Source organism: Nitrospira sp., assembly GCA_029194665.1.
GTDB lineage: Bacteria > Nitrospirota > Nitrospiria > Nitrospirales > Nitrospiraceae > Nitrospira_D.
The window spans coordinates 114,543-168,911 of sequence record JARFXO010000004.1; the positions used below are offsets into that span (position 1 = coordinate 114,543).

The window sequence follows — 54,369 nt, forward strand, 5'->3', positions numbered from 1 at the left end:
AGGGCTGTCTCTTTGAGGACTGGGAGTATCAATGCGCAAAACGAGTCCTTGCTGCATCGTGGCAACTCGGACCGGTTTCGCGTGATGCACTCTTGGTCTTTACGGGATATTCAGAAGCGCAGCTGCACAACATGGCTCAAGCGGCAATTGAGGCTCGAACCGAAGCCTACACTGCGCTCTATGGTTCGCCGGCACCACAAGCTTGGGGTTAGTGTACGTTGCCTGCTTCAATGATTGCTGTCTCGCATTTCCCTGTTCACGTCCATCGCATCATCACTCTAACCATGGCAACCCTGTTGCCCTTGAAAGGATCACCATTATGTCGACCATGGGACACACATCATCAAAATTAACTGCAATTCGGGCGATCTTGAGTGCGGCGCCGTCGTATTCTCGTTCGCATCTCTATCGATGGGGACGATTGGATCAGACGGATTTGAAGCGGTTAGTTCAAGAGCTCGAAGAAGGTGGTCATGTTGTCGATCCGAACCAACTCTATCAACTGCGATACCGCTTGTACGAGATGGACATGGCTGAGTTTTCGAATCATTTGGTGCGAGTCGCTCGAACCAATGAAGAAAACCGTTATGAGGAAGACCATGAGCCAGAATCACCGTCGTACCCAAAGCGAACGAAATTGGGACATCCTCATTTCGTATGTCTTGAGGATGGACGGATTGCGAGGCGGATCGATCTCGCTCGGGCCTTACCGCTTTGTGGATTGCGGTCACCAGTGCTGATGACAGAGATCGAACGTCGCGCGAATGCACAGAATGGAATCAGTCGTGTCCGTTGGATCACTGGTTCGATCAAGTGTACTCGGTGCGACGGCTATCATCTGTCACCTGCGAAGACTGTTGAGCCGCCTGGACCCACTGTGACATCTGAAACCATGACTGAAACATGCCGTCATTGTGGAGCCTCCTCGTTGGTAACTGAATGGGTTGGAACAGCGCAATATGGTTTTGGCGATAAACGTTGTTTGATCTGTGGATGGTACCAATTGGAGACTTTCAACTTGATACCACAGGATGTGCTCTTGCGGAATCAGGAAGCACTTGCTCATGCCATGGTTCACACAGTCACTGGAACTCAGGAAGATGGGATTGAAGTCAATGAGGAGACAAACGATCTTCACATTGTCGGCGATCTCGATCAGCTGGATCCGGTGCAGAATCAAGGAGTGACAAGTGTAGATGGCGAAATGGAAGACATGTGTGCGGATGGACTGACAGCGGTTGATCTTGAAGCATCCGATGATCTCCTGGATCCGGATGACCGTTCAAGTGCAGGAGAGGAGACTCACGCGCAAGATGATACTGGTCTTGAGGCTGATGAATATCTTGTCTCGTTGCAGAATCGACTCTGGAAGGACAAATCGTGCAAAGCGCTCCGATGTGCATTACTGGAACGGTCTCTGACGAATCCAATGGCTCTTGAGCGGTTGGATTTGGTCTGGACGGTCGCTTCGGTACTCGCAGAATCATCGGAGGGTATGACGCTCGCACAACAACAAGAGGTCGCGACATGGTTGATGGGGTCTTCAGATGAGGATCTCCGTAATCTGTTGCCGCCGATGGATCTTGCAAGGGAACTAACCATGGAGAAGCCGGAGTATATCCTGCCTCCTGTCTCTGGCAAAATTACCCAGTGGAAGCGGGCGTGTCGAAACCGATTGGCTCGCTTTCAGTATCCTCGGGCCGGCGCGCGCATTCTGGCACCTAGTTTTGGAGTGTCCGAGCGTGCGTTTCTGGCTGCCGTAGGACTATAGCTGCATGCGGAGTCGAGGGGGCATTTCTCTTAGAGCGTGGATGACCATACTCTGAAAGAATCATGTTCCCTCGGCTTCTGTGCGGTTATCTCTGGAGTGTGTTGTGGAATGCATCGAAGTGTGGAGGGACACTTTGGTCGGCGACATGTACGACGCGTATCATGACTCGATACGACATAAAAGGAGGATTCTTGACTGCAAGGATGGTGTTTCTAATTGTTGAAACGCGCGGGTGTATCCTTGAGCGAATCCTCCTTTTTTTATCCTAAATCTCGGAAAGGCAGGAGCCTGAGGCACCCCGACGAATCGGAATGCCCCAGGGATCAGAAGCAGCGTGAATTACGCAGCCTTCTTCATTGGCTTTGGGCCGAAATCTACACCGTCATTGTCGGCGATGATCTGGGTGTACGTCACCCGATCCTCGGTTCCGGCATTCACGGTCCGGTTCTGCAACCGTCCTGCGATCTCGACCCACTGGCCCTTGACGAGATGCTGCTTGCAGTTCTCGCCGTTCTTGCCCCACACGCTGACCGAGAAGAAGTCCGTCTCGGGCTTCTCCGTGGAGTCCTTCTTCGGGCGCCGATCGACGGCGACTCGAAAGTTCACCACCTTCTTGTCGTTGACCGTGGCTTCGGCGAGATCGCTGGCGATGCGGCCTTTGATTTCGACTTTTGCACGACTACGCATTATTAAACCTCCTGAAACAGTGATTGAGTGGCACGAGGCCACATCGTATGATCCCGGAACTCCTCGTGTGAGGCAGACTCCGTCGCGGCCTATCCGCACGCCGGGTAGAGTCATATCGTGAATGTGCTTTGGGGTTGAAGCCGCCCGGACGATCTAGGGAAGGTCTGATTTATTCTTCTCGCGGGATGTGCTACGGATAGCGCAGCACTGAACGGGAGGCGTACCCCATGCAGCAGACCTTTGCGGAAGCGAGCTTTGAACAGTATCGCAAGTCTACCCGCCGCGAGCGGTTCCTCAATGAGATGAACCGGGTGGTGCCCTGGGCGGAATTAGTGGCCGTGATCGAGCCGGTCTACCCCAAGGCTGACGGGCCGGGACGTCCGCCGGTCGGGATCGAACGCATGCTGCGCCTCCATTGTCTCCAACAGTGGTTCAACCTGTCAGATCCGGCGGTGGAAGAAGCGCTGTATGACTCCCGCGCCATGCGGCAGTTCGTCGGGATTGATCTGGGCCGTGAGCCCGTCCCCGATGAGACGACGATCTGTAAGTTTCGGCATCTGCTGGAAGCGCACACGTTGGGGAAACAGCTGTTTGCCCGGATCGGGGAGTATCTGACCAAGCAGGGGCTGCAGGTGAGCCGAGGGACCATCGTGGATGCGACGATCATCAGTGCGCCCAGTTCGACAAAGAATCGGACGAAGGCGCGAGATCCCGAGATGCATCAGACAAAGAAAGGCAACCAGTGGTACTTCGGCATGAAGGCCCATATCGGCGTGGACAGCCAGACGAAAGTAATTCATTCGGTTGCCGCGACGGCTGCCAATGTGCATGACAGTCAGGTGTTACCGGAATTGTTGCATGGCCAGGAGACGCGGGTGTGGGGCGATGCGGCCTATAGCGGGCAACGCGCGGTGATTCGGCAGCACGCCCCCCACGCCAAGAGTTTCATCCAGACCAAAGCACATCGCCATCGGCCGCTGAGTGAGGAGGAGCGGACTCGGAATCGTACGAAGTCGAAGGTCCGTGCCAAAGTGGAACATGCGTTCTTGGTGATCAAGCGGATCTTCGGCTGGGCCAAAGTCCGCTATCGGGGGCTGGCGAAGAACACCCACTGGCTCCAGATCAGCTGTGGCTTGGCGAATCTGTACGTGGCACGACGGCGGCTCTTGGCGGGAACGTAGGGAACATGTGCCCGGCAGCGGGCAGCGGGCCATCGGAGAGTGGGGCCCCCCCACCAAAAGGCTCTCGGACCAGCCGATGTCCACCGAATTCGCCCTGGTGGCCAGCCCTGAAGCAGAATTCCAAGTGAAAACGTGAATTAATCAGACCTTCCCTAGGCAGCCTGGCTTGGAATCGCAGTTGAACTTGTATGAGTTGGACTGGCCGGTAGGTAGCCCAAGAGTTGGGCGAGATGCCGTAAGGCCTCTTCACTCAGATCATGGTCTCTTGCCACGATTCGGCATCCCGCTTCTTTGGATCGAAACCGGCGCAACTTCTCTCCGAGGACCTGAACCAGCGGGGTCAAGAGGCGATCAGTCTTTAGGAACCAGTCGACGGGAGGGGCAGCCAGGAACGGGTTAGGGGATTCTGGATCTCCTGCCATGAGCACAATGTCCTCTTGTACTAAGGTGGACAGCCACTGTGCGATCGCGTTGGCCTCCTCCGAGGTAATGTGTTCTGGGGATTTGAGGAGCAGCCGACCGGCCGCGGCCCAGAGCGCCATCCGATTCTCCGGGTTATCGAGTTCCTGGAGTGCCTGATTCAGCATGGCCTGGCGCATCGGGGTCCGGCCACTGGTGAAGAGTTGGTAGGCCGGTGCATTAATCCGATCTCTCAGATCAGCAGGATCTTGGATCTCACTCTGATCGTCTCCACTGACTTCCTCGCCCGGGACATCGTGACAGGATTCGAAATCTAGTCCGGGATCATCAGGATCGTGGGACGACACCAACTCCTCGATGTCGAGTTCGTGGTCGGTGTTCGCCTCTTCTTCGATTCCGTCGTATTCGAGGTCGTTGTTTCGCAGGAGCGCCAGGGAAATGTGTTCTTCGTTGGTTGAGACCTCTTCCCTGCTCAATTCAGGCATCCCCCGGTCACGTTCTTCTTCAATCGTGCGATAGATCCGGAGCGAGCAGACGAGACACCGGAGGGTGTCGGCCTCTTCTCGCACGTAACAGGCTTCGGCATCACTCTGGCATTTCCGACACTTCAGGCGCTCGTGGTGAGCCGTTCCGGTCGAATGCTCTTTCTTATTCAGGGACTGCGGGGTGCAATGGAACCCTTCGCACGACGCGCAGCGTCTACGTCCGATTCGATTGGCGAAGGTGTGAAGAGCTTCGTTGAGACTGAGAATGCACTGAATCCCACAGAGTGTTTGCACCCGATGGGCGTCCAAACGAAGTACCCGTTGGCCGTTTGGCATGATGTTGAATTGTGGCCGGCTGGTGGATTGCCGGACTGAGATCATCTTTGGGAATACCGGCTGGGGATCTTCATCCGCAAACCGGGTTTCACGGGAGAAGACACGGTCCCGATCTCGTAACCGCCAGGCTTCCAGGTGCAGATTGTAGAGTTGAGTCGTTTCGGTGAACACCCGCTCTGTATCTTCCTCTCGGTAGATGTAGACCTTGTCTTGGAGCCTGGGAAGGTCCTCGTCTGCGTCGATCGAGAGTTCTGTGGATCCCGGTGGGACAGGGTCTCCATTGGCCGATTGGGCGGTAGTGGGTTCGTGAGTCATCGCGTGCTCCCTTGGCCATTCAGAGCCGGCGCGGGTTGTCCGACCGCCTCTTGTTGTTTCCGGGGCTTGCTGAGCAACGTGAAGTTGCAAGGATGGGCTGCGTGAAGATGGTAGTACCGGTGTTGCGTATCCCCTTTTTTGAACGTCTTGGATTGCCATTGCCCGGTGACGCGGACCTCATGTCCCACGACCAGGGCTTTATACGTGTTCTCCGACACGCCATTCACCTTCACATCGATGTACATTGGATCGTCGTACTTTTCCGAAGGGTTGTCGGAGTGCACGGCCATTGAGAAACTCAAGAGGTTTCCGTACTCGGGCCGGTAGTCCGGAGGATGGGTGATGTTCCCTTCGAGCGTATTGACATTGGTGTGACCGCGTTTGGACATGGCAATGATCTCCTTCTCACATGATTTGTTGCTGCAGCTGCAGCAGATACCCGGATCGTATCCATGCCCGCGGAGCGGGCCTCTCCTGTCCGGTGGTTGACGCGGAGTTAGGCGCGTGGTCGTTGGGTGAGCTTGCTTTGAGCGAGTCGAGCCAAAAGGAATGATTCTCGGGCCGCTTGATCGAGTGGGAGCATCTTGAGATCGAGAAGGGCTTGTCGCAGGAAGGGCGACGTATTGGGGTCGGCGAGAATGGTGGCTGCTACTTTTTTAGATCTTTACACATACAAGTGGATCATTCTCTGATCCGATCCTGTATGACAGGCTTGTCTGGGGCGGTGTTCCAGGCGTTCCCTCCCGCCTGAATCTGGTGCAGATTCTGGCGTAGCGTCACCGCATGCAATACCCCACGTCAATCCGTGCCCTGTTCTCGCTGCCGGCTTCGTCGCGGCTTCCCGGCTCAGCGGCGTCTTCGGTAACTGCTACGCCAGGGTCTTGGTGCGCCGACGCCGAAAGAACTGCCCGCGGCTCGCAGCGTGGCCACCGGTGCAGCGGTCGCCATACGCACCGGCTGTGCCGCACCTTTCGGCTTGTGGGTTCCGTCTCTACCTTCAGTTCGAGCGGTTTCTGGCCCACTGCCTGCGGTGTCGTGGCATGTACGGAGAGCACCTCGACTGGCTCGCGAAGACCCCACACGTCACTCAGCGCTTCGCCCTATACGTGGGCGCGCTCTGGCGAGAAATGACCAACACGGCAGTGGCCAAGGCGGAATGCTTCCACGGCATCATGGTCAAGAACCTCAACTCGATCTACATGCGGCAGCTGATCGCTTGCGCTGCGGGCGAGCGGCGGACGAGATGGCCATCCGGAAGGGGCACGACTACCGCATCATCGTCAGCGATCTCGACCGAATGTTGCCAATCTGGGTTGGCGGTACGGGCTGCACCGAGGCCGACAGGGATCTCATCTTTGCCGCGCTGGGCAGGTGGAAGTTCTTGTAAGCCGAAGACCCTCTAAGAGTCTTCCCTCGAAATTTTATTTGTGCCTCCGAGGCGCATACGAAATGTGAAATGATTAGGCTTTGATCGTGAGTTGAGGTCAGGGAGGGGAGGGCAGGATCAATTTTTCTCTGTTATACGGCCTATACCATGCGGACACGGAGACCGTCTGGAAGGGGGAGGTGCGTAGGTGGTTGATTTCGGTGGGGCGTGTAGGGGTTGAACCTACGGCCCGCTGATGAAAAGCAGCAGAGTTTACTGACAGTTTTTCTTGATCCAGAGGGCAAAGTCTTCCTCTGAAACCTTGGTGCTGGCGAGCGCCAGCATGATTTGCGTGGCTTCGGCTTCGTCGGCGATCAGCTCTTTGCCGTTTCGGCTGAGAAAGACATATCCGGTCATAAAGGCTGTTCGCTTATTGCCGTCGATAAAAGGGTGATTGCGGACAATGCCGGTGATATAGGCGGCGGCGAGCGTAAAAAGATCGGTGTTGCCGTAGGAATGTATGTTCTGCGGCCGGGCAAGGGCGGAGTCGAGCAACCCTTCATCGCGGATACCGGGAGCGCCGCCGTGTTCAGAGAGAAGCTCCTCATGCAGCGAGAGCACGAAGTCTTTCAGTATCCAGACAAGCTTTTTCATTTTGCCAGAGCCCGCAGGGTGTTGCGGTACTTGGCCATACCTTTCCGGGCGATGTCCATCTGTTTCTCAAACTCGGGATCGTACTGTGTGATGCGGTAGCCGCCGTCCGGGGCTTCGGTTAAGAAAATCTTGTCTCCCTCGTTGAGCTTGAGGCGGGAGAGGACTTCCCTTGGAAGGACGAGCCCAAGTGAGTTTCCGACCTTGCGAATCTTTAAATCGAGCATGGACAACCCCTTTCGATGTTGTTACTCATGTTATAACATATCGTGACCGCTGTCAATGCGCTTGTGACAGGCGGACTAAGGCGTAACGTCGCGCTCGCCGCCGCGATTCCTGTTGCACTCTTTGGCGGCATGGTTCTTTTGGGCGCGACGGCGGGGTGCATCTGCGAAACTATCTGTGAATTTGGAGAGGACTTCCTTAGCAGGTGTGACGATCTCCTGGTCGGTTTTTTCGATCTCCTCAAGACGGTCCTGATAGCCGTCGGTGTGCCGCCAAGATTGGCCTGTGGTTTTGGCAGGACAGGGCATTTCGGGCGATGAAATCTCTCTCCCTGTTGCGATAAATTTCTGCCGTCTTGTTTTCTAGGAGGGCGTGAGCTGCAGTCCTTCGCGCTCCTGTTCGTGGGCATTGAGGATTCTACAGAACTGCTCGAGCTTAATCTTGGAGCGCATCGATCGCGCTTCGTGCTGTTTAAGCGAGAGGGCACGGGAGGGTACTGTCAACTTGCCGAGGAAGCTGAAATCCGTGAGGTTTTGGCGATGGACAAGAAGACAAATCCCTCTGCTGACCAGCGGTATCCGATAGAGATTCTCCGCCACGCAAGATGGGGGGCCGTAGAATTTCTGTACCCGCGGCAGTTCGTCGTAGAAATGGAGAAGAGGGGGGCATTCCACCAGGCTGACATCACCTTCGACGTAGGTTACGATGAGGTGTTCTTTAGGGTTCACCCAGACGCCGAAATACCAACCGTCCTGGTGGGTGTCGTACTGCACCCACACACGATTCTGGCTGCATCTGTTGAAGTTACAGGTTTATCGGTTATGCAAATCCTGCCAACGTATAAGCCGGTTCCCTTTTTTGGTGATGACGATGTTTTTCTCGGGCATCCGGTTGTCCTCCAAACGGTCAAAGTTGCTAAGCAGCGGGGTTAGCTACTTCCGTTTGAATCACTGCCCAGAGGGCCTCTGTGTTCTTTGCCGTGGGGGATATTCGTCTCGAGAGGATGGTGCCATGTTTCTTTGGATTCCAGTGCCGGCACAGGTGGTCCAGATAGGGGTCGTACAAATCGCGCTGGTGAGAACCCCGATAGGGTCTAGTCGTTGGGACAGTTCGTTTGTGCATGGGCTGTGATCTGCAGGTGAGGAGCAGGCAGGTTCTGCCAGGTTCGACTCAGGCGTTGTACACCTAGGAGGCATTCTCGAGTGAAGCCTTGAGCAGGGCTCCAGTCTATGCAAGCTGGTGTTCGAGGGTTATTCATTTGCCAACGTTCTTAACGTTTCTGCATGGCACCGTTTCGGTGCGCACCAACAGGCCAAGTGTTTCCCGCGCAACGGCTTGAGCCATTCTGGATCCACACTGAGTCTCCATTGCGCGTATTGGGCGAATAGCTCACACACTCGATCTCGGTCCTGCTCTCCATGCATCACGAATGGATTGCCCCAGTCCGATCCGCGATCGACTTTGATCGTCCCTTCAGGCAGCACAGCCAACCCCTTCAAACTCAAGATCCTAAGATTCGTCATCATGCCCTCCATTGCTATGTATGATCACAAAGGAAGCACTTTGACGAAGTCCAGATCTGTGGCGTTTAGCTGAGCACAGGGTGTTTGGCTTCATGAGGTTCAATGGCCTCATACGTGTGCGGTAGTCCCTGGGAACCTGACCGAAACCGATACGCGTTCCCGTAAGCATCCAGGTTGATCTAGCGTCGCATCTGTCGATGCTTATACAGATGGAGAACGATGCCTCGTGAGCACCAGACCTGTCCCATCCCCATAAAATTCTGACATTCGTTCACAGCGAAGAGTTTCTCTCGAGAGGCGCCCAGTTGATTTGATCCACACGCATTTCTAATGTGACAGAGAGTCCCAGTATTATCCAGCACCACCAGACCATCTGTCATTGTCCTTTCTTACTGTCGTCGTGCTTCTGGTTGGGGCTCTAGGGCCAGGCTTTGGATCTTCCCGGGTGCGGAGCAGCAAGGATGCGTGCCGCGTCTTTTTGTGTGCGGTGGTCCACCTTCTAAGTGAAATAATGAGAAACTTAAGCGGGCATTGCATTTACGTTTCTTTTGGATCCTCGTTGCCCTTTTTGTATGGGCCGAAGCTTGGTTGCACCCAAGGCACGAATTTGTATGGAATGGGAAAAGCGTCGGGCGCACGTAACGCAGCGCATGGGCATAGGTTCATCATCGGTTGGGACAAGAAGGCCGCCGCAATGTTCGCGCGGACAGTACATGGGGGTGCTCCACTGTGAGGGGGTGAACGGGACAATAGTGATGACCAACGAAGTGCCGCGGCCGAATTGGTCTTATTGGAATCGTTCACACTGCTGGCAGTGGGAATCTCTCTCGATAGAGGAGTGAGTCTCTGTCCCGCATTGGGCGCAGAGAGGTCCTCCTCGATGGCGAGGGAAGGAGTCTAGCTGTAGGTTGGATAGGGGATGCCAGGTCCGGATCGTACGCGTGCGAAGTTCGAGATGACGTTGCTCATCATGTCAGTTGCAATACCTTCACCATCATGGAAGAGGCAGCTTTGAGTGAGTGTGCTGTAATCACCGGCTGTGACCACGTCTGCGCATCGTTGGCAGGTTCGCCATCTGACGGGGTCGGGAAACTCTTGGATGGATTCTGGATTCGTATGGGTTGTCGCTTCGGCGAGGGAACAAGGTGGTGCCAATTGGTTTCTTCAGAAGTCGCAAGGTCGGTCTTCGTCATTCCACCCATTCCGATCTGCATCGATGCTCTTCGCCGGTAGGCTTTTCCTCATTCGGGCAAAAACTCTTCTATAGATTGAGGGTGACGATTTTCTGCTTCTAGCCACCAGCTGGTTCGTTGTTGACGATCGTGAGAATACTGGAAGAAGGCGTTTGTTGGATCAGCGGCGGCATTGTCGTAAAGCTCTTGTGTTTCTTGTCTTTGGTCAATCATCCCCTGGGGATTGCAGTCGAAGCAGTCGATCCCCAATTGAGATGAACACCAGAATGGAGGGAAGGCACTGAGCAGGGAGAGGAGATACCAACTTGGACCGAGGAACATGGGGGTCCCCCTTCCTTCAGGTGGCTCCTACATGAAGAAAGGATACCTCGTTGCTCTGCAACCTGCAACAGGGTGGGGGCACTATTCCAACTTGGACTGAATAGGACTAGCAGTCTGCTGAAAAACCCCTCGCAAAGCGGTGTGTAATATGATTCTCTGTTTTCAGGAAGAACGGAGGGTCACTCATGCGCGGAACATTTGAAGATCAGGGACGGTTATTTTCATATATTTCACCGGAGCAACGGGTCGCGGCACGGCACCCGCTCCGGACCATACGCACGCTGGTGCGCGAGGTGCTCAGCGAACTGGACCGCGACTTCCGCAAGCTGTATTCAACGACGGGGCGCCCGTCCATCCCGCCCGAACAGTTGCTGAGCGCGCTGCTACTGCAAGTGTTTTACGGCGTACGGAGTGAGCGGCAACTGATGGAGCAGCTGGACTACAATCTTCTGTACCGCTGGTTCGTCGGGCTTTCGCCGGACGACGCGGTGTGGGATGCGACGACGTTTACGAAGAATCGCGAGCGATTGCAGCAAGGCGATATGTTCAATCGCTTCATGGAGAAGCTGTTGCATCACCAAGATGTCACACCCCTGTTGTCGGACGAGCATTTCTCCGTCGACGGCACACTGATCGAAGCGTGGGCCGGCCACAAAAGCTTCAAGCCGAAGGACGGCAAAGACGGCGACGGGGAGCACTTCCACGGCACGACACGCAAGAACGAGACGCATGAAAGCACGACCGATCCCGACAGCCGCCTCTACCGCAAGAGCGAGGGCAAGGAAAGCAAACTCTGCTACATGGGCCACGCCACAATGGAAAACAGGAACGGCCTGGCCGTCGCGGGGCTGGTCACACAGGCAAGCGGCACGGCGGAACGTGCAGCATCGGAGGAGATGCTAGAGAAGAAAGCATCTCAACATGCACGCATCACGGTCGGCGCGGACAAGGCCTATGATGTTGAAGCACACGTGGAACGCCTGCGGGCGAAGAACATCACCCCGCACATTGCCGTCAACGCGTATGTCACGAAGACCGGAAAGGCGCGCAAGACAGCCATCGACGGACGAACCACCCGGCACAAGGGCTACACCCTCTCGCAGGGCAAACGCAAAATGATCGAGTGTATGTTTGGATGGGGTAAGCAGCACGGCACCATGCGCAAGACGAAACACAGGGGGTTGGCCGGAGTCGCCGCCGACTTTCTGCTCAATCTGATCGGCTACAACCTCATCCGTATCCCGAAACTGCTGGCGCAGAGGGGATAGGTGCGTCCGCACACACAAACACGCCCTGATACGGCACGAGAATCCACGCACCCTCGAAAAAAATAACGCGTGGCTATCTCAAAAAACGGAAACCTCCGTCATAAAAGAGGGTTTTTCAGCAGACTGCTAGTGTTTCTTGGCGAGCAGGCGTCGTTTCGCTGCGTGAAAGGCTTGGCAACATCAAATGGATCTACACGAAGTAGGTCAGCAAGCTCATGCGACCGGTCTATGGTGCCACAAGTGAAGAGGATGGTGGAAGGGGGATCTATTGGGCGATCCCATCCTTCTTGGTGGAAGTGAGGGACCCATCCATTCACTGACGCGCGTGAGTGCGAGGAGGGCACGCCGTCTGTCGATAGGGTGTGTGGCGTATAGTGAGATCAGAGGAATTGAATCGTCGAGGAATAGGACGGCAGCATCCTATCCGAGGTATAGAGGCATAATGGTTCACTCAGGGCTTGTGCAATTAAGAGTCGGTCGAACGGATCGCGGTGAAGATCTGGCAAGGTGTGCAAGGCGAGGGTGTGCTGGGCGGTGACGGGGAGTTCTCGAAATCCACTGCCATGGATGCCGGCGACCAGATCGAGTGGGTTGGCCTCGAGTCGACGGAGACCAATTTTGATGATGGCTTCCCAGATCGAGGCGGCACTGATGTAGACCTCGTCAGCCTGGTCAATGCGCGCTCGTCGTTTTCTGGTCATCTCCGGAGTGTTGCCCAGGTACCAGAGAAAGAGCTGGGTGTCGAGTAGAATTCTCATGCGGGATTCTCAAACGCTTGTTGAAGTTCGTCAGGGAGTGGCGCATTGAAATTTGAGCGTAGCGTGATTTTCCCCTTGAGGAACCCAGGCTTGCGAAGAGGAATGCCGTGATCCAGTGGGACTAATTTCGCAATGGGGGTGCCGGCTTTGGCGATAATGACTTCTTGCCCACCGGCTACCTTGGTCAGGAGCGAGGACAGATGAGTCTTGGCATGATGGATATTGATGACGGCACGATCTTTCATATGCCCCTCTAATAGACTTAGTTGAACTTAGTTTAGAATGAATAAATGGCGCAGTCAAGTCCAGCGCCAGGTGACGCGTCAGTCTTGTGTAACTTGAGGTTCCGAGGTGTGTATCGTCGTGGGTGGTGAATGACGTCCAGGAGTTCCTTCACGCAGATGGCTGGGGTTTCGATCTTAGAGTCTTGCTTGAGCTGCGGGTATCATGATGGGTCTCCTGGCTTGTCCTCTGTGTGACTGTGCATTAACGAAATGTCTTCGAGGTCGTTTCTATCCCGTCTTGCCAAATCTTTTCCCCTCCCCATGTTGGCCTAACCCACGGTTTCTCTTTTGGGTCTTCTTCCGATTGAGTGGATCGAAATCAGGGGGGAATCTCCGCTTGCCCTCTTGCGAGACAATGGTTGTCTGTTTTGCAGAGGCCGGAGAAACGTGACATGCGTTCCGGATGTAAACACATCGACGACTCTGGGACGCCTACCGCGTCCGGGGCTCCATACTCGGCACGGCCGTATGCGGTATCTTCGGGGACCCGTGCGCGCGGGAGCTCGCCCTGCATCGACGGGGGAAAACCCGCCTGCGGCGCGTGCGGACGGGGAAACCGTCCCTGCTACGACCGCAAGATCCGGCGGGTCCGCATCTGTCTTGTGGGGGCTGGCGCATTTACCTGGACGTGCAGATCCACCGCGCCTGCTGCCAACGCTCTGGGATGTACAGCAGGAGCGCCTGGCGTGGCTGACCGAAAGAGCCCTGGTGAAATTACCCCTCCCGTTTCGCTCCATCCATTAAGCTTTGATGAGGCTATGAAAGCGCTCATGGGTGTTGAGCCTCAGCGGGTGGGACTTGGAAATAAACAGGCTAAACATAAACCAAAGTCTAAAGGTAAAAAGTCCCATTCCAATTAAACGCCCGGCATCGGTGGAAGTGGAGCCGGTGGTTGAGGTTTGATATGGTCAACACTTCGTTACTCTTCTCTCCAAGCTCGTTGGGCCGTTGCAAGCAGCTGATACATCGTCATGGGCTGGATGGGTGACTCAATGAAGCCACGGGAACGATAAAAACGCTTGGCTTGTTCGGTCAGCGCATGCACCAGCAGTGCCGTAATCCCAGCGATCTCAGCGGCTTGGATCGTGCGCAGAATGGCGTCACGCAGCAGTGCCGTGCCGATGCCTTTCTGCTGGTGGTCTTTGTGGATTGCTAGACGACCGAGAACCATCACTGGAATCGGATCGGGCCGGTTCCGGCGCATGGCACTGGGAGCTTCGGCGTGGCCAATCGCTCCGGCTGACAGACAATAATAGCCGATGACCGTCTGTCCTTCACAGACCACGTACGTTCGCGATGAGTCATTCGCCTGATTTTTGGCGGCACGTCGCTTGAGCCAGTCATCGAGTGACGGCACGCCGCTGTCAAAATCGGTCAGTTGATGCTGTGCGGTGAGCGGCGTGGGCGCCGAAATCATTGGCCCGGTTCCCAAGGAACGGACGCCTTCATTGTGCGACGGAGCCGGTCAGTGGGAGCAGGAGGCGCATCGAGCAACGCCTGAAACGCAGCAAAGCCCTTCGCGTCGAGCGCGAAATAGGTTTGATCGAGCAATACATCTTCAGCCTGTCTGCAGGCAGCTTCCAGCATGAAGTCGGAACGACTACGACCAAGTCGGTCGGCAGCCTGATCAATCAGATCACGTTGCCCAGCCTTGGCGCGAATGCTGATTGTGACGGGTTCCTTGTGTTGCAGCATGCTACACCTCCTTGTATTTTATATGTGTTACATATTGGTGCGTCAAAGTCAATACGGACATGTTTAGACACCGTCGGTATGAGTGTGGCGTATTCTTGAGACGCCACACGATGCGTATAAACCGTTTATTTCGTTCAGGCTCAGCTACCGCTATGATTGCCACCTGAACGATAAGTGACAATTAACACATAATCAGAGTATCGGCTACCCTAGATCATGATTCAGAGTTTCAGGCACAAGGGGTTGAAAACGCTGTTCGAAGAGGGTGAGGTCAAAGGTATCCGCGCCGACTAGGAGCCTGTCCCAGTAATCAAAAATGCGCCAATTTAGGGGATAGCTAAAACCTCTCACAGAAGCGCGATCATTGGTCTTGAGCCAACTATGAACGTCGAGTTTTTGCGCTACTGATAATTCGGACAGGCTCCTAGCTGGAAAAATCGAAAACATCTTGTTCGTTCTTTCTCGTGCCCGCAAGCCTGAAGACGTGGATCTTCCTTGTGTTCACCTGCACCCCTCAAATGCGATATGAAGGACCTGTGGGCGGTTACCGTCAGGGCAAACTGGCATGTGACCTTCCGCTTTGAAGAAGGCGAGGCTTATGACGTGGATTTAGTTGATTATCATGAGGAGGAGACAAGCTATGCGCATGAAGAACCCACCCCATCCCGGCCGCATTGTTCGGCAAGAGTGCATTACACCGCTCGGCCGGTCCGTGACTGCAGCCGCACGCGCGCTCGGCGTGGAGCGGCAGACCCTGAACAATCTGGTCAACGAGAAGTCCGGTATTTCCCCGGAAATGGCGATCAGGCTGGAAAATGGGTTCGGCAGTTCCGCCGAAATGTGGTATGGCTTGCCAGACGGAATATGACCTTGCGCAGGCAATAAAGCATGCCGACGAGATCAAAGTCGAATGCATCAAGCAGAATCAGCTCACCTGCTAGCCAGAGTAAGCGGCTTGGAGGGAGTTAACAAACCGGCTTGTAGAATCGTTTCGAAAATCTGGTCTTCGTATCCTTTCCGGACGGCGGCGGGTTTGATAAGTCCAAGGGTGGATTCTAATGGATCAGATACGAGAGTTATTCCAGGTTCCTTCCTGCGCTACAAATTGGGCTAGCCTGACCGATCGAGTCATTAATAGACGTGTTCGAGAACTCGGGCTTTCCAGATATGAGCGGTACTCTATTCTGCACAGCAGCTCATTTTCGACACGTCTTTTGTGTACGACAGCGCGGCTATTTTTAGCGCTTCGGACATTGTGGGATAGACGTGCAGCATGTGTGTGAAGTCGTCGATACTCGCACCAAAACGAAGCCCCATCGCCGCTTCGTGAATCACCTCCGCAGCGTTCATCCCGTGCATTGAAACCCCCAGCACCTTCTTCGTTTTCCGGTCGGCAACCATCTTCAGAACCCCTCTGGTCTCCCGGACTGCCCCAGCTCTGGGAACGAGGGACATAGGAATAATGCGACAATCGCACTCGTACCCGCGAGCATTTGCCTCCGTGTCCGAAAGTCCGACTACGCCCACTTGCGGGTCGGTAAAAATCGCTCGCGGAATCACGGTGTGGTTTACCTTATGGCCCCCTGTGCCGTTGAGAGCATTCTCGGCGGCAATCCCGCCGTCCTGCGCCCCCACAGGACTCGCCATCTGGCTTCCAGTGTAGGAACCAATCACGTCTCCGGCGGCATACACATGCCCGGCAGAAGTGCGCAGCTCCTCATTGACCTTCACGAAGCCACGTGCATCCAAATCGACTCCTGGAAATTCAAGCCCAAGGTGTTCCGTATTCGGTGTGCGCCCCGTGGCGACAAGGAGCTTCGCGGCCTTCAGTTCCTTCTGCCGCCCGTCCACCTGTAGCGTGACGACGACGTGGCGTTCATCGCCATGCACCCGGCTCACCGTGGCTTTCGTATGGATGGCAATTCCCTCCTCACGAAATACCTCTGCCACTGATTGCGCAATCTCCGGCTCGTAGGCCGAAAGAATTCGCTCTCCGCGTGCCAGAATCGTGACGCTGGTGCCGAAGCGCGAAAACATCTGGCCCAGCTCAAGTGCGATGTAGCCGCCACCGAGGATGATGAGCGACGCCGGAAGCTCTGTGAGCTCGATGTCTTCGTGACTGGTGAGCAGATCGCTTGTGAGATACGGCGTTTCACGAAGCCCTAGAACGTCTGGCACTGTGGCCTCGGTTCCAGTCGCGATAAGGAACCGAGGCGCTGAGAGAACCTGCCCGTTCACTGTCACCTCATTGGGGCCGCTGAAGCGGGCAGCTCCTTCAAAAACGCGGATGTTTTTAGAGCTGGAGGTAATACTCTGATATTTCTTTCCCCGGTAGTCTTCAATCACGGCATCCTTCTGCTCGATAAGCGCGCGGAAGTCGAAGCTCATCGAGGTTGGAGAGAGCCCTGGGTAGCGCGGATTCTTCGCATCGTAGAGGATTTTTGCGGCTTCGATGAGGTTCTTTGACGGCAAGCAGCCACGGTTGACACATGTTCCACCGAGCGTTCGCATCTCGGTCATGGCTGCCGTTTTTCCTCTTTCTGCCGCGCGAAGCGCAGCAGCAAACGCCGTCGATCCGGAGCCGAGAATCACAAGGTCAAATTCCTCTGCCATCATTTCTCCTTTTCGATTTGCTGTCCGGGCATTTTTTTCAGGTCACGCGCACGTCTGGCGCCGCACAAAGTAGTAGCTCAGCGCGGCCACTCCGATGAACACCACCAGAAGGCCTATCAATAGGGCATCGTTGAGAATGAACCCAAGGCCAAGAGCGGTGACCAGACCGGCAACAATAAACGGCGCCACGCAGCAGAGTGCTGCAAGCGCGGCGCCGCTTAGACCGACCGCCATGAGCGATCGGCCCAACCATGATGGCTCCTCGTGACTATGTGTTTTCGCGTCCATTGCGTCTCCTACGGGTGAACGGTGGACGGATAGCCCGCGTTCTTGGTGGCCTCCAGCAGCGCCGCGACCGTGGTCTTGGTGTCATCGAAGGTAATCACGGCTTCCTTCTTCTCCAAGTTGACCTCAATGTTCTCGACGCCTTCGACCTTGTTCAGCGCCTTCTTGATCGTGATCGGGCAGGCCGCGCAGGTCATACCAGTCACCGACAGGGTGACCGTTTGCGTGGCGGCCCAGGCGGGCGCGCTCAAGGCGGACGAGAGGGTGAGTAGAGTGATGAGCTTTTTCATGACGTTGTCCTTTCAGTAAAACAGCGGCAGAATGTAGGGGAACGCAATCGCGATCCCCGTCAGTGCGGCCACGATTACAAAGATGATCTTCTGCGCTGTCTTGATTTGCGGCACGGCACAGACCTCTCCCGGCTTGCAGGCTTGCGCGGATCGGAAGATGCGCCGGTAGGCGAAGAACAGCGCCACGAGTGCTGCGCCGATAAAGATCGGGCGATACGGTTCGAGCACCGTCAGATTGCCGATCCACGCGCCGCTGAAGCCAATCGCTACCAACACAAGCGGGCCGAGACAGCAGATCGAGGCGAGAACCGCCGCGAGGCCGCCGACACCCAAGGCGCCGCGAGCATTTTTCGGTTTAGACCAAGGGTTCTCTTTCTCCGACCTGGACAACCTCTCCATGCACCACCTATTTTCCGAGCGCCCGCAGTACAAGCGGCCAGACACCGCAGACCACTGGGTCATTGACGGCCAGCACGATCCCACTCAACGATTCCACTCCATAAAGCCAGGCCTGTTTCTCCAGGCTGCCCATTGATTCCAGTCTAAACTCCGTACTACGGTACGGAATCAAGGGGAATCTTCATGGCTTCAGAATTAACGATAGGCCGAGTGGCGAAGCTGGCTAGGGTGAATGTCGAGACGATCCGTTATTACCAGAGACGGGGACTGCTGGCCGAGCCGGACAAGCCGCACATGGGCTATCGGCGGTATCCGGCGGACATCGTGAAACACATCCGCTTCATTAAACGGGCGCAGGTCCTTGGGTTCACGTTGGAGGAAATCGCCGAACTGCTACGGCTGGAAGAAGCTCGTGCCTGTGCGGAGACCCGGGCCCTGGCCTCCCACAAGATGCGGCTGATTGACCAGAAACTGACGGGCCTCGCGGCGATGCGGAAAGCGTTGGCCAGTCTGGTTCAGCAGTGCGATAGGAAACAACCTGCGAAAGGCTGTCCGATCATTCAGGTGCTCGAACAGGATTAAGCTTCCCCTTCATCTGCGAAGCGATCCAGCACGCCAGGCCCTTGGCCCAAAAAATTTGATTCCTGTTATGCCTGATAAGAACGTTGTGCCTATCGGGCTGACCGCGAGCCATACAATATCTTGTATGTGGTCAGGTCGTGGATGGGTGGCCTTCGGAGTTAACCCGATAGGCCCAAAGAACGTTATTGCACCGACATCACCAGGTAACGATTTCCGGGCTGTCGCTCCATATCGTGAGAGGAGACAAGAGGCCGTTGCCAAGAGGATTCCACTGTGCGGCAACATTTGGATCCTGAATACTAGGGAGAAGGGACACGGAGCTTAGAGCAGGGGCTCCAGGATTGTTCTTTACGATTTCCCGGTTTGGCGTATTCGTCTTGCGACCCATTTGCTGACTTCTTGTTCTATAGTCTGAATGTCTTCTCTGTTCAGCTGTGTTTTGCTCTTTTCGATCAGTTCATCGACAGAATGGAATTGGTGTCGGGCTGCGAGTCGTCCCCAGAAGAGAGCTTCTTTCGCATTACGCGTTTGCCCAGCTCGACCTTCGAAGTAGATTGATGCAAGTTCGTATTGCGCGTAGGGGAAGTCTTGATTGGCCGCTTCTCGATACCAGAACATCGCCTGATTGAAATCCTGTTGGAAGTTGAGGCCTACTTCATAATTCGCGCCCATCAGAAGTTGTGCGTCTGGGAGTCGTAACTTGGCCGCTTGTTCAAGCCAGGCGAGTGGGACATTCTCTTTGTCGCTGGGCGTATAGGAGAGGCAAAAACAAGCAAGGGCGTTGTTCTGTGCTGCGCGCTGCAGCCAGATCTGATAGAGGCTTGAACGACTATGGGCCGTATCGATTTCTGCTCGACACCGGTTGATTGCAGGCAACTCGGAGAATTGTGCTTGTCCAAGTCCGGGAAGACTAACCAGGATGGTGAACGCGATCAAAGACATTGAGGGTTTCAGCGGGCGCATGGGTCCATCCTTTCTACACAAGTTACAGGAATGCCTGCTTACATTGAAGTTATACGAGATAGCACTTTCTCTCATGGAGTCTGATAGTTAGGAGGGGCACCCCTATTGATCTCCTGGTTGACCCATGATTGTGCCGTCGTGTGGTCTGGTTCATGACTGAATCCTGCTACAAGCGGAACGAGACAAAGGAGTGAGGGCGCTGCTGTTGACCTTCCCCCCGAAAACTACACCATTGGTTAGGAAGTCCGACTGTGCTGTGATGGGCCGAAAGGAGGAGGCCCATGACTCGAAAACGGCATACGGAGGAGCAGATCATTGCGGTGCTGAAGGACGCCCAGGCCGGGGTCAGTGTCCAGGACCTGTGCCGGAGGCACGGCATCTCAGATGCCACCTTCTATAAGTGGCGGACGAAATACGCAGGCCTGGAAGTCAGCGACGTGAAGAAGCTGCGCCAACTGGAAGAAGAAAACCGGCGATTGAAGCAGATGGTGGCGAAGCAAGCGCTGGACATCCAGGCGCTGAAAGCGATCACCGCAAAAAACTGGTAAGGCCCAAGGCGAAGAGGGCGGCGGCACAGGGGATCGTCGCACGCTTTGGGCTCAGCCAGCGGCGAGTGTGCCGGTTAGTGAGCCTGGATCGGAACACGTTACGGTACCGCAGTCGGCGACGGGACGACAGCGAGCTGCGGACGAAGATCCGAGAGATTGCGGAGCGCAAGCGGCGGTACGGGGGCCCCCGCATCTATGTGCGGTTGCGGCGGGAAGGATGGCGGGTGAATCACAAGACGGTCGAGCGGATCTATCGAGAGGAGGGCCTCTCGTTGCGCCGTCGGGCGCGGACGAAGGCCACGGCGGTTCCCCGCGTCGCGCTGCCGCTGCCCAGCCAGCCTGGACTCTGTTATGCGATGGACTTTGTCCATGACCGGCTGGCCAATGGCCGGCGGTTCAAGTGCTTGACGATGACCGATCTCTGCTCGAAGGAAGTGCCGGTGATTGAAGTGGATGCCTCCATTGGTGGGGAGCGGGTCTGCCGCATTCTGGACCGGCTCTTTACGGGACGGCCGTTACCGGAGACCGTGATCCTGGACAACGGACCGGAATTCTCCGGGACGGCGTTGGATGCGTGGGCTGGTCAGCACGGGGTGAGCCTGCACTTCATCCAACCCGGGAAGCCGGTCCAGAATGCGTTTATTGAAAGCTTCAACGGCAAGTTTCGAGATGAATGCTTGAACGAGCACTGGTTTCTCACGTTACAAGAAGCCCAGGTCGTGATTGAGGCTTGGCGGCGAGAGTACAATGAGGAGCGGACACACAGCACCATATTACGAAGTGGAGTGAGGGGTAAGAAGTCCTTGGTCGGCAAAGCTATAAAACCGGCCGTGTATTCCAAAGATGATGTGATCGAGGACGTGAATGCCCAGCACTTCTCCAGCTTGTTCGAGTCGTTTTGTGAGTTCACGATCTTCTCGGCTTGGTGTGGGGTCGCCCGATGGGTGATTGTGAAAAAGAGCGCAGGCTGCACTCGAAAGAAGGATAGCGGTCTTGAACACTTCTCGAGGATGGACAAGAGCCATCGTGAGCGTTCCGATGGCGATTGTGTGAAACCCGATAATTTTGTGTTTGGCATCAATGCAGGCGATTGCAAAATGCTCTCGGTCATACTGCTCGAACATTGCCCCGAAAACATCTGCAAACTCTTTTGAGCAGTTGATCGTCGGGTAGGCTCTTATCGGGATAGTTCCTTCGCGAATCAATCCAACCGAGTAACGGGGAATGGCAAACGGGGTACTTGGAGTATCTTTCATTGTAGAGCGCTTCCTTCTCTCACTGGTTTAATAAATTAAAAGCCTTTGAATTTCTTGAGGCCCTCCAGCATCATGATAATGCCGATTCTGCTGGTGAAGTGTGGATTGACCGGCCGACGTACCCGTGTAAGCTCCTCCCAATCGGAGACAGCTCAAACGCACAACGTTCTGAATCTTCGAATGCCATCCTATTACTAGGGGGTTAGGAAGACTGCTCATCAATTCCTGGGACAAGGGGGTGGTGTATTCTGATTGCTAACTACAATTCGCCCCCAGGGTTATTCACCTGGTAGTCTTCTGTGGGAACTGGTCAAATGACCAGTGGCCCCTGGCCACCCTGCCAGGTTATTTTTCTTTCTATGGAGTCTGCGGTCGTCACATTTTCCGAAGGTGCTCCCAGTTGTTTGAACCTGATTCCACCTGTTGTATGTGGGGATGACATGAGAACATCGGGTTCGATGAAGCAGACTGAGCCGATGTCGGAAAACACACACAGTGATCCTTCGGCATTGACGCTTCGAGAGGCTACCCAGTGTGCCTCGCGCATAATCCGTTTCGGAACGGGTGCCGCTTCAGTCGAGACGGTCTCTCAGCTGCTGTCCGAATATTTGTACGATCATTTCCGTGTTCCTGCAACGGGTGCGCCTGCACTGTTATTGTCACGCGTCTTTGTCACGCGGCCTCTTGATACGCTGGAGCCTCATTTGAAAATCATGGCGGAGGGGATGGCGGGAGCGTATGAACTGTCTCGTCAGGCGCGATGTTGTGTATTGATGGGCTCGTGTGGTCAGTTTCATTTTTGGTGTCATCCTCGCCTGTCTACGCGCTTCGGCTGCGTGCCGCTTGAGAGCCCTGGTTTTAATACCCGGATGCCGATGTTTTCCTACCTTCTCGATCAACTCGAGATTGGGTCACTCTCGGCGCAGCAACACGATGCCGCTTTCTTGTTGAGTGATTTGGATCGGGCATTCAATGTCTTTCATATTGAAGAGGCGTTAGGGCATCCGTTTATTCCGGCGCAGGCGGAATTTGTTCAACAGTATGGGGTGAAATCGGTGATTGGTTTCGGTGGGCGACTCCCATCTGGTGAGGCCTTTGCCGCAGTGCTCTTTTCGGCCGTCCACATTCCTCCTGCGGCCGCCAACCATTTTCGGGTGATTGCGCTGAGCGTGTACCTGACGTTTCTCAACTCCGATCTCGCGTTTATCGAAGAGCATCTCCGTGATGGAGAGTCCCTGAAGGGGAATGGCAGGAACGATTTGTCGTCCCGTCTGGTCTTGGAAGCGCAGAGGCGAGGACATGAGCGTATTCTCGATCTCTACGATCGTTTAGGGCGAGAACAGGCAGAGCATATCGAGCGAACGACACAAGAGTTGCGCGCCCTCACGAGCCGATTGTTTACGTCGGAAGACAGCTATCGTCGTCAACTCTCACTTGATTTACATGACGAACTGAGCTCGAAGATTGGCAGCATTATGTTTAACATGGGGAGTCTTCTTGCCGCCCCTCCTCAGGATCAGCATCAATTGCTCGACAGTATCGGCCGGTTCCGAGAAGAACTGGATGTGTTGTCAACCTGGTCTCGCTCAAAAGCGCATGAGTTGCATCCAGCCGTTTTGACGAATTTGGGCCTGGTGGCGGCTGTCAAGCGGTTGGCTGCGGAATATGCGAATCGCTTGAAGTGTCCCGTTGAGGTGCGCGTGGCAGGAGAGAGCGTGCCCGAGATGTGTCCTCTTGTCAGCACGACGATCTATCGTGTGATTCAAGAGGCATTGCGTAATGTTGAGAAACATGCGAAAGCCAGCCGGGTTGCAGTTGCGCTGTTCATGGAAGCGGATGGGCTTCGAGTGCGTATAGAAGACAATGGGGTTGGGTTTGATAGGGAAAAGGTACGAAAGGAGGTGGCGGGGATCGGTCTCATTGGTATTGAGGAACGCATTCGGTTAGTCAGTGGGGCGTTGTCAATTGGCGAGTGCTGTGGAACGGGAACACGGATAGACGTCATGGTTCCACACAAAAGGAAAGCATGGGAATAGTTTATGCGCGTTGTGATTGCTGACGATCACTATTTTATGGCACAAGGCATGCGCCAACACGTTCTGGACCTCCGTTTGTCTGCTGCGCCGGAAGGATTTGAGGTGGCAGGAGTCGCCACGAATGGTGAAGACTTGGTGGCACAGGTCCGTGAGCTTCAACCCGATCTCGTCTTTATAGATATTTCTATGCCGAAGCTCAATGGCTTTGAAGCCGCCCGCCAAATTCGAGCGATTCAACCTATGGTGAAGATTCTTTTCGTGACCATGTATCAAGAAGCTGACTATGTCGCTCGTGCGTTTGCCTCGGGTGGCAATGCCTATCTCACGAAAACCTGTGATCCGACAGAGATCGGTCAGGCCCTCACACAGTTGTTTCAAGGGAATGCGTATGTGAGCCCGACAGTCGGGGGTGGTGCGTTACTAGGAGAATCGACTACGGAAGGGGTAGGCACGCATTCGCTGACTCCACGCCAAGTCGAAGTGTTACGACTCTTGGCTCGTGGTCATTCGATCGAAGAGGTTGCGACAGCACTTCGTTTAAGCCGCAAAACGATTGAGTACCACAAAGCGAGGATGATGAAATCTCAACAACTCTCGACGAACGCCGATTTACTGAAGTTCGCATTGGTGCGGGGCATCACGTAACAGGTTGTGGTGATAACAGTGGGAGGAGGACTCGCTTCTGAATGGAGTCCGACTCTCATCCCGCTGAGGCCATGCCGTGGGGGGAGGGAAGCAGCCCTCCTTTGTGCGCTTTGGCAATCGCTTGGGCACGAGTTGTCGTGTTGAGCTTTTTGAAGATCTCCTCTACATGAAATCGAACCGTTCGTTCGGTGATGTCTAAGATCCTGGCGATTTCCCAGGTCGTTTTTCCCTCTTCGATCCACATGAGAACTTCTGTCTCTCGAGGTTTTAGTGGTGCCGTTGCAATGGACTCGTTGGTAGGCACAGGAATGTTCTTGGTCAGGGCGTCATGCAGACATGAACTGATGTAGTCGGCCATGTCTTTATACCGGAAATTGTCTTTGTCGGTTCCTCCGGCGAAGGCGACGAAACTGATTCGTCCTGATCGAGGATCGATCGTTCCGCCGATAATTCCGTTCGCAACTCCATATCCCCGTGCTTCTTCCATAAACTCTTGCTCGATTACCATACTCTGTTTCGTGATCGTGTGATTCCAGACGGTTGTTTGTTGACTCCTCATCCACGTGAGTGCGACTGGATCAATCCCGATGTAGCGATTGTTGAGATACCGTTCCAGCCAGGGGAGAGGATAGGAAATATTGATGACATTGGCGTGATCCTGATCGAGGCCTTCAGGGGAGAGTGGACCGGAGGCTGCCACAATTTTGTCACATGGCAAGAGAGTCTGAGCAAGTGTCAGCGCACGATGCGTGTCTTCATTGGTTTGGGAGGTGTAACAGTAATGGACGATTTCAAGTGTTTGCTGGAGCTCCCGTTTGGAAAACCCGATGAAGAGATGAGACGGAAATGGCCTGGACTGTGAGTGGATATACATAGTAATGAATCCTATCGTAGACCAGGATGCTTGACTATAGTCGATTTGCAGGGTAATACCTCCCTCCAAAGGGGGGGATTGCTTGTCCAGAATTAATTAGAGGGCTAAGAGTCTGAGGTCTAGGGGTGGGGGAGGGGCGTGAAAGAGGGGTTGATACAATGGCAGAACAGTCGAGGCAGGACGGTAAGCTGAATTCGAACGAAGCAGCCAAGGAACTGAAGGGTTTGGCTTGCCATCTCGCCACATCCGGGAGGCAGGTAAGCTGCTGTTCCGGAAAGAAGGAAATGCCTTTCGCTAAGCGAAAAGGGGCATACAACAACTCAAGCACACCTCGGGAAAGTAAATGTGTGACAGTCCTAAGGCGTTGGAGAAGGAATGGTGTCACCATTCCTGGGCATGTGAGTCACTGACTCGATTATGGTGTCTTCTAGGTTGGGAGGAGGGCGGCATTACGTGCTGTCCAGCTGTCTGGAGGCTCACCATGTGGATGCTATGGCTCCTCAGTCGGTTCTTCATAGCCGTTCCAGCCTCCGCCGAGGTCGGCTTTGACGAGAAATACGAGCGCGACTACGACATTTTCAATCCGATCAATTGACTGCGCCCCGACAATCCCCTGAACCCGATCAATTCGGTTGATCCAAGGAACCCATTCAACTCCATGAAAAGTGTCGATCCGGAGAATCCTGCAAATCCGCTCAACGAGTACGACCCGAACAATCCGTTGACCCCGATTATTCGCTACAATCCCAGCACTCCTTTCACACCCCTGAATAACTTTCCTGAACGTCAACGCTAGCCAACCAGCCAGGGAAACAACTGTGAGGTTCTCCACGGCGGTCATGCCTTCAAACCTATAGTCCCCCGTGGTCGGCAAAGCTGTAGTACCGGTCCTCGCCCAGCACAACATGATCAAGCACGGCGATCCCGAGCAGGTCGCCGCCCTCTTTAAGGCGCCGAGTCAGGGCGCGATCTTCTTGACTGGGAGTCGAATCACCGCTGGGATGGTTATGCGCCAGGAGGACCGCGCTAGCGTTCATGAGGATCATGGGTTTGAACACTTCGCGGGGATGGACGATGCTCAGGGTGACTGATCCGATGCTGACGGTGTTGATCCCGATGACCGCATGTTTCGCGTCGAGGCCCACGACCATGAAATGCTCGCGATCGAGTCCATCGAAGAGCGGAGCGAGAAACCGGTGCGCTTTATTTGAATCGCTGATCCGGACGTCACCGGCGGTTGCTCCTGATTCTTTGACCAGCATGACACGATAACGAGGAGGTGAGTAGGAGCGCATCTCTTTTCTCTCCGAACAGTGAAACAGATGGCACTGGTGAGTCTTAGAAACGGTCGGTCTCAGAGCCATGAAAAGGGAAATTGTTGGGCAGGCTCGACGGGCCTGAAACAATCATTGATACGAAGGTCGGAACGGTATGGCGATCATTCTCCAGATATTCAGGAGGGCCAGATCAAAACAGAGAGTAAATCTGTTGAGGGAGCTTCGCGATTGCACACTACTGCCCGATGTTAAAGTCGGCGCGGCGGCCTGAGTGATGAGTAAAGCGCTGGACTTAATCTGTCAGACAGTTTCAGGGCGAATTACAATCCCGTCCACGATACCTGTGTTAGCTCGTTGCGGCTCCATCTAGACCTGTCCCGTCTTGCCTGAGAACATGTTTCAAAAGGTCACGCAGCACATGGCTGAGCAAAATCCTTCCATCGTGTCTTTCTCCTGGTCCATCACTAACGCGACGACCGCGAGTCCTGAGTTTGTCAGGCCTGCGATCACGATGGACGTGATTCTGGTATAAAAGACGCGATGGGTCGTCCTATGCGACGAAAGGGGAACCTTCACGGCGAGCATCTTTCGGGAGAGTTCTGATGCTCCAGGAAGCTGGAGTCGAGACATTTATGTTTGGACAGGGAGGGCTTGGAAATTCAGGAGGAAGGACTCAAAGAAATACACGAGTCCTCCGGACCCTCCTTCGGATGCCAATGCAACCGAGATCGACGGCGTGGAATGCTGGACGATGCATCGGCCAACGGATGAACAGGTCGAGCTGCTGCGCGAGCTAATATCGGGAACTCCGCCTCCGGGGCGAGTGCTAACGTATGTAGCCCATTCGGTCATTCGATGAAGGAAGTCATTGACCGGCAGAAGAATCCTAGCGCAGTGCGTGGTTGCCGCGTCGTCTGCAGCACAAGAGAGGGACAGAAGCCGTTTGTGGAATAGGGGCGGCTCGGCTGGCAGCACGGCCTTAGGGAAGACGCCGGCTAGTCACCGCTCGGTGAATCGCCTTCGCGGAACCGATCTGCCAGCGCCTGGATCGTCATGGGTGCATTGCCCTCGGCGCGGTTGTTCACGAGCACATAGGCTCTGCGCTCTTCTCTCACGGCCTGGCGCACCAGTTCCACCGTATCCCGACGCATCTCCGGTAGCTTCTCGATGATCTTCGTGTACGGTTCGGCTCGTTTCTTAGCTTGCTCGTAGGACATCTTCAGCGGCGTGAGGAGGCGAAGCACCGTGAACGGTGCAGTGAAGCTTCCCATGCGCTTGCTTTGCTCAGCTAATGGCGGCATGTAGCTCCAATGGCTATATACATGCGAGACACCGTGCGCCTCGAGGACCTTGTGGTACTCAGAACCAAGCAGACCGGCATTACGGATTTCGACGGCATAGCGAAAGTCCTTGGGAAGCTGCCCGAAGAACCCATCCAGCCGTGAGCAGAACTCGTCCGAAGACATCCCGTGTCGCTGAAATTCGAACAGGAACGGCCCAGCATGCGGCTCGAACTTCGCCTCCCGGTACGGCGTGAGCACCAGTTCGTTGAAGAGCGTCGCATCGAGAAACCGAGCATTGGACTGGCCTGCCTTGGCTCCGTACCGCGCCTGTTTCGCATAGCTCGGAATCGTGATCTCTTCCCACACCTTGAAGCACATCTCAAAGTCTTGAGGAATCTGATTGAGATAGCGACGAAGTTGATTCGCCGTGGGCGGTCGATAGAACGTCGCGTCGTTGCCCACGGTCCTGAAGAGTGGCTCATCCCTGTACTTGTACTGGGCGTACTCACCCAAACACTCCTGAGCGAATCTGCTCTTCGCGTACTCTCGCTTATACACCTGGCCCTGCCAACCTTCGTAGGTCCACGTGCTAGTGCCAAAACGGATCAGCGGGGAGAGCAGCATGGCCACGAGTGTACGGCTATCCGACGACTTCCTCAATGGGCTCGATATCAGGGGCTGTGTCACGGCTCGCCAACAGCCTGAGTTCTTTGGCGGTCAAGGTGACGGTGGAGAACTGCTCTTCCACTAGTCCGGTCACCACATAGGCCTGGTTCCTTGCCAACAGATGACAGTACCGGCGGTAGGCGTCGGGGAACAGGGTCGCGTCGTAGAGTCCGGTCTCGTCCTCGAAGGTGACAAACTCCATCGGATCGCCTTTATTTGTGGAAATGATCTTCTCGGTGACAAGCCAACCAATCACTGTGACCTCTTTGCGAACGTGCTGAGCCAGGTTCTTCGCAGGAATATGTGGGATGCGAGCGAGCACGTCCTTGAAGAGATCCAAGGGATGACAGCTCAACGGAAAACCGAATAGTTCCAGCTCGTGAGCGAGCTTCTGTTTGAAGGAATACTCAGGGGGAATCGGCAGGTAGCGCGGCGGCTTGGCAGCCTGCGAGGCGAAGAATCTCCAGAGCAGTGCCGGTCGGGTGAGTTCCCCTGCAATCGAGTCGAAACAACCCGCCTTGATCAGGAGCTTCGCTTGGGCGACATCGGGCTGAACACGGTCCAGAAAGTCACGCAGCGACCGGTACGGACCGTTCGCCTCTCGCTCCGTAATGATCCGCTTCGCGAGGCCTTCGTGGAGGGACTTGATCTGCATCAGCCCTACGCGAAGCGTCTTGCCCGATCCAGTGTACGCCCACTCGCTCGCGTTGATGTCAATCGGGAGGATCGTGAGACCCATGCGTCTCCCCTCGGACAGATAGGCGAAGGTCGAGTAGTACCCGCCTTGATTGCTCACCACGGCGGCGATGAACTCGGCGGGATAGTGAGCCCTCAGGTATGCGGACTTAAAACTCACCTGAGCGTAGCTGGCACTGTGAGGTTTGCAGAAGCTGTAGCCCGCGAAGCTCATAATCATGGCCCAGATTTGGTCAATGACAGATCGCTGCAGGCCGCGTGCCGATGCGCCTGCATAGAATTGCCGCTGGTAGTCACGGAGCTGTCGCTGCTTATGCTTCTTGCTCAAGACCTTCCTGAGTTGATCTCCGTCTTCAACAGTGAACCCACCTAACGCGACAGCGACCTTCATCACGTCTTCCTGGTAGACCATGATGCCATGTGTCTCGGCGAGCACATCATCCAACACCGCATGGAGAGACTTGTAACGACGTCCGTGGGCGCGACGCACGAACTCATCCGCAAACACATTGGCGGCTGGACGGATGATCGAGGAGATGACAACGAGGTACTCGAACACATCAGCCTCCGCTCGTCTGGCAGGAGGCATGCCTGTCCACAGCTTCCTGAGCAGAAGCCGTGTCGCCGGTGATTCGATGTAGAAACAGCCCATCGTGTCTCCTCGTCGAATCAGCTCGTTCGTGCCCGGATCGCTGATGGGGTCCCAGGTCGCATAGTCAATCACTCGACCGGTGTTCTGCTGGATCGCAGCCAGAGCATCACGAATCACAGCGAGCGAACGATTGCCGAGCAGGTCGATCTTGACCAACCCGGCTTCTTCCGTCTGATCCTTCTCCCACTGGATCACCGGTAGGCCGGAGGCAGAGATTTCCACCGGCACATAGCGACGAATCTCGTCAGGCACCAGCACCACTCCTCCTGGATGGAGACCGAGATTACGGAAGTGCCCTTGGAGCTGAACGGACCAGAACAGAATCTCCGGCCACGGGGCTCTCAGACGAAGTGCCTCGCAGACCTGCGTCGCCCAGGTCTTCACGGTCATCCCAGGTATCACGTCCACAAAGTCGGCTCGTCGCTGAACTATGGTCAGGGCCTTGCCGATCTCTTCCGCAGGGATCCCGTATACCTTGGCGATCTCTCGTATGGCGGCCCGAGTCGCCAGAGTGTTCTGGTTGGCGACCATCGCCGCGTGATGTTGCCCGTAGTGGGCGAACACCCACTCGAGAATCTTCGGTCGCTCATCCCACGGGAAGTCGATATCGATGTCCGGTGGATCGTGCCGGCCTGGGTTGAGGAATCGCTCGAAGAGCAGGTGGTGTCGAATGGGATCGACGTGCGTGATCCCAAGGCAGTACGACACGATGGACGCGGCCGCTGAGCCTCGGCCACAAGTTCGTGGCGCTTGTCGCACGATCTCATCGACGATGAGGAAGTAGTCGGCATAGCCTTTCTCCCGGATGACTCTCAACTCCTTCTCAATCCGCTGCTTCACCTCGTCAGACAGGTCGCCATAGCGCCAGCGCGCTCCCTCGCAGGTCTTCGTTCGTAACCTCTCGAAGGCCGCACCCGCGGAGAGCCGACGGAAGGAGGGGAAGATCATTTCCCTGAAGTCCCAGTTGGTGTAGCAGGCTTCCGCAATGCGACAAGTGTTCGTGAGGGCTTCGGGGACATGAGGGAAGTACCGGGCAAGGACTTTCTCGGGCATCAGCCACTGCGACGGCGCACAGCATTGATCCGCACGGAGCCGAGAGAGGGTCGTATTCTCCGCAATGGCACGAAGCAGCTGGTGCGCGTGGTAGTCAGCTGGGCGAAGGAAAGAGGCCCGAGCGGTCGCCACAGGCGGAAGCCCGCGCTGCCGGCTGAACGCGACGGCCTCGTGCATCGTTGGGTCAGGCGTCAGCTCAACATAGAGGTCCTCTTCCGAGTCCTGACTCCAGGCTGTCAGGGCGGCGCGGTCATCCGAGAGGATCACCAACCCGCCTCGATGCCGAGTGACCGCGCCGGTGAAGTCGAATGACTCGTCACAGTGGCGAGCAGAGAGGACACGGCAGAGATTCGCATAGCCAGCCGGTGTCTTCGCCAGCAGCACTGCACGGTGCGATTCCTGAACCAGTTCAGCGCCCAAGATGGGCTTGAGTCCTGTCTCTCTCGCCACATCGAGAAACCTAATGGCTCCGTAGAGCCCATTCGTGTCGGTGAGGGCCAGTGTGTCTTGGCCTTGCATGCGCGTGGCCTCGCAGAGTGCCTCCAAGGTGGGCACCCCTTGCATGGGGGAATAGGACGAATGGGCGTGCAAGTGAATGAAGGCGGATGGCATTCAATGACTCCTCCCATAGTGAATGGCCTGCTCTCCAAACCGGGCATGGAGCATGTCGAGGGCCACGGCAAGGGCTTGTGTTTGCTGACGCCGTTGGTGTTCGTCAACTGGCAGCTCATCGAAGAGGGAGACTTGCTCAGCATAGGCCGTCAGGCCGGTCATACTTACCGCCATCTGGCGGAGACGGACCCGACGACGGAAGCATCGCCGGAAGAGTGAAGAGAGCACGGGCGAGAGATCGCATTCCCAGCAGGTCTCCGGCCTGACGCGCTCCTGCTTCGTGACCTCGACCTGATCGCTGTAGCGGATCGTGAGGGAAAGATTGCTGCAGGCACGCCGTTGACTCCGCAGCATGCGACAGAGGCATTGCAGGATATCCAAGAGGCGTCCCCAGAGCAGAGGGTCATCGACCTCATCCGGGTCGAGGGTGGCGGTCTCTTCGAGACTTGGCTGGATAGCCGGAGGTAGCACAGGGACATGATCGATCCCTTGTGCCCATCGGGAGAGCTGCCCCGCGTAGTCGCCCAGGACGAGTTCCAATGCATCGAGCGGACTGTCGGCCACATCTCCCAAGGTGAGGAGATTGAGGTCGTCCAGCCGCTCCAGGACCTTGCGCAGACAAGGTCGATGAAGTCCTGGCAGCAGTCGCACGGAAAGCGGGGACATGAAGACGCGCTCGGACCCATGCCGGACTTCGCATAGCTCGGAGGGCTCAATCAATGTCGCTGCCGTCTGAGCCACAAGTTTGTTGCTCCCCACTCCGGCCATACCGTCGAGTTGATGGCGTTCCAGGACTTCTTGCTGCAACTTCGCGGCGACGTCACAAGCAGGCCCGAAGAGCCTTGCCGTTCCTGTCACATCCATCACGAAGGACCCCGGCTGAGAGGGTTCCCACACGGGCGCATAGTGCGTAACTACGCTGAGGAGCAGTTGGGTTGCACTGCGGACTCGATATAGGTTGGGCGAAAGCACATGCAGTGAGGGACACAAGCGACGAGCGTGCTCGAGGGGCATCCCGGCATGGAGGCCGTCCTGCTCTCCCTCTATCGAGACTTCACGAAGCAGTGCGCGAGGCGTGTTAAGTGGGGCAATGGCGACTGGTCGGGTGCGGAGAGCAGGATCGTTCAGGCGAGCCAGCGCGACTTCAAACGACGGAATGGCAAAGCAGACAATCTGACGGTCCATGGTGCGGACTCAGCGTGTTCGATGGAGCACCTATTTCCTTAAGTGACGGATGACACCCACCACGATGCCCTCGATGTGGAAGGTATCGGTCTCCGTCACCACGATCGGCTTCATGCTTTCGTTGGCGGGATGCAGCTCAACAGCCCCGTTCTTGCGGTGGTACGTTTTGATCGTGGCTTCCCCATTCACCAGGGCAATCACCGTCTGGCCATTCCGCGCCGTGGCCTGTTTCTGTACCACCACCACATCACCGGGCAGGATCCCTTCATCCCGCATGGAGTCCCCCTTCACACGAAGGGCGAAGGTGTCTCGCCGACCGACCATGCTCGGCGGCACCTCGACCACTTCGGTCTGCGGAATGGCTTCAAGGGGGGTTCCGGCAGCGACGGTTCCGACGAGGGGAATCCTGGTCGGCGCGGTGAGATGCTTGATGACGACCTCGACCAGACCGGGAATGCGACGGGTTCCTACCTCATAGCGGGTGATGGCCAAGCGCTTTAACTGCAGCTCGTCAGCTAGCTGCTGCTGGGTCAGCCCGAGAGCTGTTCTGGCTTTTCTCAGTTCACGTGGCGTCATGTATCCAATGGATACATTAAGAAAGGGCCGGTTGTCAAGGGCTTCATTCGGTCAAACCCGGCCAAAAGACTTTCAGCGGAAATCAGACGTCGTTCATTCTGACTTGTGCGGTCTTGAATACTACGCTATCCTCCGTTGCCGTTTGTGGTCAAGGGGCGTCCCTACAAGCGGAAAGACGAGCTAGTCCAGTAGAAGATCATCCCGCAGGCGACGTATGACTAGATCAAAGATCAAATCATCGCCAAACAGAAGTAGCCGGCAACCGGCTGTGCCAGTGTGTACAGCGCCGTATCGTCGTTCTTCGCACAAGAGCTAAGCAATGGCTGAGAGAGAGAGAGAGAGAGAGAGAGAGAGAGCATAGAGCAGGCCGCCTGCGCCGGCTTTCTCAAGGCCTATAACGAGTATCTCCGGAGCCATTTTGAGATTCTGAAACACAGGGACGGACCAGACTTTACTGTCCGCGACCGTCAATCCGGCGCCACCATCGGCATCGCAGTGTCCCATCTCTATGGTGACTCCGTACACAGCGAAATGGTCCTAGGGCAGCACACGAATGCATTCGATGAAGGCATGAACGTGATGATATGCATGGATAGGCTCAACGAGATTCTAGCTCAGGAGGCCAGTGCAGTAGCCCAGTACGATTTCCACGGACGCCTCATTCTCCTGATCATTGTCCCACAATCGATCTTCGTGAAAAAGGATGGCGGCATCTTTACGGACGACATTTCCGTTCCATCGTTCGATACCTTCGATGAGATCTGGCTCCTTGTCTATGATCCCAGGACCGCTGCATTTACCGACCTGCTGCCGGTTTCATTACCCTGAGTCCAAACAGAGCGATGGCAATCAAATCAGATGCTCGTTCCTCGAATCAGATACCGGTGGTTTACCGTGCGCTTACCGGTCTGATCGCTGCGGTGTGCCTCCTGACGCTGTGGGCATCCCTCTCGTCCGCCGACTTCAGCGGCCGGGTGATCGGCGTTTCCGATGGGGATACGGTCGATGTGCTCCATGACAGGACTACTAAGCGCATCCGGCTCAATGCGATCGACTGTCCTGAGAAAGGGCAGCCGTTCGGGACAGTGGCCAAGCGATTTACAGCCGAGCATGCGTTTGGCAAGACGGTCACGATACGAGAGGTGGGTATCGATAAGTATGGGCGGACGATCGGTGACGTGATGCTGCCGGACGGCCGAGTGCTTAATCACGAGCTACTCAAGGCCGGACTCGCGTGGTGGTACCGGAAATACTCGAAGGATTTCAGTCTGGGTGACCTGGAGGATGAAGCGCGCCTAGCCAGGCGAGGCCTTTGGATCGATCCTGACCCGATTCCGCCGGGGGAGTGGCGGAAGCGGCGTTAGATGGTGACTCCAAAGATGAGCCAGGACTATCCGCACATCCCGCAACAATTGCTGGAATATCGATCACAGAAGCTGATGGAGGCGTTCAATAACCAGGGTGAAGTGAAAACGTGGAGGGCAATCGACGATCTGTTTCGGATTGTCTCTGAGATTACTCTGGTGAAGCCAGTGGATCTTCTGCCCAGGCTCGGATTTGAAGTAAACAATCTAGACCGCTATAGTCTCCAGTCTCTTTTCGGCGTGATGAGGACGGTCGTGACACTCCGGAACCTCGGATTTGTGGAGACCACTCCGCTGCCTTCGAGACAGGATCGGAAAGAAGCGGACTTATTAGCCAAGCGACAGGGTGACCTTTTTGCAATTGAGGTATTCCGAGCCAATGAGGATCGGTGGCGGTATCCCGGCTACAACCTGGAAGAGTACATCGGGAAGCGGTTTGTAGAGGACAAGAAGGCTCAACTTGAAGCGACGATATCGAGCCATGGATGCTCCAAAGCGATCCTCGTCGTCGTCTTCGATTCCGAATCCAAGGGGCTACTTTCAAAGAGTGAATTACAAGAAGCAGCAGAACACTCGTTCATAGCCATGGGCTTCCCTGACAATACTCATTTAATCATGTTCACCGGGATGTCGGACGCCGTTGCTGGCGAGGATGATCTAGCAATCTTCCCGGAACTTCTGCCTTGACGGGGAAGCTTATGCTGTGAACTGCCTGTGCACGTCGCCCGCCTGGGTATGCCCTCGCGGGTGAGTTCGGTTTCTCCACAGGTCGGACTCCCGCTGACCTGCGCGCTCCTGCCCTCCACGGCAGTGTCCACCAAATGCCCACGGCAGGGTCAAAATGGGTCGAGACCGACCGGAATCGATCGGATAAAGGCGCATGGCATTTGAGCTTGAATGTGGCGGCTGGAGCCAATTTACGGTGATTTATCGCGAAAAATTAGCGGGGTGTCTGGAGGGCTTGGAACGGTTTATGAGTCCGCTGCTCTGCCAACTGAGCTACACCGCCACAACATCAATGAGAAGGAATTGGATGATAGCTGAAGACCGAGGCTGGTGTCCACCGAGTGCGCGACAGAAAACGGATGTGAACGGTGATGTGCGCCGTGACGTATTCACAACAACGCGCTAAATTCTTCAACCGTAAGACCGGCTTGCCGTATGATGCTACGTAACGTGCCTTTTGCCAGCTCGGTGTGATGAGGGACGGTGAGCCTCCGATAAGGAGGATTGGATTGTCGCAAGATGATATGGCTTCCGGTTTGGTGATCCACCAAATATCCGACCTTCTTCACCGCTTCTTGGCCTGATACGACAGGCAATGTGCTCACAGTGCGATGTCCACGGTTTCTTCCCAAATTGATGGAGGGATCGGTTCATTGTGGATTCTTAAGCTTTCGAGGTAGCCTGCCATGGCATCCTTGATATTGGCCAAGGCCTCTTCCCGTGTGTTCCCTTGGCTCACACAACCAGGAAGAGAGGGACATTCGGCTACATAGATTCCATCTTCATCTTGTTCAAGAACGACGCGGTACCGCATTGTGTAGTCCTCCTGGCGATGCGTGTCATTGTAGTACAAAGCAGAGGCAACTGACAGCGTTTGTAAGCTCACCGTAAGTTGACACAGTCACAGAGGAGAACTTTCTGACAGAATAGCCACCCTAGCCAGGAGGTTCCCATGCGCGGTCGAAGTTCACCGAGACCCAAATTGTCGCGATTCCCTGTGATAGGTGATGCAATGACTTGCGAACGGCTCATGCCATTGGCAGATGAATACACCGAAGATTGGTTTATACAAGCGTCGAGCGGTTTCACTGTATAGATGAAGTCGCTCGAAACCTGTTATGGTCCTCCGACTGGGAGTCAAAAGGAGCGAGATGTCGATCGGAGACAATCGTGCGGTGGTCATCACGGGCGCTTCGACCGGAATTGGAGCGGCCTGTGCGTTGCATCTTGATCGATTGGGGTTCACCGTTTTTGCAGGAGTACGGAAACCGGAAGACGGCGAGTCCCTTCAAAAGGCAAGTTCCGATCGGCTGGTGCTGTTGGAACTCGATGTAACGGATCTCACCACCATTCAGAAATCCCACGCGGTAGTTCTAGAAGCGACGAGGGCGCGCGGATTATATGGACTCATTAACAATGCCGGAATTGCGGTGGTGGGGCCGCTTGAAGCCGTACCGATCTCCGATCTCCGACGGCAGCTTGAGGTGAATGTCATCGGGCAGGTGGCAGTCATCCAGGCATTTCTGCCCTTAGTCCGGCAGGCACGGGGACGGATCGTCAACATGGGTTCGATCGCAGGACTCTCAACGATGCCGCTTATGGGTCCCTATTCAGCATCGAAGTTCGCACTGGAAGCGATGACCGACGCGCTACGCCTCGAAGTCCAACAATGGGGGATCCATGTGTCAATAATCGAGCCGGGTGCGATCGCCACGCCCATTTGGAACAAATCGGCCATAGAGGCTGTTGAGAGAGAGACGGCCATAGAGGCCGAACTTCGAACGCTCTATAAGCCTCTTGTAGCCGCTGTGAGGAAGGTGGTTGGAGAAGCGTCGAAGCGAGCGATCTCGCCTGATGCGGTCGCGAAAGTAGTCGAAGAGGCGTTGATCGCGCCGACTCCCAGAACGAGATATCTCGTTGGAACCGATGCAAAGTTTCGCGCGCTGATGGTGAGACTTCTTTCCGATCGGATATCAGATCGGATACTCACCTGGATTTTAAAGCTTCCACACTGAATGACCAAGCAAACCTGCCTCATGGGACCGAGCATCCGGTCGCTTCCGATCGTTTGACGTGATCACTTTCCCCCTCGATCTGCGATTCCTCGACGAGATGTTCAACGGTGCCCTGTCCGCTTTTGAGAGAACGGCTGCTGCATTTCAGACCGGTCGGAAGGTGCCATGCAGACGAGGAATGTGACGAATCAGCCGACGAAATCCGGATTGAGGCGAGTCAGAGGTTTTACAGAAAGAGCCTTGATTTCATTGTAAACGATGGTGCGGCCGACTTGTCTGAGGCGACTGAAGACACCCTCCACAATCACTTGGTCACCCTCGTGGACTTCCAGTTGCCCAAGGCTCACGACTTTGAGAGTGCCGGCCTGGTCCTGCAGCAAGAAGCCATAAGCTGGCTGTCCCTGGCGATTCGTCGCCAACTGTACGTTCATGACCTTTCCTGTGACGACGACATCTTGGTGATCGTATAGTTCGGGATGTGCCAAAAGCTCTGCAATCTCGATCAGGCCAGCAGCTGAGGCCGGCAACGGACTCATGGGCAGCAGGAGAAGAAAGCAGACAACCGCCGACGCAAAAGCGGTTCGTTGGATGGCAGGCTGTGTAGTCATTGTGACTGAGCAATTATACCGAACTGCCGGTGATTGGCAACCAGGAAAGTTTACCATTTGTCGGAAGCTCTGCCGCTGCTGTCTTCTCCGGTAAAACTTCGAAGAATGTGTTGCTGCAGCTCCGTCAGCTCGGAGGGGCCGGCCTGGTGGTCTGTTGTGAGCGACTCCGACTCCTTCGAAATGCGCGTCGTGCGTTTGAGGAGTTCTTCATCCAACGCCTCGTCGCTGTGGTCCAAATCTTTTTGTACAGAGACCAGCCGCTGGAGACCAAACAATGTCCGGGTCGTTTCGCTGTGCATGGCGTTGGAACTGGCTCCAAACACGAGCGAATTCCAAAGTTTCGTTTCAGTGGTCTCCGGTATTCGAATCTGAGCATAGGCCGTGAGTTTTTCGAGCAAGGCCGACTCAGTCCCCTCAAGACCATCATAGGTGGCTATCGATCGTTCGATGGGGGTACGAGACAGAACCTGCATGGTTTCATTCCAGAGATCAAGGGAGACTCTCCTTCCAGGTTCTGCCGCAACGCCTGAGCATTTGGATTGGAGAAGGGTGAGATACTGCGCCAAGAACTTCACCTTGCGGGCCGCCAAGGTGCCGGCCGGGATTCCCCAAATATGACCGATCTCATGATCAGCCAAGGTTGTACGATCCGACGTGCGCTGCTCACGCTGTGCCAGCTCCAGACGTTTCTTGAACCGCTCGACGAAGCGAAGTTGCGTCTGCATCTCAACGACCAATCGATGTTTCTGATATTCCTCCGCAGAGATCTCATTTCGGTCCCAACTGTCCTCCAAGAGTCGCAATGTCGTCGCCGGGACGGCCGAACGAGCTTGCCCTCTGAGTCGTTCGATGGTCTCTGAGGATACTCCACGCGCGCTCAGCAGCGCGGCAGCCCGGCTGGCCAGCGCTCTTGCCATATGAGCCTGATTGGTGAGAGCAACACACTGAAGCCATGTTCGTTCTCGGCGAAGTCGCGCGCGCCGCCGGTATTCATTTCGGCGCTCGATCATCGCCGTGATCGATTCCTGCGTCATCGTCGTGACAGGTTTCTTGCCGGACACGCATCGAGGGTCCGGTCTGTCCGCCACCATATAGAGGATTTCCTCGTGAGTGATGTCCAGGTACTGAATTAACAGGAGCCGGAGGATAATGCGGCCTTGGATCGGCAGGCCGGCGATCACCTCCTCGATCATCTCGGTTGTCAACGGGGAGCTTACCAGTGCTTGTGCCATAGTGCCTTTGTCAGCCGCAACCTCGACCCTTCTCAAAATTTCGCAAACAGCAGCTATGCTGTTCCGGTGCGTTGTTGCTGCTGCTCCAATTGGAGCGCCACATATTCACGGATGTCCTGTACGCTGCCGCTGACGAACATTTCTCGTGGGATTTCGACCCTCACAAGCCGGGAAGGATCGATCCCTCGCTCTTGGGCATATTGTTCATCGATGTAGAGGCTTACTGAGCCATCGGGAAAGCGCACGGCATAGAGAGAGGTGGTATCAGCCATTGATACTCCAGCAAGTGACATTGTAGAGGTAACATAGGCCTCGTCGGGCTGTCAAAGCGCCAGAGGCACCCGGCAGGCTGCCGTGCGATGAGTTCGTTGCCGCCAAAAACAAAGGGTCTTCGATCGTCATGATCGAAGACCCTAGCACTCGCGCTGATCCGGATATCTAGCCGCCGAGGGTGTCGAGGGTTTCCTTGAGACTGCGTCGGATGCAGGTGAAGATCGGGGTGTCCCGCAGGGTATATCGCGATCCCTCGGTCTCCCGGAGCGCCATCACCAAGTCCAGAAAATCCTCCGGCTTATCGCTCTCAAACGCCACGACCCATTCCTGATCGTCCAAACCGAACGAATAGGTCGTGTTCAGCTTCACGGACGGAAACCGATGCCCCACTTCGATGTGCTCGTCCATCATGCCCTGCCGTGCCGCCTTCGTCAGTAGAAACCACTCTCTGGTCTTGAGAAACGGATACACAAAGATATACTTGCTCTTTCCCGGCACCACCGTCAGACGTTTCCCTTCCTGTCCCGCGTGCGAGTGGTGGTCGACATAGACGGACCGTTTGGTCAGCGCCAAGTAGGAATAGGGGGTGGAGAGGTACTGTCCGAGGCCGGAGGCGAGGATCTTGGTGCCCATGTCCTGGAACAGGTCGAGATCGTAGCTGATACGCCACAGCATGAAGTCGCAGTCCCCCCGGATGCCGATGGTGGAATAGGGGACCACCAGCACTTTGCCGTTGAAATCTTCCGCGGCTCGGAGAAACTCTTGTTTGCCCTGAGTGCGCACATCCTCCGGTAGGCGCCGCCAGGCCGGGTCCACTTTATAAAAAACAAAGTTTACATACTGGCGCCGAGGCGTCGAGGTACCAGCAGGAGCATCCTGGGTCGACATTCAAAACTCCTTTCAAAGTTCCTTTATTAGATAGACTAAAAGGAAACACTTCTTCAGTTTTTCTTCGTTTAGCATTTCCCCTTTGGTCTTGTCAACGGGAGAGCAAGGCGGAAAGAATATGTGAAAGACTATTCATTGACAGGCCACTAGGGTTCTGTTACTCGCAGTCCTATGAAATCTCCTCTGTACTGGTCCCTGTGGATCGTGGCGGTCTGGACCTTCGGCTTCGCCTGTCCGTCTGCCGCGATTGAAGTGCAGCCGGCACAGGCACAAGTGCAGCTGGCACTCGACCGAGGGAAGGAGGCAGCGGCGCATCGTCAAGCTCCCGAGACGTTTTATGTTCGATTCGGAAGCGCCGATGATCTGCATCCCGCGGGGTTTCTTGTCACGAAACTCGGAGGATTGTCGGTCATGGCAACACACATGGCCTTACGGGGGCTTGAACCGAGCGCAGCCGATATTGCACAAGTGACTGAGGCCTCGACGATGCTTGTGAGCGCGGTGATCCTTGGGGATAGTCCTTCATTTGCTGTAAACAGTTATGTTGTTCTCGACCAAGGGGGAAGGATAGTCAAGCCCGTCACTGTACGGGCCGATGGCCAAGCCGGTCGGAGTTCGGTATGGCCAAAATCTCCAAAATTTCAGGCAAAAGTCGTAGCCTCCTTCAGCTATGTCGATTTTGATCCGCATGCGCAGACAACGATCATTGTATTTCCCGCCAGCGGTGGCGAGGTCCGCTTCTCGCTCAATTTCACCGACATTGATTAGCCTATGCGAATGACACCATCGGCGCGCATCTCTACCGCCGAAACCATTGCAATCGGTTCCGAGCTGATCGTCGGTGGCCGGTCCGACAGCAATTCGTTGTTTATCGCAGATGCCTTGGCCACGATCGGCATCGAGGTCAAGTTCAAGACAATTGTTGGAGACGATCAGTCGGACATTGCCGAAGTCCTGACGACCGCCTGCCGTCGTGCTGGGATTGTGATTCTGACCGGGGGCTTAGGTCCTACGATCGACGACTGCACCAGGGAAGCCGTCGCGTCCGTAACGGGATTCCGACTGGCTCGCCGCAAAGAAGCGTTCGAGAGCATGAGGGCCAGGTTGGCTCAGTGGGGGCGAATACCGAACCGCGGACAGTTGCGGCAAGCCTTGATTCCGTCAGGGGCTACGGTCTTGCCGAACCCGGTCGGGTCCGCGCCTGGTTTTGCGCTGACATGGCGGAACGCGCGCGTGATCGCACTGCCTGGTGTCCCCGGTGAGATGCAAGCCATGATGCAGCAATCGGTGATTCCGTGCTTGTCGGATCAACTCGATCGATCGAAGCAGGCACGCCCCCATCCCATCACACGAATGATCTTTCATACCTGGGGATTACCTGAGTCCGATGTGAATACAAAGCTGCAGGGCCTCATAGAAAAACGGACGCCGGTTGCGCTGGGGCTTCTGGCCTCGCCGACAGAAGTGCTGGTATCGCTGACGACGAGGGCTCATCGATCGCTCAAGGACGCCGTGCTTCTGTCATTAGCAGAAGAAGTTCGTACCAGATTGTGCGAGTGGATCTATGCCGAAGGGCAGGGCACGTTGGAAGAAGCAGTCGGTCGATTGCTACGGCAGCAGAAACTCTCTGTCGGGGTAGCTGAATCTTGCACGGGAGGTCTCATCGGCTACCGGCTCACACAAGTAGCGGGATCCTCAGCCTATGTCGATCGCGGGGCGCTTTGCTACAGCAACCAAGCGAAGACGGACATGCTTGGGGTGCCGGCGCATCTTATCGAGCAGCATGGAGCAGTCAGTCGAGAAGTGGCTGAAGCCATGGCCAAAGGAATGCGAGACCTCGCCGGCGTGTCGGTGGCAGTGAGCGTCACGGGCATTGCCGGACCGGGCGGTGCGACAGAGACCAAACCCGTCGGGCTCGTCTACATCGGGCTCGACGGTGGTGGTGATGACGTCGTGACAAAAGAGTTTCGCTTCCACGGCGATCGGTCCGTCATTCGACAGCGTGCTGCTCAGGCGGCCCTTGATATGCTTCGTCGATGGCTCATCGCCAGAGGAGAGGCATGATACGGACTTTTCTTGCCGTGGAACTGGGAGATGATCTCCGCAACCGGATCACGCTGGTTCAACAAGATTTGAAACAACGACTCGGCCGGGAATCCTCACCAGACATCCGGATTACCTGGGTGCAGCCGTCGTCCATCCACCTCACGATGAAGTTTCTCGGTGACACGGACGAGCTCCTGGTCGAGCCTATGCGTGAGGCCGTCGAACGGGCCATGACAGGCCATGAGACCGTTCACACGCCGATCGAGCGGCTCGGCGTATTCCCTCGTCTTCAACAGCCACGTGTGCTCTGGGTCGGTCCGTCGGAGCAGTGGGAACAGGGTGATGAGGCGAAACGATTAGTGGCCCTGCATCGTGCCCTGGAGGATGGTTGCCGATCGCTCGGCTTTGCACCGGAAGGTAGGTCCTTGAGCCCACATCTGACGGTTGCGCGGATCAAGGAAGGAGAGCGCCAGGTCGGCCAGGCTCTGGCCAAGAGCGGTGTCATGGACCGGCCTCTTTCATTGGGTGTGTTGGTGGTGAAGTCGGTCGTCCTGATGAAAAGTGAACTACGACCGACGGGATCTGTGTATACAAAGCTGTGGGAAGTGAGCACGGGGTATCATGGGTACCAGCAGCGATGATGCTTCCAACCTCGGCTGCTTGCCTGTTCTGAGGTCCACTGAACGGAAATCCGCAGCCTGTTAGATCATCGCCAATGCGCGCTCCAGATCGGCGATCACATCCTCGATGTCCTCGCAGCCGACCGAGATTCTCACGAGCCCGCTCGTGATTCCTTGCCGCTTCATGACGTCTGCCGACGCCGCGACGTGAGTCATCGAGGCCGGATGCTCGATCAACGTATCGACCGTGCCCAGGGACACCGCCAACGTGCAGAGCGTCAGTCCTTTCAACAGCCGCGTGGCCGCTTCGTACCCACGAGCCAACTCGAAGCTGAAGCAGCCGCCAAAGCCGGTCATCTGCCTGGCTGCCACCTGGTGTCCGGGAAACTTGGGATCGCCGGGATAGTACAGCTTACTGACTGCGGGAAGACCGGCAAGAAATTCGAAGAGCTTCATCGCGTTGTCGTGATGCCGTTGCATGCGCAAGGAAAGGGTTCTGACGCCCCGCAAGAGCAGATAAGCGTCGAACGGGCTGAGAATGCCGCCGGTGTCGCGACGATAGGCGCGAACCTTGGCGGCCAGCTCAGAGCCGGCCACGACGATCCCTCCGATCATGTCGCCGTGTCCGTTCAGATATTTGGTCGCGCTATGGAGAGAGATATCCGCGCCGAGATCCAACGGTCGCTGAAAATAGGGGCTGGAGAAGGTGTTGTCGACGATCGTCAAGATGTTTTTGGGTCGGGCCAGGTCGGCGATGGCCCGGATATCGGTGATCTTGCACGTGGGGTTGGTGGGAGTTTCGTAGAAAATCACCTTGGTCTTGTCCTGGATGACGTTTTCAACGGCCTGCACATCCGAAGTATCGACGACCGTCGAGGTAATTCCCCAGTCGGCCAAACGTTCCGTGATCAAATGGAAGCTCGGACTATAGAGTGCTTCGCCACAGATCACATGATCGTCCGCCCTCAGAACAGTCAACAAGCTGGCTTGGATGGCCGCCATCCCCGACCCAAAGGCGACGGCGGCGTCGCCGTATTCCAGATCCGCGACCACCCGCTCGACGGCTTCGACCGTGGGATTTCCCATCCGGCTGTAGACATGTCCGGCGCGACGTCCCAGAAACAGATCCGCGCCGGCTTCGGGGGAATCGAACGCAAACGTAGAAGTGAGAAAAATCGGCATCGTATGGGCGTTCATGGGCTTCGCTCGCCCGTCGGCATGCAGTTGTCTGGTCGTAAAGCCTTGCATGGGTCGACTCCTCCGCTCGTGCCCGTCCATCCTTAACGGTAGCCTCCCATCATCATATTATGCAATACGCCTTGGTCATCGTCGAGACTCAGGAGGGATCGCCACATCGGTGACCTTGTTTTCGCCATCCAAGAGCAGGATCACCGCCTTCCCCTTGGGCAGGTTGCCGAGCTTTTCCTCGACGAAAGGCCGGACTTCCACATAATGTTCTTTCCCGTCGTTGGTGCGAACCGTCGCCATCAAGACCGGCGGGGCAACCAGCGTCGCATCGAGTTGTCGATCTGAAGATTTGGGAACCGATCGCTTCCATTCCTGGACTTGCCGGTGGGCTAACTCTTCATTCACAAAAGTCGCGTCCAGAATTTTGCCGGTTTCACCGACCAGAAACAAAGCTGGAACTCCGATCGGCAGCGCGGCCACCTTTAAACGAGCCAACGGTCGAACGGCGAACGCCTCTTCTTTGCCGTTGTCCGTTCTGATTACGGCCCATTCATATCCGACGATGAGCGGCTGGGCCAATTGTCCTTTGATGATGCGATGCCAGCCCGGTGCATTCACCGGATGATAGTCGACCACGAGATTCTCGACGCTCACCGCAAGCTCAATCCGGTCGCCTTTTTTGATCGACCACTCACCTTTTTCCACTGCGCCCTTGGTTGAGATGAATCGAGGCTGCAGTTCGCCGACATTGACTCTGATCATTTCGCCTTCGATCGCTTCCACGGTGCCGAGCACGATCCGTTCACCAGGCAGGAGAACCAGATGGCCGGGATACACATCCGCCTTGGCCGGTCCTCCCGCCCAGGTGTGCGACGACGCGATGAGAGACAGAACCAGTATGGTGGGCACCATGACCGATGACGAAAGGACGCGCTTTCGCTTCGGCCGAATTCCTACGACATTCATGGATTGCTCCTTCCGTACTCCGTTTGTATGCAGACTTTCAAGGATTCAAAATCCATCAAGTCGGTGGTCGACGGGTGCCGGTCTTCTCAGTCGGACTCTACTGATGCATGAGGCTTCCTTGCGACGATACGCATGTTGTGTCCATCTGCATCCCTCGGACCTCGACGAGTTCTTCACGGGCAACATCTTTGCCCAACCGGTCACGCACTTCGTTGACCCCCACATCGACCTCGTATTGAGCTTCGTGGCAGTGCAGATCCAGATAGCGAGGCGTCATCCCAAGCTGAAGGATCACCCTGTGCTCTTTTCCCACGATCGAATCTCCTTTTTCATGCCTCGACACCGATGTCGCAGGGCTGTATTCTTCACGCGAGTCATGTTCCGATCAAACCTTTTTGCATCGTCTGGATAAGGCGGATCAACGGCGCCGGATAGAGACCGAGCCAGAACAAGCATCCGCTGAGCGCGGCGAGTACCAGACCGTCGGCGTATGAAACTTGTAGGGCTTGAGTTGTCTCTCCTGGGCGAACGTCGCGCCGCCCATCGGCGGCCATGATGACGATCACCCGTAAATAATAGAACAGGCCGATCACACTATTGACGACGAGCAGCACGATCAGCACCCACAGGGAGGAATCGACTCCCGCGGCGATCACGTAAAACTTCCCGACGAAGCCGGCCGTCAGCGGGATCCCCGCGAGCGACAACAACATGACGGTGAAGACGCCGGCGACCCACGGCCTGGTCCAGAACAGGGACCGGTAGTCATCTATCGCCTCGGCTTCGTCTCCCGGCTTGGACAGGACACTGACGACGCCGAACGCGCCGAGGGTTGTGATGAAATAGGCGGTCAGATAGAACGTCACCGCTTCCACCGCCAAAGGACCGGCGGCCAGAAACGCGACCAACAGATACCCGAGATGAGCGATCGACGAATAGGCGAGCAGTCGCTTGATGTTGCTCTGCAGCAATGCCAGCAGATTGCCCGCGAACATGGACAGGGTTGCGATTCCCGCCATTGCCCACCAGAGCATCTCGGAGCGAAAGGCCGCGATCTCGACGAAGTACCGAAGCAACAGGGCAACCATGGCGCCTTTCGAGACGGTCGCGACAAAGGCCGTTACAGGAGCCGGTGCGCCCTGGTACACATCCGGCGCCCACATATGGAACGGCACTACGGCCAGCTTGAAGCCCACCCCGGTCATGATCATCACCAGACCGACAAGGAACGTTGAAGGAAACTCGACCGAGCCGGCCAACAAGGCTGCGGTGCGGGCAAATTCCATCGTACCGGACTGGAAGTAGATCAGGGCCATCCCGAACAATAGGAATGCCGAGGAGGTGCCAGATAGGATCAAGTACTTGATTCCGGCTTCGAGCGGACGGCCGTCGGTGCGTATATACGCAATGAGGACGTACAGAGACACGCTGAGCAACTCCAGTCCGAGAAAGAAGGAGGCGAAATGTGACGCGGCCGCCAACGTCATGGCTCCCAGGGTCGCGAACAGCAGGAGCGCGTAGAATTCCTCTCGCTGCCCCTCTTGCTTCTCAAGATAACCGTAGGACAGGATCGTCACGGCGAGGCTCGCGACCAGAATGAGCCCGGCGTAAAAGAGCGCGTAGGAGTCCATGATGAGCAGCGGTGTGACCGGACGAGGCGCGACTCCGGCCGCAACGAGGAGCGTGAGGAACGCCACGGTCAATCCCAGCGAGGTCACGACCGCGACAAGCGCGTGATCGCGATGAAACGCCGCGAGCAGCAGCACGACCAGCGACGACAGTGCCGTCACCAGGAGCGGAAGCAGGGCGATGAAATCTTCCAGGGTCATGCGTTATCCCTTCGAGACGACGGCGATCACCTCGCCGAACCCACGCAGGTTCTGGAGAGTCTGACCTGCAGCGTCGAGGACCGGCTGTGGATAGAGCCCCAACCAGACTTGCACGGCGATCATGGCGCTCAATGTGACCAGGTAACGGGTCGAGAGATCCGGTGCCGTCCAGCTTTCGTTGGCCGAACCGTGAAACGTCCGCTGAATGAGCGCCAAGGAGTAGATGACGGCGGCCACCAGCCCCAAGGCGGCGAACAGGGTCATGAGTACATTGACTCGATAGCTCCCCAGTAGCACCAGAAACTCGCCGATGAAGTTTCCCGATCCGGGCAGCCCCAGGGAGGCGATCGCAAACACGAGCGTGATGGCGCCGAATCTAGGAAGGATCGCCCATAGGCCACCCATGCGTCGCATGTCGCGGGTACCCAGACGCTCCTGCAGCGCGCCCACCAGGATGAACAGGGCGCCGGTCGTGATCCCATGGGCGAGCATCTGCATGACCGCTCCTTCCAGCGCGATGGCGTTCCAGGAAAAGATGCCGAGGAGCACGAATCCCAAGTGGCTGACGCTGCTGTAGGCGACGAGTCGCTTGAGATCGGTTTGCGCGAAAGCCAACAGCGCTCCATAAAGAATTCCGACCACGCCCAACGCCATTGCGACCGGCGCGAACGCCTGAGCAGCTGCGGGAAAAAGCGGCACAGCGAATCGGATCAAGCCGTAGGCGCCGGTCTTCAACAGAAGTCCCGCAAGAATCACGCTTCCGCCGGTCGGCGCTTCGGTATGTGCGTCGGGAAGCCATGCGTGGAACGGCACGGCCGGGAGTTTCACTGCGAAGGCGGCGAAGAATCCCAACATCAACCACAGGGCCACGGTTTGGTCCATCGTGGTACCGAGCAATTGCTGATAGTCGAACGTCACCACGCCGGTCTGCTGAGCATGGATGAACGTCAGACCTAACATGGCGATGAGCATCAGCAGGCTGCCGGCCTGCGTGAAGAGGAAAAATTTGACGGCCGCATACACACGATGCTCGTGGCCCCAAACACTGATCAAAAAATACATGGGCACCAGCATCACTTCCCAGAAGACGAAAAACAGAAACAGGTCCATGGCTAGGAAGACACCGAGCACGCCGGCCAAGACCCACAGTAAATTGAAGTAAAAAAAACCGGTGCGTTCCCGAATCTCGGTCCAGGAGGCCACCACCGCCGTGATGCCGAGAAAAATGGTCAAGAGCACCAGGAGCAGGCTGAGACCGTCCAACGCGAGATGAAAGGTGATACCGAACCGAGGGATCCAGGGTGCGCTCAGGTCGGCAAGCCAGACTCCTTGGTTCGAGATCGACAGGTGGGCTTCTCGCTCAGCCCAGAGGATGAGCGCCAGGATAAGATCGATCGCCAACGCACCCAGCGCGATCCAACGTGGCCACTGCGATCCATGCCGGTCGAGCAGCCAGGCAACCAGGCCCGCCACAAGCAAAAGGACAATGAGCCAGACAAGGATCATGAGAGTACCATCAAGGCGACGATCACGACCGAGCCGGCGGCGAGGACCGCCGCATACCAACGAACCTGTCCCGTTTGTGTCCGGTGGAGCGCGGCAAAAAATTGCCGGATCAACCAGGCCAGACCTCCGTAGACTCGATCGATCAGATCGTCCTTGTTCGCCTGCGCCACCCAGAGGAAGGGACGGACGAACCATGTGTCGTACAGACGATCGAAACCCCAGCCCTCGATCCAAAATCGGGACAGGGTGCTTCCCCAGGCTGTCCCAGTCACCGTCGTGACTAGGTCTGGACGACGCAAGAACAGAACGTATGCGACGACGGTCCCGAGCAAGGCGGCGAGCATCGTCACGACCTGTAACGCCGATTCAGTCGTGATCGAAGCCGTCGTCTCAAAGGAGGGGAGAGCCGGGCTCACGAACTCGCTGAACAGGGACACATCACCGAGAACCCTCGGTACTTCCAGGAATCCGGCGATCAGCGAACCTGCCGCAAGCACGATCAGCGGACCCTCCACCATCGAGCCGGGTCTTGAGCCGACTTCCGTCTTGGCCTCTCCGAAGAAGACGTTGAACACCAGACGAAAACTGTAAAGAGCCGTGAGGAACGCTCCGATCACGCCGATGCTCCAGAGCCAGGGACTTCCGAGCGGCGAAGCCCAGGCCTCCCACAGAATCCAGTCTTTGCTGTAGAAACCGGCGGTCACCAACGGAAACCCGGCCAGTGAGGCAGCGCCGATGAGGAACGTCCAGAAGGTCACAGGTAGCCGGTGCCGCAAGCCGCCCATTCTGTAGATGTCATGTTCTTCGTGGAGACTCTGGATCACGGCGCCGGCCGCCAAAAACAACAGGGCCTTGAAGAACGCATGGGTGGTGAAATGAAAGAGTGCCGCCCCCCAGGCTCCGACCCCGAGCGCGAGAAACATGTAGCCGATCTGGCTGATCGTCGAGTAGGCCAGCACGCGCTTGATGTCTCGCTGCACCAGAGCGCTGCAGGCGGCCAGCAAGAGCGTCAGGGCGCCGATCACGGCCACGGCGGTCTGTGCAGTCGGTGCCAGACTGTACAGGACGTGGGTACGTGCGATGAGATACATGCCCGCGGTCACCATGGTGGCAGCATGGATGAGCGCGCTCACCGGTGTCGGGCCTGCCATGGCATCCGGAAGCCAGGTTTGCAGCGGGAGCTGCGCCGATTTGCCGACCGCCCCACCGAGCAGCAAGAAGGCCGCGATCGCAGCGAGGCTTGAGCCGACCGGCCATTGTTCGGCCGCGCGCGCCATGAGATCCTGAATGTTGAACGTGCCGAGATGCGTGAACAGCAGGAACAGCCCGATCGCCAACGCGACGTCGCCGAGTCTGGTCACGATAAAGGCTTTCTGCGCCGCCGCGCCGTTGGCCGGGTCGCGATACCAGAACCCGATCAACAAGTAACTGCAGAGCCCCACTCCTTCCCAGCCGAGGTATAAGAGCAACAGATTGTCGGCCAGCACTAATGTCAGCATCGAGACGACGAATAGGTTCATGTAAGCGAAGAAGCGGCGGTATCCGCTGTCGGCTTCACCCGCCCGCCCCAAGCCGTCCGAGACCGGCTCCTTCCCATGGTCGATCATGAACTCGGCCGAATACAGATGAATGAGGAAGCCGACCAGGGTGATGACCAGCATCATCACCAACGACAGTGGGTCCAAGTAGAAGCCGATGGCCGGGCCGAAGCCGGAGACATGGAGCCAGGTCCACAATATTTGATTGTAGGATCGACCAGGCGTTCCCGATAACCCGATGAAGGCTGATCCGACGAATCCGGCCACGGCAAACGACAGGCCCACCGAGCCGACTCCGATCAGTGCGATCGTCTTTCTCGAGAACCATCCGCCGGCCACGGTCAAGGCCAGGAATCCGAGGAGAGGAAGCGTCGGGACCAACCAGAGCAGATCGAGCATATCAGCCCCACAGGCGGGACATCGCGTCGGCATCGAGCGTCTGGAACTGCCGGTAGAGCTGAAGCACCAGTGCCAGACCGACAGACACCTCCGCCGCCGCCAATGTCAAGATAAAGAGAAACATGACCTGCCCATCCGCTTGCCCCCAGTGAGCGCCCGCCACGATGAACGCCAGCCCGGCGGCGTTCAACATGATTTCAACCGACATCAACATGAAGATGAGGTTTCGTCTGACCAGGAGCCCGATCAGTCCGAAGGCAAACAACACCCCCGCCAGCAACATGCCCTGGGCCAGTGGAATCGACAGAGACTCAGCGTTCATCTCAGGCATTTTCGCTCTTCAGCTGTCGTCCCACATGATAGGCGCCGACTAGCCCAGGCAGCAGGAGCATGGAGGCCAGCTCGACTCCGACCAGGTAGGGACCAAGCAGCACGACGCTCACCTGTTTGGGAGCCTGAACCGTGATACCGCCGGCCTGACTCAGGATTCCGGAACCGAACAGATAGAGCAATTCTACGAGGAGGGTCGCCGACAGGATCGATGGCCCGATCCATATCCTCGGCGTGAGCCAGCCCGCTTCCTGCTCGATCGCCCGACGTCCGAGATTCAGCATCATGACCACGAAGACGAACAGGACCATGATTGCCCCGGCGTAAATAATGATCTCCAACATGGCGATGAACGGCGCGCCGAGGATGAAGAAAACCACGGCCACGGCTAGAAAGGACACGATCAAGTACAACAGCGCGTGCACCGCGTTCAAACTGGTGATGACAAGGCCGGTCGAAACCGCCGCCACCAGCGATGCCAGATAGAATGCGCCCGTCATGGCATCAGGCTCCGTAGATCAGTGGGCGAAGCCTCGTGCTCGGCCTCGCCCTTATCCTTCCCGCCGATCCGGAGGCCGGAGACGCGGTAAAAGTTGTAGTCCGGATATTTGCCTGTTCCGCTGATCAAGAGATGCTCCTTCTCGTACACGAGGTTCCGTCGGTCGTGCTCGCTCATTTCGAAGTCGGTGGTGAGCTGGATGGCATAGGTCGGACAGGCTTCCTCGCAGTACCCGCAGAAAATGCAGCGGGAAAAGTTGATGCGGAACCAGGCCGGATAGCGACGGCCATGCTCGTCTTCCGTTGCCTGGAGCGCGATGCAGTCCACCGGACAAGCGACCGAGCAGAGATAACAGCCGACGCAGCGCTCCTCTCCGTCCGGATCGCGTGACAAAATAATCCGCCCTCTCCATCGCGGCGGCAGGTACGGCTTCACGTCCGGATACTGAATGGTCACAGGACGCCTGAACGCATGAAGAAAGACCAGCCAGATCCCTTTCAACAGTTTCAGCATGTCGAGACTCACTCCGGCGGATGACCGATCAACACCAGTGCACCTGTGACCGCAAGATTCACCAAAGCCAGCGGCAGCATGACCTTCCAGCCGAACCCCATGAGCTGATCGAACCGCAGACGCGGGAGCGCGGCCCGCAGCAAGATAAACAGACAAATGAAGAGGAAGGTCTTGATCGAGAACCAGACCACCGGCGGCAGCCAGGGTCCTTGCCAGCCCCCGAAGAACAGCACCGTGATCATGGCTGAAATCAGGATGATGCCGAGATACTCTCCCACGAAGAACATGCCGAACTTCATGCCGGAATATTCCGTATGAAATCCGGCCACCAGTTCGGCCTCGGCCTCAGGGATATCGAACGGGATCCGTTTGGTTTCGGCCAAGCCGGCGATCAAAAAAATGACGAAGCCCAAAATCTGAGGGATGCAGAACCAGACGCCTTGCTGAGCTTTTACGATGTCCTGAAGACTAAACGATCCGGCCAGCATCACGACCCCCATGAGCGACAGGCCCATGAAGACCTCGTAACTCAGCATTTGGGCCGAGGCACGGAGCCCACCCAGCAGCGAGTACTTGTTGTTCGAAGCCCAGCCGGCGAGCACGACACTGTAGGCAGACAGGGAGGACATGGCCAGAAAGAACAGGAGCCCAACGTTCAGATCGGCCACGATGATCGACGGCGTAAACGGTACGACGGCGAAGGACATGAGGATCGTGACGATGATCACGGCGGGTGCGATTACGAATACGGCTTTGTCGGCGAATGGCGGCACCCAATCTTCTTTCATGAAGATCTTGATCATGTCGGCCACCACCTGGAGCAAGCCGAACGGGCCGACGCGGTTCGGGCCGTAACGTTCTTGCCAGAAGCCCAAGAGTCGTCGCTCCAGCCAGATCAACAGAGCGCTGAGAGTCAAGAGCGTGACCAGCACACCGATGACAATCAGTAGCTTCGAGGCGGTCTCGTTCATGACTCCACCGCTCGAACGATCGAGCTCCATGTCGGGAGAACGGTATCGGTGAAGCCGGGAACGATGGCCAACGCCGCGGTTCCGCGAGGAACCGCGGTCCCTAGCTTCAACGGTAAACGGTGCAATCGGTCGTCGATCGTGAATTCCGCCCACTCCCCGGACTTCACTCGAAGTCTTGCCGCATCGTCGGGGTGCAGCATCAAGACCGGTTGTGAAATTCGTTCGGTCATGACGGAGGCGCGCGCGCTCAGCTCCTCGCTGCCGAAAATCTGATACCAGGGCAGAATCAGCCAGCCGTCGTCTCGACTCTGAAACGGCATCGGCACGTCGGTGAAATACGTCACCGTTGTCTTGCCGGACGAATCGATCAACTGAACGCCCGGCATCTCCTGTCGCAAGGGTCCGCCGACTTCACTCTGAAATTTGTTCAACGCCTGGACCGAATTCCAGCCGGGGGTCCAGTAGTGAGTGATGAGCGAGGAAGGCGGTTGGCCCAAGTACCCTTCCATCGAGAAGGCCAGCGGAGAATCGGAGTCCTTGACCGGTTTGGGTTCGTGCATCATTAACGGAGCATGCATAGTTGTTCGTCCCGTGAAACGAGGCGTCTGTCGCGGGAGTTTTTGACCGACCATTCTGAATTTTTCCGGCGGAGTCACTTCTGTGAGGCGTTGAAACGACGGGATCGCGTCAGCGAGAGCCAGCACGACGTCATCCAGCTTGTGCCAGCCCGCCATGTTCGATTGTCTCGGATGCTCGGACACGACTGCCAGCGCTCGTATCCAACGCCAGCTTTCTTGAATGTCCCCCTCGGCAGGAAAGACTTGGTAGAAACGTTGGGCTCGTCCTTCGTTGTTGACGAGCGTGCCGTCCGATTCGGCGAAGGTGCCGACGGGGAGCAACGCATCGGCTTTGGACGTGGTGTCATGTTCCAGGTGATCGAGGAGAATCACTCTCGAAGCGGTCGTGAGAAATGCATCCACTGATTCGGGATCGGCCCTGCGGTATAGATCATTTTCCAGGATGAGAATCGTGTCCGCCGCGCCGTCTTTCACGACACTGAACGCATCCTCGAGGCTCTTGCCCCCCAGCATGGCAAGCCCCAGGCTGTTCGACTCCGGGAGGCAATAGCAGAGTTTCGCAGGCGTTCCTGTCTTACATAGCGCCCAGACCACGTTCGCGGCGGATTGAATCACCGGTTCGCTCTGGCAGGCGGTTCCGGAGATCACTATGGGGCGCTTCGCCTGGCGCAGGGCAGCGGCAATACGCTTCGCCAGAGAGACTATGGCGGGATTCAGAGTCGACGCCGTCGGTGACGCCTGGTCCAATTCATGCGCGATTGCAAACCCGAGACGGGCCAGATCGTCCGGCGCGCCATGATAGGTTTCGGTCGCGACGTCCGAAAACCAGGTACTGTGTGGAGCGCCGATGAATAACGGACCAGGTCTCGCGTGAGCCGCTTCGCGCACGGCTGCGTCATGCCAGCGTGGGATACCCAGCTTGTCGGCGAGCTGCATCGGTTGCTGACAAACCGACTGCCGCACAGCCAAAGCTAATCTCGGGGCCGTGTTGATTAGGTCTTCGCCTAAGACCAGCACCGCGTCCGCCTGCTCTACATCATGGGTAGAGGCTGAAGGCACGGGGCCGCGCCTGTGAATATCCAGGATGAGGGAAGCCAATCCGGCATCGCGAGCAGAGACCCCGAGAGAGAACCGTTCCGGTCCGACCAGCTCGCGAAGCGCGAAATTGGATTCCAGCGAGGCACGAGGTGAGCCGATGCCGATGATGCGGGAAGGCTTGTCTGCCAGCAACAGGCCAAGCTCGCGAAGGATTAGCTCCTTGTCCATCGGGATAGTCTGGCCGTCCCGGCTTTGACGGAACATCGGACGGC

63 protein-coding genes (2 of these 63 running past the window's edge) are annotated in these 54,369 nt (G+C 56.4%); 20 read left to right on the top strand and 43 right to left on the bottom strand.

Translation table 11 applies throughout. The features are described from left to right. Both P0119_13845 and P0119_13850 read left to right on the top strand, forming a co-directional pair. Nucleotides 1-212, top strand: the 3' portion of a protein-coding gene (locus P0119_13845) for a hypothetical protein (protein ID MDF0667142.1). 196 nt of this gene lie to the left of the window's left edge; the window shows 212 of its 408 coding nt (coding positions 197-408); its start codon lies off the left edge, out of view; its stop codon occupies nt 210-212. Between the two features lie 107 nt (nt 213-319). Next, nucleotides 320-1,771: a hypothetical protein gene (locus tag P0119_13850; protein ID MDF0667143.1), complete on the top strand. Its 1,452-nt coding sequence runs from the start codon at nt 320-322 to the stop codon at nt 1,769-1,771. A gap of 339 nt (nt 1,772-2,110) precedes the next feature. On the opposite strand, the gene P0119_13855 is transcribed toward P0119_13850, so the two are convergent. Continuing rightward, the gene (locus tag P0119_13855; protein ID MDF0667144.1) at nt 2,111-2,458 is read right to left on the bottom strand and encodes a single-stranded DNA-binding protein; all 348 of its coding nucleotides are present in this window, start codon (nt 2,456-2,458) and stop codon (nt 2,111-2,113) included. Between the two features lie 227 nt (nt 2,459-2,685). On the opposite strand from P0119_13855, the gene P0119_13860 reads away from it, so the two are divergent. Beyond that, entirely contained in the window at nt 2,686-3,639 is a 954-nt protein-coding gene (locus tag P0119_13860; GenBank protein MDF0667145.1) for an IS5 family transposase, read from the top strand. A 152-nt stretch (nt 3,640-3,791) separates the two neighbouring features. On the opposite strand, the gene P0119_13865 is transcribed toward P0119_13860, so the two are convergent. Together P0119_13865 and P0119_13870 are read right to left on the bottom strand one after the other, a co-directional pair. Continuing rightward, a complete protein-coding gene (locus P0119_13865; GenBank protein ID MDF0667146.1) occupies nt 3,792-5,195 on the bottom strand; it encodes a hypothetical protein in 1,404 nt (467 codons plus the stop codon). Next, complete coding sequence (locus P0119_13870) at nt 5,192-5,584, bottom strand: single-stranded DNA-binding protein (protein MDF0667147.1); 393 nt, start codon at nt 5,582-5,584, stop codon at nt 5,192-5,194. Before P0119_13870 ends, P0119_13865 begins: the two co-directional genes overlap by 4 nt. Before the next feature lie 767 nt (nt 5,585-6,351). On the opposite strand from P0119_13870, the gene P0119_13875 reads away from it, so the two are divergent. After that, entirely contained in the window at nt 6,352-6,582 is a 231-nt protein-coding gene (locus P0119_13875; GenBank protein MDF0667148.1) for a hypothetical protein, read from the top strand. A 252-nt stretch (nt 6,583-6,834) separates the two neighbouring features. Here the strand turns inward: P0119_13875 and P0119_13880 are convergent, their stop codons facing one another. Together P0119_13880 and P0119_13885 are read right to left on the bottom strand one after the other, a co-directional pair. Continuing rightward, nucleotides 6,835-7,215 (bottom strand): type II toxin-antitoxin system death-on-curing family toxin, encoded by a 381-nt coding sequence (locus tag P0119_13880; GenBank protein ID MDF0667149.1) that lies wholly within the window; start codon nt 7,213-7,215, stop codon nt 6,835-6,837. After that, nucleotides 7,212-7,439, bottom strand: a complete 228-nt coding sequence (locus P0119_13885; protein MDF0667150.1) for an AbrB/MazE/SpoVT family DNA-binding domain-containing protein — start codon at nt 7,437-7,439, stop codon at nt 7,212-7,214. The genes P0119_13880 and P0119_13885 overlap by 4 nt, the downstream gene beginning before the upstream one ends. A 537-nt stretch (nt 7,440-7,976) precedes the next feature. Between P0119_13885 and P0119_13890 the strand changes: the two genes are divergently transcribed. Beyond that, nucleotides 7,977-8,369: a hypothetical protein gene (locus P0119_13890; GenBank protein MDF0667151.1), complete on the top strand. Its 393-nt coding sequence runs from the start codon at nt 7,977-7,979 to the stop codon at nt 8,367-8,369. Between the two features lie 318 nt (nt 8,370-8,687). On the opposite strand, the gene P0119_13895 is transcribed toward P0119_13890, so the two are convergent. Together P0119_13895 and P0119_13900 are read right to left on the bottom strand one after the other, a co-directional pair. Beyond that, nucleotides 8,688-8,963: a DUF4326 domain-containing protein gene (locus P0119_13895; GenBank protein MDF0667152.1), complete on the bottom strand. Its 276-nt coding sequence runs from the start codon at nt 8,961-8,963 to the stop codon at nt 8,688-8,690. A gap of 1,238 nt (nt 8,964-10,201) precedes the next feature. Continuing rightward, nucleotides 10,202-10,474 (bottom strand): hypothetical protein, encoded by a 273-nt coding sequence (locus P0119_13900; protein MDF0667153.1) that lies wholly within the window; start codon nt 10,472-10,474, stop codon nt 10,202-10,204. A 185-nt stretch (nt 10,475-10,659) separates the two neighbouring features. On the opposite strand from P0119_13900, the gene P0119_13905 reads away from it, so the two are divergent. Then, complete coding sequence (locus tag P0119_13905; GenBank protein MDF0667154.1) at nt 10,660-11,742, top strand: IS5 family transposase; 1,083 nt, start codon at nt 10,660-10,662, stop codon at nt 11,740-11,742. Between the two features lie 380 nt (nt 11,743-12,122). Here the strand turns inward: P0119_13905 and P0119_13910 are convergent, their stop codons facing one another. Continuing rightward, complete coding sequence (locus tag P0119_13910; protein MDF0667155.1) at nt 12,123-12,500, bottom strand: type II toxin-antitoxin system VapC family toxin; 378 nt, start codon at nt 12,498-12,500, stop codon at nt 12,123-12,125. After that, nucleotides 12,497-12,745, bottom strand: a complete 249-nt coding sequence (locus tag P0119_13915; GenBank protein MDF0667156.1) for a type II toxin-antitoxin system Phd/YefM family antitoxin — start codon at nt 12,743-12,745, stop codon at nt 12,497-12,499. The genes P0119_13910 and P0119_13915 overlap by 4 nt, the downstream gene beginning before the upstream one ends. 725 nt (nt 12,746-13,470) lie before the next feature. On the opposite strand from P0119_13915, the gene P0119_13920 reads away from it, so the two are divergent. Then, complete coding sequence (locus P0119_13920; GenBank protein MDF0667157.1) at nt 13,471-13,644, top strand: hypothetical protein; 174 nt, start codon at nt 13,471-13,473, stop codon at nt 13,642-13,644. Nucleotides 13,645-13,703: 59 nt separating this feature from the next. Here the strand turns inward: P0119_13920 and P0119_13925 are convergent, their stop codons facing one another. Next, on the bottom strand, nt 13,704-14,201 hold the full coding sequence (locus P0119_13925; protein ID MDF0667158.1) for a GNAT family N-acetyltransferase: 498 nt from the start codon (nt 14,199-14,201) through the stop codon (nt 13,704-13,706). Further along, entirely contained in the window at nt 14,198-14,479 is a 282-nt protein-coding gene (locus tag P0119_13930) for a DUF1778 domain-containing protein (GenBank protein MDF0667159.1), read from the bottom strand. The genes P0119_13925 and P0119_13930 overlap by 4 nt, the downstream gene beginning before the upstream one ends. Nucleotides 14,480-15,119: 640 nt before the next feature. On the opposite strand from P0119_13930, the gene P0119_13935 reads away from it, so the two are divergent. Further along, the gene (locus P0119_13935; GenBank protein ID MDF0667160.1) at nt 15,120-15,347 is read left to right on the top strand and encodes a HigA family addiction module antitoxin; all 228 of its coding nucleotides are present in this window, start codon (nt 15,120-15,122) and stop codon (nt 15,345-15,347) included. A gap of 311 nt (nt 15,348-15,658) precedes the next feature. Here the strand turns inward: P0119_13935 and merA are convergent, their stop codons facing one another. The 5 genes from merA to P0119_13960 are packed head-to-tail and all read right to left on the bottom strand — an operon-like array spanning nt 15,659 to nt 18,238. Further along, the gene (merA, locus tag P0119_13940) at nt 15,659-17,095 is read right to left on the bottom strand and encodes a mercury(II) reductase (GenBank protein MDF0667161.1); all 1,437 of its coding nucleotides are present in this window, start codon (nt 17,093-17,095) and stop codon (nt 15,659-15,661) included. A gap of 39 nt (nt 17,096-17,134) precedes the next feature. Next, on the bottom strand, nt 17,135-17,380 hold the full coding sequence (locus tag P0119_13945) for a hypothetical protein (protein ID MDF0667162.1): 246 nt from the start codon (nt 17,378-17,380) through the stop codon (nt 17,135-17,137). 8 nt (nt 17,381-17,388) lie between these two features. After that, a complete protein-coding gene (merP, locus tag P0119_13950) occupies nt 17,389-17,667 on the bottom strand; it encodes a mercury resistance system periplasmic binding protein MerP (protein MDF0667163.1) in 279 nt (92 codons plus the stop codon). A 12-nt stretch (nt 17,668-17,679) separates the two neighbouring features. Further along, a complete protein-coding gene (gene merT / locus P0119_13955) occupies nt 17,680-18,066 on the bottom strand; it encodes a mercuric ion transporter MerT (GenBank protein ID MDF0667164.1) in 387 nt (128 codons plus the stop codon). Between the two features lie 7 nt (nt 18,067-18,073). After that, nucleotides 18,074-18,238 carry a hypothetical protein gene (locus P0119_13960; protein ID MDF0667165.1) on the bottom strand — a complete coding sequence of 55 codons (165 nt, stop codon included), beginning with the start codon at nt 18,236-18,238 and terminating at the stop codon, nt 18,074-18,076. 11 nt (nt 18,239-18,249) lie between these two features. Between P0119_13960 and merR the strand changes: the two genes are divergently transcribed. After that, the gene (gene merR / locus P0119_13965) at nt 18,250-18,648 is read left to right on the top strand and encodes an Hg(II)-responsive transcriptional regulator (protein ID MDF0667166.1); all 399 of its coding nucleotides are present in this window, start codon (nt 18,250-18,252) and stop codon (nt 18,646-18,648) included. A 348-nt stretch (nt 18,649-18,996) separates the two neighbouring features. Here merR and P0119_13970 read toward each other — a convergent pair whose 3' ends face one another. Beyond that, the gene (locus P0119_13970) at nt 18,997-19,611 is read right to left on the bottom strand and encodes a tetratricopeptide repeat protein (protein MDF0667167.1); all 615 of its coding nucleotides are present in this window, start codon (nt 19,609-19,611) and stop codon (nt 18,997-18,999) included. A 281-nt stretch (nt 19,612-19,892) separates the two neighbouring features. Between P0119_13970 and P0119_13975 the strand changes: the two genes are divergently transcribed. The 4 genes from P0119_13975 (at nt 19,893) to P0119_13990 (ending at nt 24,096) form a co-directional block, all read left to right on the top strand. Then, a complete protein-coding gene (locus tag P0119_13975; GenBank protein ID MDF0667168.1) occupies nt 19,893-20,159 on the top strand; it encodes a transposase in 267 nt (88 codons plus the stop codon). A gap of 32 nt (nt 20,160-20,191) precedes the next feature. Then, nucleotides 20,192-21,313: an IS3 family transposase gene (locus P0119_13980; GenBank protein MDF0667169.1), complete on the top strand. Its 1,122-nt coding sequence runs from the start codon at nt 20,192-20,194 to the stop codon at nt 21,311-21,313. Nucleotides 21,314-21,855: 542 nt separating this feature from the next. After that, nucleotides 21,856-23,451 (top strand): hypothetical protein, encoded by a 1,596-nt coding sequence (locus P0119_13985; protein ID MDF0667170.1) that lies wholly within the window; start codon nt 21,856-21,858, stop codon nt 23,449-23,451. A 3-nt stretch (nt 23,452-23,454) separates the two neighbouring features. Further along, nucleotides 23,455-24,096 (top strand): response regulator transcription factor, encoded by a 642-nt coding sequence (locus P0119_13990; protein ID MDF0667171.1) that lies wholly within the window; start codon nt 23,455-23,457, stop codon nt 24,094-24,096. Between the two features lie 55 nt (nt 24,097-24,151). On the opposite strand, the gene P0119_13995 is transcribed toward P0119_13990, so the two are convergent. From P0119_13995 to P0119_14035, 9 genes are all read right to left on the bottom strand, one after another. Continuing rightward, the gene (locus P0119_13995; protein ID MDF0667172.1) at nt 24,152-24,970 is read right to left on the bottom strand and encodes a LuxR C-terminal-related transcriptional regulator; all 819 of its coding nucleotides are present in this window, start codon (nt 24,968-24,970) and stop codon (nt 24,152-24,154) included. 490 nt (nt 24,971-25,460) lie between these two features. Continuing rightward, nucleotides 25,461-25,811: a hypothetical protein gene (locus P0119_14000; protein MDF0667173.1), complete on the bottom strand. Its 351-nt coding sequence runs from the start codon at nt 25,809-25,811 to the stop codon at nt 25,461-25,463. A 10-nt stretch (nt 25,812-25,821) separates the two neighbouring features. Next, complete coding sequence (radC, locus tag P0119_14005) at nt 25,822-26,265, bottom strand: DNA repair protein RadC (GenBank protein ID MDF0667174.1); 444 nt, start codon at nt 26,263-26,265, stop codon at nt 25,822-25,824. 381 nt (nt 26,266-26,646) lie between these two features. Next, nucleotides 26,647-26,823 (bottom strand): hypothetical protein, encoded by a 177-nt coding sequence (locus tag P0119_14010; protein MDF0667175.1) that lies wholly within the window; start codon nt 26,821-26,823, stop codon nt 26,647-26,649. A gap of 419 nt (nt 26,824-27,242) precedes the next feature. Further along, nucleotides 27,243-28,088: a DUF72 domain-containing protein gene (locus P0119_14015; protein MDF0667176.1), complete on the bottom strand. Its 846-nt coding sequence runs from the start codon at nt 28,086-28,088 to the stop codon at nt 27,243-27,245. 82 nt (nt 28,089-28,170) lie between these two features. Further along, nucleotides 28,171-31,209 (bottom strand): DNA polymerase III subunit alpha, encoded by a 3,039-nt coding sequence (locus P0119_14020; GenBank protein ID MDF0667177.1) that lies wholly within the window; start codon nt 31,207-31,209, stop codon nt 28,171-28,173. Further along, nucleotides 31,210-32,394, bottom strand: a complete 1,185-nt coding sequence (locus tag P0119_14025) for a hypothetical protein (protein ID MDF0667178.1) — start codon at nt 32,392-32,394, stop codon at nt 31,210-31,212. A 30-nt stretch (nt 32,395-32,424) separates the two neighbouring features. After that, complete coding sequence (lexA, locus tag P0119_14030) at nt 32,425-32,970, bottom strand: transcriptional repressor LexA (GenBank protein ID MDF0667179.1); 546 nt, start codon at nt 32,968-32,970, stop codon at nt 32,425-32,427. Nucleotides 32,971-33,282: 312 nt separating this feature from the next. Beyond that, a complete protein-coding gene (locus P0119_14035; GenBank protein MDF0667180.1) occupies nt 33,283-33,474 on the bottom strand; it encodes a hypothetical protein in 192 nt (63 codons plus the stop codon). A gap of 84 nt (nt 33,475-33,558) precedes the next feature. On the opposite strand from P0119_14035, the gene P0119_14040 reads away from it, so the two are divergent. Genes P0119_14040 through P0119_14050 form a run of 3 tightly spaced genes read left to right on the top strand, consistent with a single transcriptional unit; the run spans nt 33,559 to nt 35,021 of the window. Further along, complete coding sequence (locus P0119_14040; GenBank protein ID MDF0667181.1) at nt 33,559-33,798, top strand: hypothetical protein; 240 nt, start codon at nt 33,559-33,561, stop codon at nt 33,796-33,798. A gap of 14 nt (nt 33,799-33,812) precedes the next feature. Next, nucleotides 33,813-34,334 (top strand): thermonuclease family protein, encoded by a 522-nt coding sequence (locus P0119_14045; GenBank protein MDF0667182.1) that lies wholly within the window; start codon nt 33,813-33,815, stop codon nt 34,332-34,334. After that, the gene (locus P0119_14050; GenBank protein MDF0667183.1) at nt 34,335-35,021 is read left to right on the top strand and encodes a hypothetical protein; all 687 of its coding nucleotides are present in this window, start codon (nt 34,335-34,337) and stop codon (nt 35,019-35,021) included. A gap of 428 nt (nt 35,022-35,449) precedes the next feature. On the opposite strand, the gene P0119_14055 is transcribed toward P0119_14050, so the two are convergent. Together P0119_14055 and P0119_14060 are read right to left on the bottom strand one after the other, a co-directional pair. Then, complete coding sequence (locus P0119_14055) at nt 35,450-35,665, bottom strand: type II toxin-antitoxin system HicA family toxin (protein MDF0667184.1); 216 nt, start codon at nt 35,663-35,665, stop codon at nt 35,450-35,452. After that, nucleotides 35,662-35,874: a type II toxin-antitoxin system HicB family antitoxin gene (locus tag P0119_14060; GenBank protein MDF0667185.1), complete on the bottom strand. Its 213-nt coding sequence runs from the start codon at nt 35,872-35,874 to the stop codon at nt 35,662-35,664. Before P0119_14060 ends, P0119_14055 begins: the two co-directional genes overlap by 4 nt. Nucleotides 35,875-36,211: 337 nt before the next feature. On the opposite strand from P0119_14060, the gene P0119_14065 reads away from it, so the two are divergent. After that, nucleotides 36,212-37,075, top strand: coding sequence for an SDR family oxidoreductase (locus tag P0119_14065; protein ID MDF0667186.1), 864 nt, complete (start codon nt 36,212-36,214; stop codon nt 37,073-37,075). Between the two features lie 188 nt (nt 37,076-37,263). Here P0119_14065 and P0119_14070 read toward each other — a convergent pair whose 3' ends face one another. The 4 genes from P0119_14070 to P0119_14085 form a co-directional block, all read right to left on the bottom strand. Then, the gene (locus tag P0119_14070; GenBank protein MDF0667187.1) at nt 37,264-37,683 is read right to left on the bottom strand and encodes a hypothetical protein; all 420 of its coding nucleotides are present in this window, start codon (nt 37,681-37,683) and stop codon (nt 37,264-37,266) included. A gap of 50 nt (nt 37,684-37,733) precedes the next feature. Further along, nucleotides 37,734-38,915: a hypothetical protein gene (locus P0119_14075; GenBank protein MDF0667188.1), complete on the bottom strand. Its 1,182-nt coding sequence runs from the start codon at nt 38,913-38,915 to the stop codon at nt 37,734-37,736. A gap of 53 nt (nt 38,916-38,968) precedes the next feature. Continuing rightward, the gene (locus P0119_14080) at nt 38,969-39,187 is read right to left on the bottom strand and encodes a hypothetical protein (protein ID MDF0667189.1); all 219 of its coding nucleotides are present in this window, start codon (nt 39,185-39,187) and stop codon (nt 38,969-38,971) included. A 166-nt stretch (nt 39,188-39,353) separates the two neighbouring features. Beyond that, a complete protein-coding gene (locus P0119_14085; protein ID MDF0667190.1) occupies nt 39,354-40,076 on the bottom strand; it encodes a chlorite dismutase family protein in 723 nt (240 codons plus the stop codon). Between the two features lie 171 nt (nt 40,077-40,247). Here P0119_14085 and P0119_14090 point away from each other — a divergent pair, with 171 nt between their 5' ends. From P0119_14090 to thpR, 3 genes are read left to right on the top strand one after another with little or no spacing between them, the layout of a single operon-like run. Further along, entirely contained in the window at nt 40,248-40,844 is a 597-nt protein-coding gene (locus P0119_14090) for a hypothetical protein (protein ID MDF0667191.1), read from the top strand. 3 nt (nt 40,845-40,847) lie between these two features. After that, a complete protein-coding gene (locus P0119_14095; protein MDF0667192.1) occupies nt 40,848-42,140 on the top strand; it encodes a competence/damage-inducible protein A in 1,293 nt (430 codons plus the stop codon). Continuing rightward, a complete protein-coding gene (gene thpR / locus P0119_14100) occupies nt 42,137-42,763 on the top strand; it encodes an RNA 2',3'-cyclic phosphodiesterase (GenBank protein ID MDF0667193.1) in 627 nt (208 codons plus the stop codon). Before P0119_14095 ends, thpR begins: the two co-directional genes overlap by 4 nt. A gap of 60 nt (nt 42,764-42,823) precedes the next feature. Here thpR and P0119_14105 read toward each other — a convergent pair whose 3' ends face one another. The 11 genes from P0119_14105 to nuoG all read right to left on the bottom strand — a co-directional run. Further along, a complete protein-coding gene (locus P0119_14105) occupies nt 42,824-43,990 on the bottom strand; it encodes a PLP-dependent aspartate aminotransferase family protein (GenBank protein ID MDF0667194.1) in 1,167 nt (388 codons plus the stop codon). A 75-nt stretch (nt 43,991-44,065) separates the two neighbouring features. Then, nucleotides 44,066-44,896 carry a hypothetical protein gene (locus tag P0119_14110; protein ID MDF0667195.1) on the bottom strand — a complete coding sequence of 277 codons (831 nt, stop codon included), beginning with the start codon at nt 44,894-44,896 and terminating at the stop codon, nt 44,066-44,068. Nucleotides 44,897-44,993: 97 nt separating this feature from the next. Further along, the gene (locus tag P0119_14115; protein ID MDF0667196.1) at nt 44,994-45,209 is read right to left on the bottom strand and encodes a hypothetical protein; all 216 of its coding nucleotides are present in this window, start codon (nt 45,207-45,209) and stop codon (nt 44,994-44,996) included. Between the two features lie 61 nt (nt 45,210-45,270). After that, nucleotides 45,271-46,725, bottom strand: coding sequence for an NADH-quinone oxidoreductase subunit N (locus tag P0119_14120; protein MDF0667197.1), 1,455 nt, complete (start codon nt 46,723-46,725; stop codon nt 45,271-45,273). Nucleotides 46,726-46,728: 3 nt separating this feature from the next. Further along, on the bottom strand, nt 46,729-48,231 hold the full coding sequence (gene nuoM, locus P0119_14125) for an NADH-quinone oxidoreductase subunit M (GenBank protein MDF0667198.1): 1,503 nt from the start codon (nt 48,229-48,231) through the stop codon (nt 46,729-46,731). Then, nucleotides 48,228-50,168: an NADH-quinone oxidoreductase subunit L gene (gene nuoL / locus P0119_14130; GenBank protein MDF0667199.1), complete on the bottom strand. Its 1,941-nt coding sequence runs from the start codon at nt 50,166-50,168 to the stop codon at nt 48,228-48,230. The genes nuoM and nuoL overlap by 4 nt, the downstream gene beginning before the upstream one ends. A 1-nt stretch (nt 50,169) precedes the next feature. After that, on the bottom strand, nt 50,170-50,490 hold the full coding sequence (nuoK, locus tag P0119_14135) for an NADH-quinone oxidoreductase subunit NuoK (protein MDF0667200.1): 321 nt from the start codon (nt 50,488-50,490) through the stop codon (nt 50,170-50,172). Between the two features lies 1 nt (nt 50,491). After that, nucleotides 50,492-50,998 (bottom strand): NADH-quinone oxidoreductase subunit J, encoded by a 507-nt coding sequence (gene nuoJ / locus P0119_14140; protein MDF0667201.1) that lies wholly within the window; start codon nt 50,996-50,998, stop codon nt 50,492-50,494. Continuing rightward, nucleotides 50,995-51,510, bottom strand: coding sequence for an NADH-quinone oxidoreductase subunit NuoI (gene nuoI, locus P0119_14145; GenBank protein ID MDF0667202.1), 516 nt, complete (start codon nt 51,508-51,510; stop codon nt 50,995-50,997). The genes nuoJ and nuoI overlap by 4 nt, the downstream gene beginning before the upstream one ends. 8 nt (nt 51,511-51,518) lie before the next feature. After that, entirely contained in the window at nt 51,519-52,481 is a 963-nt protein-coding gene (gene nuoH, locus P0119_14150) for an NADH-quinone oxidoreductase subunit NuoH (GenBank protein MDF0667203.1), read from the bottom strand. Further along, a protein-coding gene (gene nuoG / locus P0119_14155; GenBank protein ID MDF0667204.1) for an NADH-quinone oxidoreductase subunit NuoG crosses the window boundary here: on the bottom strand, nt 52,478-54,369 show its 3' portion. 838 nt of this gene lie beyond the right edge of the window; 1,892 of the gene's 2,730 nt are visible here — the last part of the coding sequence; the start codon falls outside the window, past its right edge; its stop codon occupies nt 52,478-52,480. The genes nuoH and nuoG overlap by 4 nt, the downstream gene beginning before the upstream one ends.

Excerpts from the sequence above, each read along its gene's own strand:
- nuoM (MDF0667198.1), bottom strand. The coding sequence starts at position 48,231 with ATGATCCTTGTCTGGCTCATTGTCCTTTTGCTTGTGGCGGGCCTGGTT.
- P0119_14080 (MDF0667189.1), bottom strand. The coding sequence starts at position 39,187 with ATGGCTGATACCACCTCTCTCTATGCCGTGCGCTTTCCCGATGGCTCA.
- P0119_13880 (MDF0667149.1), bottom strand. The coding sequence starts at position 7,215 with ATGAAAAAGCTTGTCTGGATACTGAAAGACTTCGTGCTCTCGCTGCAT.
- P0119_14105 (MDF0667194.1), bottom strand. The coding sequence starts at position 43,990 with ATGCAAGGCTTTACGACCAGACAACTGCATGCCGACGGGCGAGCGAAG.
- P0119_13970 (MDF0667167.1), bottom strand. The coding sequence starts at position 19,611 with ATGCGCCCGCTGAAACCCTCAATGTCTTTGATCGCGTTCACCATCCTG.
- merR (MDF0667166.1), top strand. The coding sequence starts at position 18,250 with ATGGCTTCAGAATTAACGATAGGCCGAGTGGCGAAGCTGGCTAGGGTG.
- P0119_13900 (MDF0667153.1), bottom strand. The coding sequence starts at position 10,474 with ATGTTCCTCGGTCCAAGTTGGTATCTCCTCTCCCTGCTCAGTGCCTTC.
- P0119_13975 (MDF0667168.1), top strand. The coding sequence starts at position 19,893 with ATGACTCGAAAACGGCATACGGAGGAGCAGATCATTGCGGTGCTGAAG.
- nuoJ (MDF0667201.1), bottom strand. The coding sequence starts at position 50,998 with ATGACGGGCGCATTCTATCTGGCATCGCTGGTGGCGGCGGTTTCGACC.
- P0119_14120 (MDF0667197.1), bottom strand. The coding sequence starts at position 46,725 with ATGACCCTGGAAGATTTCATCGCCCTGCTTCCGCTCCTGGTGACGGCA.
- P0119_14110 (MDF0667195.1), bottom strand. The coding sequence starts at position 44,896 with ATGAATGTCGTAGGAATTCGGCCGAAGCGAAAGCGCGTCCTTTCGTCA.
- P0119_13925 (MDF0667158.1), bottom strand. The coding sequence starts at position 14,201 with ATGATTTCGGCGCCCACGCCGCTCACCGCACAGCATCAACTGACCGAT.
- P0119_14020 (MDF0667177.1), bottom strand. The coding sequence starts at position 31,209 with ATGCCATCCGCCTTCATTCACTTGCACGCCCATTCGTCCTATTCCCCC.
- P0119_14060 (MDF0667185.1), bottom strand. The coding sequence starts at position 35,874 with ATGCGGTACCGCGTCGTTCTTGAACAAGATGAAGATGGAATCTATGTA.
- P0119_13895 (MDF0667152.1), bottom strand. The coding sequence starts at position 8,963 with ATGATGACGAATCTTAGGATCTTGAGTTTGAAGGGGTTGGCTGTGCTG.
- P0119_13935 (MDF0667160.1), top strand. The coding sequence starts at position 15,120 with ATGCGCATGAAGAACCCACCCCATCCCGGCCGCATTGTTCGGCAAGAG.
- P0119_14085 (MDF0667190.1), bottom strand. The coding sequence starts at position 40,076 with ATGTCGACCCAGGATGCTCCTGCTGGTACCTCGACGCCTCGGCGCCAG.
- P0119_13875 (MDF0667148.1), top strand. The coding sequence starts at position 6,352 with ATGCTTCCACGGCATCATGGTCAAGAACCTCAACTCGATCTACATGCG.
- nuoL (MDF0667199.1), bottom strand. The coding sequence starts at position 50,168 with ATGCTCGATCTGCTCTGGTTGGTCCCGACGCTTCCTCTCCTCGGATTC.
- P0119_13990 (MDF0667171.1), top strand. The coding sequence starts at position 23,455 with ATGCGCGTTGTGATTGCTGACGATCACTATTTTATGGCACAAGGCATG.
- merT (MDF0667164.1), bottom strand. The coding sequence starts at position 18,066 with ATGGAGAGGTTGTCCAGGTCGGAGAAAGAGAACCCTTGGTCTAAACCG.
- P0119_14035 (MDF0667180.1), bottom strand. The coding sequence starts at position 33,474 with ATGGGACACTGCGATGCCGATGGTGGCGCCGGATTGACGGTCGCGGAC.
- P0119_13855 (MDF0667144.1), bottom strand. The coding sequence starts at position 2,458 with ATGCGTAGTCGTGCAAAAGTCGAAATCAAAGGCCGCATCGCCAGCGAT.
- P0119_14090 (MDF0667191.1), top strand. The coding sequence starts at position 40,248 with ATGAAATCTCCTCTGTACTGGTCCCTGTGGATCGTGGCGGTCTGGACC.
- P0119_13995 (MDF0667172.1), bottom strand. The coding sequence starts at position 24,970 with ATGTATATCCACTCACAGTCCAGGCCATTTCCGTCTCATCTCTTCATC.
- P0119_14000 (MDF0667173.1), bottom strand. The coding sequence starts at position 25,811 with ATGACCGCCGTGGAGAACCTCACAGTTGTTTCCCTGGCTGGTTGGCTA.
- radC (MDF0667174.1), bottom strand. The coding sequence starts at position 26,265 with ATGCGCTCCTACTCACCTCCTCGTTATCGTGTCATGCTGGTCAAAGAA.
- P0119_14095 (MDF0667192.1), top strand. The coding sequence starts at position 40,848 with ATGCGAATGACACCATCGGCGCGCATCTCTACCGCCGAAACCATTGCA.
- merP (MDF0667163.1), bottom strand. The coding sequence starts at position 17,667 with ATGAAAAAGCTCATCACTCTACTCACCCTCTCGTCCGCCTTGAGCGCG.
- P0119_13905 (MDF0667154.1), top strand. The coding sequence starts at position 10,660 with ATGCGCGGAACATTTGAAGATCAGGGACGGTTATTTTCATATATTTCA.
- P0119_13865 (MDF0667146.1), bottom strand. The coding sequence starts at position 5,195 with ATGACTCACGAACCCACTACCGCCCAATCGGCCAATGGAGACCCTGTC.
- P0119_13860 (MDF0667145.1), top strand. The coding sequence starts at position 2,686 with ATGCAGCAGACCTTTGCGGAAGCGAGCTTTGAACAGTATCGCAAGTCT.
- P0119_13915 (MDF0667156.1), bottom strand. The coding sequence starts at position 12,745 with ATGAAAGATCGTGCCGTCATCAATATCCATCATGCCAAGACTCATCTG.
- nuoK (MDF0667200.1), bottom strand. The coding sequence starts at position 50,490 with ATGAACGCTGAGTCTCTGTCGATTCCACTGGCCCAGGGCATGTTGCTG.
- P0119_13885 (MDF0667150.1), bottom strand. The coding sequence starts at position 7,439 with ATGCTCGATTTAAAGATTCGCAAGGTCGGAAACTCACTTGGGCTCGTC.
- thpR (MDF0667193.1), top strand. The coding sequence starts at position 42,137 with ATGATACGGACTTTTCTTGCCGTGGAACTGGGAGATGATCTCCGCAAC.
- P0119_14025 (MDF0667178.1), bottom strand. The coding sequence starts at position 32,394 with ATGGACCGTCAGATTGTCTGCTTTGCCATTCCGTCGTTTGAAGTCGCG.
- lexA (MDF0667179.1), bottom strand. The coding sequence starts at position 32,970 with ATGACGCCACGTGAACTGAGAAAAGCCAGAACAGCTCTCGGGCTGACC.
- merA (MDF0667161.1), bottom strand. The coding sequence starts at position 17,095 with ATGATGGCAGAGGAATTTGACCTTGTGATTCTCGGCTCCGGATCGACG.
- P0119_13985 (MDF0667170.1), top strand. The coding sequence starts at position 21,856 with ATGAGAACATCGGGTTCGATGAAGCAGACTGAGCCGATGTCGGAAAAC.
- P0119_14050 (MDF0667183.1), top strand. The coding sequence starts at position 34,335 with ATGGTGACTCCAAAGATGAGCCAGGACTATCCGCACATCCCGCAACAA.
- P0119_14075 (MDF0667188.1), bottom strand. The coding sequence starts at position 38,915 with ATGGCACAAGCACTGGTAAGCTCCCCGTTGACAACCGAGATGATCGAG.
- P0119_13930 (MDF0667159.1), bottom strand. The coding sequence starts at position 14,479 with ATGCTGCAACACAAGGAACCCGTCACAATCAGCATTCGCGCCAAGGCT.
- P0119_13850 (MDF0667143.1), top strand. The coding sequence starts at position 320 with ATGTCGACCATGGGACACACATCATCAAAATTAACTGCAATTCGGGCG.
- P0119_13870 (MDF0667147.1), bottom strand. The coding sequence starts at position 5,584 with ATGTCCAAACGCGGTCACACCAATGTCAATACGCTCGAAGGGAACATC.
- P0119_14040 (MDF0667181.1), top strand. The coding sequence starts at position 33,559 with ATGGATAGGCTCAACGAGATTCTAGCTCAGGAGGCCAGTGCAGTAGCC.
- P0119_14045 (MDF0667182.1), top strand. The coding sequence starts at position 33,813 with ATGGCAATCAAATCAGATGCTCGTTCCTCGAATCAGATACCGGTGGTT.
- P0119_14070 (MDF0667187.1), bottom strand. The coding sequence starts at position 37,683 with ATGACTACACAGCCTGCCATCCAACGAACCGCTTTTGCGTCGGCGGTT.
- P0119_13945 (MDF0667162.1), bottom strand. The coding sequence starts at position 17,380 with ATGGACGCGAAAACACATAGTCACGAGGAGCCATCATGGTTGGGCCGA.
- nuoI (MDF0667202.1), bottom strand. The coding sequence starts at position 51,510 with ATGCTGAAACTGTTGAAAGGGATCTGGCTGGTCTTTCTTCATGCGTTC.
- P0119_13890 (MDF0667151.1), top strand. The coding sequence starts at position 7,977 with ATGGACAAGAAGACAAATCCCTCTGCTGACCAGCGGTATCCGATAGAG.
- P0119_14065 (MDF0667186.1), top strand. The coding sequence starts at position 36,212 with ATGTCGATCGGAGACAATCGTGCGGTGGTCATCACGGGCGCTTCGACC.
- nuoH (MDF0667203.1), bottom strand. The coding sequence starts at position 52,481 with ATGAACGAGACCGCCTCGAAGCTACTGATTGTCATCGGTGTGCTGGTC.
- P0119_13910 (MDF0667155.1), bottom strand. The coding sequence starts at position 12,500 with ATGAGAATTCTACTCGACACCCAGCTCTTTCTCTGGTACCTGGGCAAC.